46 protein-coding genes, 1 tRNA gene and 1 pseudogene (1 of these 48 running past the window's edge) are annotated in these 57,671 nt (G+C 42.9%); 7 read left to right on the top strand and 41 right to left on the bottom strand.

Features of this window, described 5'->3' with window-relative positions; all coding sequences use genetic code 11:
* Nucleotides 1-112, bottom strand: partial view of a histidinol-phosphate transaminase gene (gene hisC / locus FYJ75_RS06430; RefSeq protein WP_328596878.1) — the 5' end (the start) only. Its footprint begins 968 nt before the window's first position; 112 of the gene's 1,080 nt are visible here — the first part of the coding sequence; the start codon lies at nt 110-112; the stop codon falls past the left edge of the window.
* A gap of 153 nt (nt 113-265) precedes the next feature.
* Here hisC and FYJ75_RS06425 point away from each other — a divergent pair, with 153 nt between their 5' ends.
* Complete coding sequence (locus tag FYJ75_RS06425; protein WP_154429643.1) at nt 266-1,618, top strand: MATE family efflux transporter; 1,353 nt, start codon at nt 266-268, stop codon at nt 1,616-1,618.
* Between the two features lie 58 nt (nt 1,619-1,676).
* Here the strand turns inward: FYJ75_RS06425 and galT are convergent, their stop codons facing one another.
* The 11 genes from galT to FYJ75_RS06370 form a co-directional block, all read right to left on the bottom strand.
* Nucleotides 1,677-3,206, bottom strand: coding sequence for a UDP-glucose--hexose-1-phosphate uridylyltransferase (gene galT / locus FYJ75_RS06420; protein ID WP_154429642.1), 1,530 nt, complete (start codon nt 3,204-3,206; stop codon nt 1,677-1,679).
* 40 nt (nt 3,207-3,246) lie between these two features.
* Nucleotides 3,247-4,416, bottom strand: coding sequence for a galactokinase (locus FYJ75_RS06415; protein ID WP_154429641.1), 1,170 nt, complete (start codon nt 4,414-4,416; stop codon nt 3,247-3,249).
* A gap of 168 nt (nt 4,417-4,584) precedes the next feature.
* Entirely contained in the window at nt 4,585-5,697 is a 1,113-nt protein-coding gene (locus tag FYJ75_RS06410) for a glycoside hydrolase family 53 protein (protein WP_154429640.1), read from the bottom strand.
* A 20-nt stretch (nt 5,698-5,717) separates the two neighbouring features.
* Nucleotides 5,718-8,786 carry a glycoside hydrolase family 2 TIM barrel-domain containing protein gene (locus tag FYJ75_RS06405; protein WP_154429639.1) on the bottom strand — a complete coding sequence of 1,023 codons (3,069 nt, stop codon included), beginning with the start codon at nt 8,784-8,786 and terminating at the stop codon, nt 5,718-5,720.
* A gap of 89 nt (nt 8,787-8,875) precedes the next feature.
* Nucleotides 8,876-9,709 carry a carbohydrate ABC transporter permease gene (locus FYJ75_RS06400; protein WP_328596877.1) on the bottom strand — a complete coding sequence of 278 codons (834 nt, stop codon included), beginning with the start codon at nt 9,707-9,709 and terminating at the stop codon, nt 8,876-8,878.
* Complete coding sequence (locus FYJ75_RS06395; protein WP_154429638.1) at nt 9,702-10,598, bottom strand: carbohydrate ABC transporter permease; 897 nt, start codon at nt 10,596-10,598, stop codon at nt 9,702-9,704. The genes FYJ75_RS06400 and FYJ75_RS06395 overlap by 8 nt, the downstream gene beginning before the upstream one ends.
* Before the next feature lie 113 nt (nt 10,599-10,711).
* Nucleotides 10,712-12,049: an ABC transporter substrate-binding protein gene (locus FYJ75_RS06390; RefSeq protein WP_154429637.1), complete on the bottom strand. Its 1,338-nt coding sequence runs from the start codon at nt 12,047-12,049 to the stop codon at nt 10,712-10,714.
* A 206-nt stretch (nt 12,050-12,255) separates the two neighbouring features.
* On the bottom strand, nt 12,256-13,194 hold the full coding sequence (locus tag FYJ75_RS06385; RefSeq protein ID WP_154429636.1) for an AraC family transcriptional regulator: 939 nt from the start codon (nt 13,192-13,194) through the stop codon (nt 12,256-12,258).
* Between the two features lie 208 nt (nt 13,195-13,402).
* Nucleotides 13,403-13,621 (bottom strand): hypothetical protein, encoded by a 219-nt coding sequence (locus FYJ75_RS06380; protein ID WP_154429635.1) that lies wholly within the window; start codon nt 13,619-13,621, stop codon nt 13,403-13,405.
* The gene (locus tag FYJ75_RS06375; protein WP_154429634.1) at nt 13,594-15,444 is read right to left on the bottom strand and encodes a hypothetical protein; all 1,851 of its coding nucleotides are present in this window, start codon (nt 15,442-15,444) and stop codon (nt 13,594-13,596) included. The genes FYJ75_RS06380 and FYJ75_RS06375 overlap by 28 nt, the downstream gene beginning before the upstream one ends.
* A 254-nt stretch (nt 15,445-15,698) precedes the next feature.
* Complete coding sequence (locus FYJ75_RS06370; protein WP_154429633.1) at nt 15,699-16,703, bottom strand: LacI family DNA-binding transcriptional regulator; 1,005 nt, start codon at nt 16,701-16,703, stop codon at nt 15,699-15,701.
* A gap of 178 nt (nt 16,704-16,881) precedes the next feature.
* Between FYJ75_RS06370 and FYJ75_RS06365 the strand changes: the two genes are divergently transcribed.
* On the top strand, nt 16,882-18,885 hold the full coding sequence (locus FYJ75_RS06365; RefSeq protein WP_154429632.1) for a beta-galactosidase: 2,004 nt from the start codon (nt 16,882-16,884) through the stop codon (nt 18,883-18,885).
* 107 nt (nt 18,886-18,992) lie between these two features.
* Here FYJ75_RS06365 and FYJ75_RS06360 read toward each other — a convergent pair whose 3' ends face one another.
* Complete coding sequence (locus FYJ75_RS06360; RefSeq protein WP_154429631.1) at nt 18,993-20,663, bottom strand: L,D-transpeptidase family protein; 1,671 nt, start codon at nt 20,661-20,663, stop codon at nt 18,993-18,995.
* 296 nt (nt 20,664-20,959) lie between these two features.
* Between FYJ75_RS06360 and FYJ75_RS06355 the strand changes: the two genes are divergently transcribed.
* A complete protein-coding gene (locus tag FYJ75_RS06355) occupies nt 20,960-21,649 on the top strand; it encodes a phosphatase PAP2 family protein (RefSeq protein WP_154429630.1) in 690 nt (229 codons plus the stop codon).
* A 70-nt stretch (nt 21,650-21,719) separates the two neighbouring features.
* Here the strand turns inward: FYJ75_RS06355 and FYJ75_RS06350 are convergent, their stop codons facing one another.
* The 6 genes from FYJ75_RS06350 to FYJ75_RS06325 all read right to left on the bottom strand — a co-directional run bounded on the left by FYJ75_RS06350 (nt 21,720) and on the right by FYJ75_RS06325 (nt 27,942).
* Nucleotides 21,720-22,667, bottom strand: a complete 948-nt coding sequence (locus FYJ75_RS06350; RefSeq protein WP_154429629.1) for an alpha/beta fold hydrolase — start codon at nt 22,665-22,667, stop codon at nt 21,720-21,722.
* A 4-nt stretch (nt 22,668-22,671) separates the two neighbouring features.
* On the bottom strand, nt 22,672-23,637 hold the full coding sequence (locus FYJ75_RS06345; RefSeq protein WP_154429628.1) for a coiled-coil domain-containing protein: 966 nt from the start codon (nt 23,635-23,637) through the stop codon (nt 22,672-22,674).
* Nucleotides 23,638-23,673: 36 nt separating this feature from the next.
* Complete coding sequence (gene recJ / locus FYJ75_RS06340) at nt 23,674-25,434, bottom strand: single-stranded-DNA-specific exonuclease RecJ (RefSeq protein ID WP_154429627.1); 1,761 nt, start codon at nt 25,432-25,434, stop codon at nt 23,674-23,676.
* Between the two features lie 6 nt (nt 25,435-25,440).
* A complete protein-coding gene (truA, locus tag FYJ75_RS06335) occupies nt 25,441-26,190 on the bottom strand; it encodes a tRNA pseudouridine(38-40) synthase TruA (protein WP_154429626.1) in 750 nt (249 codons plus the stop codon).
* 189 nt (nt 26,191-26,379) lie between these two features.
* Nucleotides 26,380-26,682: a hypothetical protein gene (locus FYJ75_RS06330; RefSeq protein WP_154429625.1), complete on the bottom strand. Its 303-nt coding sequence runs from the start codon at nt 26,680-26,682 to the stop codon at nt 26,380-26,382.
* Nucleotides 26,683-27,942 carry a peptidoglycan-binding protein gene (locus FYJ75_RS06325; protein ID WP_154429624.1) on the bottom strand — a complete coding sequence of 420 codons (1,260 nt, stop codon included), beginning with the start codon at nt 27,940-27,942 and terminating at the stop codon, nt 26,683-26,685.
* Nucleotides 27,943-28,094: 152 nt separating this feature from the next.
* Here FYJ75_RS06325 and FYJ75_RS06320 point away from each other — a divergent pair, with 152 nt between their 5' ends.
* Nucleotides 28,095-28,604, top strand: coding sequence for a flavin reductase family protein (locus FYJ75_RS06320; RefSeq protein WP_154429623.1), 510 nt, complete (start codon nt 28,095-28,097; stop codon nt 28,602-28,604).
* Nucleotides 28,605-28,992: 388 nt separating this feature from the next.
* Here the strand turns inward: FYJ75_RS06320 and FYJ75_RS06315 are convergent, their stop codons facing one another.
* The 7 genes from FYJ75_RS06315 to thyA all read right to left on the bottom strand — a co-directional run bounded on the left by FYJ75_RS06315 (nt 28,993) and on the right by thyA (nt 37,025).
* Nucleotides 28,993-29,745, bottom strand: a complete 753-nt coding sequence (locus tag FYJ75_RS06315; RefSeq protein ID WP_154429622.1) for a tRNA threonylcarbamoyladenosine dehydratase — start codon at nt 29,743-29,745, stop codon at nt 28,993-28,995.
* A 96-nt stretch (nt 29,746-29,841) separates the two neighbouring features.
* A complete protein-coding gene (locus tag FYJ75_RS06310) occupies nt 29,842-32,412 on the bottom strand; it encodes a glycoside hydrolase family 3 protein (protein ID WP_154429621.1) in 2,571 nt (856 codons plus the stop codon).
* A gap of 24 nt (nt 32,413-32,436) precedes the next feature.
* Nucleotides 32,437-32,934 (bottom strand): acetolactate synthase small subunit, encoded by a 498-nt coding sequence (gene ilvN / locus FYJ75_RS06305; protein WP_154429693.1) that lies wholly within the window; start codon nt 32,932-32,934, stop codon nt 32,437-32,439.
* 21 nt (nt 32,935-32,955) lie between these two features.
* Nucleotides 32,956-34,677: a biosynthetic-type acetolactate synthase large subunit gene (ilvB, locus tag FYJ75_RS06300; RefSeq protein WP_154429620.1), complete on the bottom strand. Its 1,722-nt coding sequence runs from the start codon at nt 34,675-34,677 to the stop codon at nt 32,956-32,958.
* 14 nt (nt 34,678-34,691) lie between these two features.
* Nucleotides 34,692-35,642: an AEC family transporter gene (locus FYJ75_RS06295; protein ID WP_154429619.1), complete on the bottom strand. Its 951-nt coding sequence runs from the start codon at nt 35,640-35,642 to the stop codon at nt 34,692-34,694.
* A 7-nt stretch (nt 35,643-35,649) separates the two neighbouring features.
* Nucleotides 35,650-36,141 carry a dihydrofolate reductase gene (locus FYJ75_RS06290; protein ID WP_154429618.1) on the bottom strand — a complete coding sequence of 164 codons (492 nt, stop codon included), beginning with the start codon at nt 36,139-36,141 and terminating at the stop codon, nt 35,650-35,652.
* A gap of 35 nt (nt 36,142-36,176) precedes the next feature.
* Nucleotides 36,177-37,025 (bottom strand): thymidylate synthase, encoded by an 849-nt coding sequence (thyA, locus tag FYJ75_RS06285; protein WP_154429617.1) that lies wholly within the window; start codon nt 37,023-37,025, stop codon nt 36,177-36,179.
* Between the two features lie 207 nt (nt 37,026-37,232).
* Between thyA and FYJ75_RS06280 the strand changes: the two genes are divergently transcribed.
* Complete coding sequence (locus FYJ75_RS06280; protein WP_154429616.1) at nt 37,233-37,478, top strand: hypothetical protein; 246 nt, start codon at nt 37,233-37,235, stop codon at nt 37,476-37,478.
* Nucleotides 37,479-37,527: 49 nt separating this feature from the next.
* Here the strand turns inward: FYJ75_RS06280 and FYJ75_RS06275 are convergent, their stop codons facing one another.
* The 10 genes from FYJ75_RS06275 to FYJ75_RS06230 all read right to left on the bottom strand — a co-directional run bounded on the left by FYJ75_RS06275 (nt 37,528) and on the right by FYJ75_RS06230 (nt 46,659).
* The gene (locus FYJ75_RS06275; RefSeq protein WP_328596876.1) at nt 37,528-37,968 is read right to left on the bottom strand and encodes an FMN-binding protein; all 441 of its coding nucleotides are present in this window, start codon (nt 37,966-37,968) and stop codon (nt 37,528-37,530) included.
* A gap of 98 nt (nt 37,969-38,066) precedes the next feature.
* A complete protein-coding gene (locus FYJ75_RS06270) occupies nt 38,067-38,225 on the bottom strand; it encodes a hypothetical protein (RefSeq protein WP_154429615.1) in 159 nt (52 codons plus the stop codon).
* Between the two features lie 198 nt (nt 38,226-38,423).
* Complete coding sequence (locus FYJ75_RS06265) at nt 38,424-41,120, bottom strand: carboxypeptidase-like regulatory domain-containing protein (RefSeq protein WP_154429614.1); 2,697 nt, start codon at nt 41,118-41,120, stop codon at nt 38,424-38,426.
* 48 nt (nt 41,121-41,168) lie between these two features.
* A complete protein-coding gene (locus FYJ75_RS06260) occupies nt 41,169-41,534 on the bottom strand; it encodes a hypothetical protein (protein ID WP_154429613.1) in 366 nt (121 codons plus the stop codon).
* 163 nt (nt 41,535-41,697) lie between these two features.
* Nucleotides 41,698-42,483, bottom strand: a complete 786-nt coding sequence (locus FYJ75_RS06255) for a response regulator (protein ID WP_154429612.1) — start codon at nt 42,481-42,483, stop codon at nt 41,698-41,700.
* Nucleotides 42,484-42,510: 27 nt separating this feature from the next.
* Nucleotides 42,511-43,794: a sensor histidine kinase gene (locus FYJ75_RS06250; RefSeq protein ID WP_154429611.1), complete on the bottom strand. Its 1,284-nt coding sequence runs from the start codon at nt 43,792-43,794 to the stop codon at nt 42,511-42,513.
* A gap of 103 nt (nt 43,795-43,897) precedes the next feature.
* Nucleotides 43,898-43,970: transfer RNA gene (locus tag FYJ75_RS06245), tRNA-Gly, on the bottom strand.
* 87 nt (nt 43,971-44,057) lie between these two features.
* Nucleotides 44,058-44,717, bottom strand: coding sequence for a lysoplasmalogenase (locus FYJ75_RS06240; RefSeq protein WP_154429610.1), 660 nt, complete (start codon nt 44,715-44,717; stop codon nt 44,058-44,060).
* Nucleotides 44,718-44,733: 16 nt separating this feature from the next.
* Nucleotides 44,734-45,657: a diacylglycerol/lipid kinase family protein gene (locus FYJ75_RS06235; RefSeq protein ID WP_235907025.1), complete on the bottom strand. Its 924-nt coding sequence runs from the start codon at nt 45,655-45,657 to the stop codon at nt 44,734-44,736.
* A gap of 45 nt (nt 45,658-45,702) precedes the next feature.
* Nucleotides 45,703-46,659 carry a M14 family metallopeptidase gene (locus FYJ75_RS06230; RefSeq protein ID WP_235907024.1) on the bottom strand — a complete coding sequence of 319 codons (957 nt, stop codon included), beginning with the start codon at nt 46,657-46,659 and terminating at the stop codon, nt 45,703-45,705.
* Between the two features lie 171 nt (nt 46,660-46,830).
* Here FYJ75_RS06230 and FYJ75_RS06225 point away from each other — a divergent pair, with 171 nt between their 5' ends.
* On the top strand, nt 46,831-48,279 hold the full coding sequence (locus FYJ75_RS06225) for a polysaccharide deacetylase family protein (RefSeq protein ID WP_154429607.1): 1,449 nt from the start codon (nt 46,831-46,833) through the stop codon (nt 48,277-48,279).
* On the opposite strand, the gene FYJ75_RS06220 is transcribed toward FYJ75_RS06225, so the two are convergent.
* On the bottom strand, nt 48,276-49,796 hold the full coding sequence (locus FYJ75_RS06220) for a hybrid sensor histidine kinase/response regulator (protein WP_154429606.1): 1,521 nt from the start codon (nt 49,794-49,796) through the stop codon (nt 48,276-48,278). The two genes, FYJ75_RS06225 and FYJ75_RS06220, sit on opposite strands and share 4 nt — an antisense overlap.
* Nucleotides 49,797-49,878: 82 nt before the next feature.
* On the bottom strand, nt 49,879-52,242 hold the full coding sequence (gene feoB / locus FYJ75_RS06215; RefSeq protein WP_154429605.1) for a ferrous iron transport protein B: 2,364 nt from the start codon (nt 52,240-52,242) through the stop codon (nt 49,879-49,881).
* Between the two features lie 180 nt (nt 52,243-52,422).
* On the opposite strand from feoB, the gene FYJ75_RS06210 reads away from it, so the two are divergent.
* On the top strand, nt 52,423-53,979 hold the full coding sequence (locus FYJ75_RS06210; RefSeq protein WP_154429604.1) for an ABC-F family ATP-binding cassette domain-containing protein: 1,557 nt from the start codon (nt 52,423-52,425) through the stop codon (nt 53,977-53,979).
* Nucleotides 53,980-53,991: 12 nt separating this feature from the next.
* Here the strand turns inward: FYJ75_RS06210 and FYJ75_RS06205 are convergent, their stop codons facing one another.
* The 3 genes and pseudogenes from FYJ75_RS06205 to FYJ75_RS14830 form a co-directional block, all read right to left on the bottom strand.
* On the bottom strand, nt 53,992-55,203 hold the full coding sequence (locus FYJ75_RS06205) for a CapA family protein (protein ID WP_195838954.1): 1,212 nt from the start codon (nt 55,201-55,203) through the stop codon (nt 53,992-53,994).
* 83 nt (nt 55,204-55,286) lie between these two features.
* Nucleotides 55,287-57,362, bottom strand: a complete 2,076-nt coding sequence (locus FYJ75_RS06200; RefSeq protein WP_154429602.1) for a heavy metal translocating P-type ATPase — start codon at nt 57,360-57,362, stop codon at nt 55,287-55,289.
* 31 nt (nt 57,363-57,393) lie between these two features.
* Nucleotides 57,394-57,540: pseudogene (locus tag FYJ75_RS14830) on the bottom strand (DUF6110 family protein); the annotation flags it as partial.
* Nucleotides 57,541-57,671: the final 131 nt, after the last annotated feature.

Raw genomic sequence — 57,671 nt, 5'->3', positions numbered from 1 at the left:
CAGGTGGATACGGATTCTCATTCGTATTTAATTTGATCATGCTGCTTTTGTCCGGCTGTTCTCCCGGTGTATATGGAATCACTTTTCGGATATTTTCTTCCCATTTTGCCACGTTCATTTCCTCCAGAAAGTTCTCTCTTTTTTGTTATTAATTTTAATTATATTACTTAAAACTTTACATCATTTCTATATAATTGTAAAGATTGATTAATTGTGATAAAATATCGTGAAACTAAAATTTATAGTGCTAAAGAGGGGGATTTTTATGTCTAAAAGTACTACAAAAGACATGACAGTCGGATCACCAATGAAATTAATTCTTGGTTTTGCGGTTCCGCTGCTTTTTGGAATGCTTTTTCAGCAGATCTACAGCCTTGTAGATACAATTATTGTGGGGCAGTTTCTTGGGGTAAAAGCACTTGCCGCCGTTGGTGCGACCGGAAGTATCAACTTTCTGATCATTGGATTCTGCAATGGAATGTGCAGTGGATTTGCACTCCCTGTTGCCCAGAGATTCGGAGCCAAAGACGAAGATGGTCTGCGTAAATACATTGGCAATTCCGCCGTGCTCTCCATCATTCTTGGGCTTGCGATCACGATCGTGACGACACTTTTCTGCCGTCCGATCCTTGAACTTATGAGCACACCACCCGATATCATTGATCTTGCGTATAATTATATTGTTGTCATATTTATTGGAATTCCAGCGATCATTCTATATAACCTGCTTTCCGGTTATATCCGGTCATTGGGTGATGCGGTCACTCCGGTCATTTTCCTGGTTCTCGCAGCCTGCCTTAACATCGGTCTGGATCTGCTTTTTATCGTGGTATTCCACTGGGGTGTATTCGGTGCCTCTTTTGCAACTGTGATCTCACAGGGTATTTCCGGACTTTTATGTCTGTTTCTGATCATGAAGAAATTTACGATCATGCATCTGAAACGCTCGGACTGGAAACTTGACAGTGCCTATGTCCGTGTACTGCTCACCATGGGGCTTCCTATGGGGCTGCAGTATTCTATTACCGCAATTGGAAGCGTTATTTTACAGGCAGCCGTAAATCCACTTGGCTCCGGAGCTGTCGCCGCAATGACTGCTGCGACCAAAATATCCTGCTTTATCGTCTGCCCATTTGATGCCCTGGGTTCTACTATGGCAACCTATGGCGGTCAGAATGTCGGTGCCGGTCGTCTCGAGCGGCTCGGAAAAGGCTTAAAAGCCAGCACGCTTCTTGGCCTGATTTATTCCCTGATTGCACTGGCCATTCTGTATTTCTTTGGAGAACAGCTGAATCTGTTATTTGTAAGTGCATCTGAAGTAGAAGTTATTGCCAATTCCCAGGAATTTCTGATTGCCAATGCCCTGTTCTATTTTCCGCTGGCACTTGTCAATATCGTACGTTTTCTTATTCAGGGAATGGGCTTCTCCGGTTTTGCAATGCTTGCAGGACTCTGCGAAATGGTCGCACGAACCTTAGTCGGACTTGTATTTGTACCGATCTTTGGATTTTCCGCAGCCTGCTTTGCCAGTCCGACTGCATGGATTTTTGCTGACGCATTCCTGATCCCTGCATTCTTCTACACAAGGAATAAATTAAAGAAAAAGTGGCAGGATTAAGCTTTCCTGCCACCGTAAATGTTAGTACTTACAGGCATCCTATGAGAATGCCTGTTTTTTATACCGTATCTATAAATCTCATAAATGCTTTTCTGCCTTCTTCTGTGCACTTATATACACCCGCATCTTTTAAAACTTCATTAAATACAAGTCCGATCTCTTCATGAAGGATATCCATGATATTTGTTTCATCGATATGATCGTATTTTGGAAGGAACTCTTCTACCCAGTCTGCATGTTTTGCAAGCACTTCATCCGCACGGATATCTTTCTTCTCAAGAATTGCTTTCGAAAGTGCTGCCATTTCATCCTTTAATCTTGCCGGAAGTACTGCAAGCCCCATAACCTCGATCAGTCCGATATTCTCTTTCTTGATATGATGCAGTTTTGCATGTGGATGGTATACCCCAAGTGGATGTTCCTCTGTTGTGATATTATTGCGGAGCACAAGGTCTAACTCATAATCCTCTCCGCGTTTTCTTGCGATCGGAGTGATTGTATTATGCGGTTCTCCATTCGTCTCAGCGAAAATAAATGCATCTTCGTCTGTATAACCTCTCCAGGCTTTTAAAATCCTGTCTGCAAGCTCGATCAGTCTGTCCTTATCTGCACTGCTGATACGGATTACGGACATTGGCCATTTTACAATACCTGCTTTGACATCTTCAAAACCTTTGAATGTAAGTGTTTTCTCGATCGGTGCTTTTGCCATCGCAAATGTATAATGTCCACCCTGGAAATGGTCGTGACTTAAAATAGAGCCTCCGACAATCGGAAGATCCGCATTCGATCCTACAAAATAATGAGGGAACTGTGTTACAAAATCTAAGAGTTTTCCAAATGTAGCCCGCTCAATCTTCATTGGTGTATGAAGCGAGTTAAATACGATGCAATGCTCATTATAATATACATATGGCGAATACTGGAAATACCAGTCACTGTGATTGATTGTCACCGGAATGATACGATGATTCTGCCTTGCCGGATGGTTTACTCTTCCTGCATAGCCTTCATTTTCTTTGCAGAGCTGGCATTTTGGATAAGCACTCTGTTTTGCATTCTTCGCAGCAGCGATCGCTTTGGGATCTTTTTCCGGTTTGGACAGATTGATGGTGATGTCGAGTGTTCCAAACTCGGTTTCTGTTGTCCATTTCCGATCTTTTTTGATTCTCTGTCTGCGGATATAATTGCTGTCACAGCTCAATTTATAGAAATAGTCAGTTGCAGCCTGTGCAGAAGTATGCTCATACAGATCTTTAAATCTGGCACGTACCTCAGCCGGTCTCGGAAGCAGGATTCCCATGATTTTTGTATCAAAAAGATCCTTGTATACAATACTGTTTTCTTTCATGATACCTTTTTCATAAGCATAATCCATCATCTCTGCAAGGATATCTTCCAGAGACTCCTCTGCGGTCTGCTGTGTCATCGGCTGACGTGATGCATATGCCTCAAACACACTGTCTTCCATTTCATCGAGTTCAAACAACTCCATCAGACGATTGATCGTATAGATCTTATCATCCTCTGTGATCAGTCCTGTTACAAGACCATACTCGGTCAGTTCTAAAATTCTTTCCTGAATCATTTTATATCTCTCCTTCACTGTCCACGATCATCCTGGCAAATTAAGCAAGCTTTCTTGGACCGTCTCCAATCTCTACGACATAAAAATCTGCTGCATAACCAATCTTCTTTTCATAGGCAGATCCGACTTCTTTGATGAAAGTATCCACTGCATCATCTTTTACAATACTTACAGTACATCCACCAAATCCGGCACCTGTCATACGTGATCCGATGACACCCTGGATCTTCCATGCCTCTTCTACCAGTGTATCAAGCTCAATTCCGGTAACTTCATAATCATCTCTTAAAGATACGTGGGATGCATTCATAAGCTCTCCGAATAATTTCACATCGTTATTTTTCAGAGCCTCCACAGCTTTGATGGTTCTCTGATTCTCATATACTGCATGTTTTGCTCTCTTTACACGAATCTCATCTTTAATTGCGGATTTGTACTGTTCAAACTGTTCTTCCGTAAGTTCTCCGAGAGATTTGATATCCACTACTTTCTGAAGCTCAGCAAGTGCAGTCTCACACTCCTGTCTTCTCTCGTTGTATTTGGAATCTCCAAGTCCACGTTTCTTATTGCTGCAGGAAATTACGATCTTAGCGTTCTCCAGCTTAATCGGAGCATAGGTATATTCCAGTGTTGCAGTATCCAGGAAAATTGCATGTCCCGCTTTACCCATGGCGATCGCAAACTGATCCATGATTCCGCAGTTTACACCATTAAATTTGTTCTCTGAAAACTGACCGATCAGAGCCAGATCCTGATTGGTCACTTCAAAACCAAACAGATCCTTTAAGATATAGCCGGTCAGTACTTCTACAGATGCAGAAGAAGAAAGTCCGGAACCATTTGGAATATTTCCAAACAATAAAAGATCCATTCCCTGTTCTACTTTCATTCCTTTTTCACCAAAAGCCCACATAACTCCCTTTGGATAATTGGTCCAGTCTGCTTCCTTTTCCGGTTTTAATCCCTCAACAGAAGACTCGATCACGCCAAGCTCTTCAAAGTTCATGGAATAAAAACGTAACTTTTTATCCTCTCTTTTTCTTGCAACACCATATGTACCGATGGTAAGTGCACAAGGAAATACATGGCCTCCATTATAGTCGGTATGCTCTCCGATCATATTGACACGACCCGGTGCAAAATAAACACCGATTTCGCCACCCTCACCAAAAATCTCTTTGAATTTTGCTAATACATCATTCTGAATCATTGATATTCTCCTCTTTTTTATGATAACAGCAGCTGTGTATCTTCTCACACAGCCGCCTCATTTCTCTGTTATTCTCATTATAACGGATGCATGTTTCTTTTCAATATATCCGCAGGATGTTGCAACATTCCTAGAGAAACATGCAACATAATTACATATAAGAATTGATTACTTTTTCCTGAAATCACGGATCACCTCAAGTGTTGGAAGTGCATTACCATCGTAATCAAACAATGCCTGATTGGCCCACTCATTTCCACATGGTCCCGGATCATTCATATATTTTAAAGACGCCTCCGTTGCCCAGCCAGACCCCGGAACCGGAATCCATGCAGGTTCCCACCAGAAAAAGCCGCATCCATGATCATCCGGCACTTTTGCCACGCGATTTAAGAAATCCTCTGTAAATGCCTTCTGCCCTTCTATCGTCATCGGATACTCGATTTTGGCAACAAGTTCCGGTTTCGTCGCATAACCTTTTCTCTCACTGTCAGAAAGCTTTTCATAATCTTTGTAGTCATCCATGGTAAAGCCCATTGACACTTCTGCAATGATCAGGTCTTTTCCATAGCGCACCGCAATGTCGTTCATATTATCCTCCAGCTGTTTTAAACTTCCATGCCAGAACGGATAATAAGATAATCCGATATACTCAAAATCCTCTCCACGTTTCATATAGTTATCAAACCATCTGCGGTAAAGTTCATTATTTCCACCATTATCGAGATGAATCATGAGCGGGATCTTTGCATCCACTTTGCGGCATGCACGTATTCCGGCACTTACAAAACGTGCAATATTGTCATAATTCGGAACCTGTCCTTCCGGCCAGAGCAGACCATTGGAAAGCTCGTTTCCAACCTGGATCATTGTTACACGAACACCCGCTCCAATCACTTTCTGCAGGGACTCCAGTGTAAAATCATATACCGCCTTCTCCAGTTCTTCTACTCCATAATCCTTCCATGCCTTTGGCTTGATCTGTTTTCCAGGATCTGCCCAGAAATCACTGTAATGGAAGTTCAAAAGCACACCAAGTCCGGCTTCTGTTACACGTTTTCCAATTGCGATCGTTTCCTCAAGATCATTATTTCCGGCTCCATACGGTTCTCCGGTCTCAGATTTCGGGTCATTCCATAATCTCAGACGAATTGTATCCACATCATATTTTTTCATAATCTCAAGAATGTCCATCTCCTGACCATGATCATAATATTTTGCGTTGCATCGTTCCATTTCCAATAATGTAGACAAATCCATGCCCTTAATAAATTTCTTCATCTTCTATCTCCTGTTCACTTTTATATGCCACGGAAGCAGAATGTAAATTCTACTTTGCATGATACATCAATCAGATATTCCGGATGTATTTTCGCTCCCCAGCTGTCATCTCCGGCCACACCCATCTGCTGCTTTGCTACACGGACAACCGTATAATGGATCTGCGGAAGCTCATAACCATGCGTTGCATTCTCGATTTCATGCGGTGTATATGGAAGTGCACTGAATGAAAGTTCATCTCCAAAGAATTCCATTCCACGACCTTTTTTATCCATCACTTTTGCATATCGCACGCCACATTTGTTCCCGCATTCCTGTGGAACAAGATATTCAGCCATATTATCTGCGACACGATTCTCATAAAGTCCGAGTCTTCCACCATGTTTACGGTCTGCATATGTTTCTGCCGGTCCGAGTCCATACCATCTGACACGTTCATAATCTGCATCAAATTTAAAGATCATGCCAAATTCCGGCATATCCGAAAGTCCCTCTACCGGATCATAGCTTAAAGTTGTCTGGATCGTACCATCACCAAACACTTCATAGGTAACCAGACAACTGCTCTGTGGTGTCGTCGGCATATAATACTTATATGTAACTTTTACACTGTTTTCCAGTTCTTCTACCTTTGGTGCTGTATCTTCAAAACGATCACAACTCTTGGCCGTCACATACATACTTGCAATCTTCCACTGTGCATAACGTGACTGCATCAGATTTCCAGTATCATTATCCACCGGTGCTCTCCAGAAATTCGGCATTGGCACAGCTTTGATCATTTCCACGCCACCATATACATAAGAGGTAAGCCCTGCTGTAAGCGTTGAAAACATTGCATAGAAGTTCTCTCCCTTAACGCCGAGATTATAATGTCCGTGAATCACCTGAAATGCTTTGCTGCAGCTGTATGGTCTGGCTTCTTTCTTATATACATACTGTCCAAAAGCCACTTCATGTCCGGCTTTTGCCCAGAGTTCATCGTGTTTTAACACAAAAGACACTGTCACTGCATATTCCGGAATTTCTGAATGCATCGCCTCTGCTGCAACCATCGCCCCATCAATAACAGACTGGATTTCTTCCGGTATCTCATATGTCTGTACAGAAAGTGGCGCAGTATCTGTATCAACCGGAACTTTCAGAATCTCTTCTCCATCCTTTTGCAGAATCACAAATGCCTGGAAACGATCGGTATTCACAAACAGATTCTTATTGATGACCTGAAATCTTCCCGGCTCAAATTCGACAGTAATATTCTGATAATTATATTTGACTTCCTGCATTTTCGGAGATGGTTTTCTTTCTCCCCCATATACAATACCGTTTCCACTAAAATTGTAATCCGATGGCCGTTCATCAAAATCCCCGCCGTATGCCAGGAACCATTTTCCATAGCGATCCTTCTTATAGATCGACTGATCCACATAATCCCAGATAAATCCACCCTGATATCTTGGTTCCGTGTCCGTCAGATCCGTATATTTGTGCATTGCACCACAGGAATTTCCCATCGCATGCGTATATTCACAACAGATAAATGGTTTCTCCGGGTTCTTTGCAAGAAACTCCTTAATGCTGTCCACAGAAGGATACATCTGGCTTTCCATATCACTCGTTGCGTTGTAACGTCGATCATGAAATACTCCTTCATAATGTACCAGTCTGTGCGGGTCCAGTTTGCGGAAAAGCTGCGACATTTCATAGATTACTTTTCCACCGTAGGATTCATTTCCACAGGACCAGATCAGGATTGCAGGATGATTTTTATCTCTCTGATAGCAGGAATTTACACGGTCAAGCATCATATCCATCCATTCATCATGATCATTCGGTACAATATAACTTTCATCCGCCCTGCCTCTTAAATATGCATCCCATGATCCATGTGACTCCAGATTGTTCTCTGCGATCATATATAATCCATAACGGTCACAAAGTTCATAGAGTAATGAATCGTCCGGATAATGGCTGGTACGGATCGCATTGATATTATTCTTCTTCATGGTCACAATATCACGGATCACTTCTTCTTTGTTCGGAACACGGCCGGTAAGCGAACTGAATTCATGCCGGTTCACACCTTTAAATACGATCCGTTTCCCGTTTAATTTCATAATTCCATTTTCCATCTCAAACCGCCGGAATCCGACATTCTGCGAGATCACTTCACAGATCTCTCCTGCTTCATTCAGGACGGTAATCTGCAGTTCATAAAGAACAGGTTCTTCTGCACTCCAAAGTTTTGGATGATCTACATGAAACTGTATCTTTGTCTCATCTTCACAGTCTGCCTCTCCGGAGAACAGTTTTGTTTTTCCATCCATAAGAACAGCCTTGATCTGACCTTTTCCAGATGTTCGAAGTTTCAGTTCCACCTCTGCCTCTTCCAGATTCTTTGAAACGACCGGAACTACAGACATATCCCAGATATGAGCTTCCGGGATCATATAGAGAACAACACTCCGGAAAATTCCGGAAAACCGGTAGAAATCCTGGTCTTCACACCAGCTGCCTGAGGTCCATTTAAATACACGTACCGCAAGCTTATTCTCTCCATCCTTCAGATATGGAGTAAGATCAAAATCAGCCGGATCAAATGTATCTTCACTATAACCAACATAATATCCGTTCAGCCATACTGCAAATCCGCTTTCCACACCATGAAATGAGATGCAGACCGGATGCCCTTTCATCTGCTGTGGCAATGTAAAATATTTCACGTAGCTTGCCACCGGATTGAATTCCTCCGGAATCTGTCCCGGTCTCAAAACTTCCTTTCCATCCCACGGATACTGTACATTGGCATATTGTGGAGCATCGTAGCCTTCCATCTGGATATGTGCCGGAACACGTATATCATCCCAGGATCTGCAATCATATTCTTCGCTTTCAAAGCCCTGCACAGCCAAAGACATATTTTTTGCATAACTGAATTTCCATATTCCGTCCAGTTTAACGGAAAGACTGCTCTTTTTTGCTTCTTTTTCATATTCTGATGCATAGCAGATGTGATCCGAATGTGCCGGCATACGATTCTGCTCAAAAATTTCAGGATTTTTTACAATATTGTAATCAAAATTTTCCATGCTTTTACCTCAATTCTTTTAAAAAAAGGGCAAATAACAAGTGTTATCTGCCCTTTTCATTTCATTGTACATTTGTACGAAATCTGCTCTTATTTTACAGAGCCTGTAATACCTTCTGCAAACTGTTTCTGTAATACGAAGAATACAACCATGGTAGGGATGGAGCAGAATAATACGCCCATCATCAGTACTCCGTAATCAACCGAATAGCCGGCTGCCAGATTGGCAATCAACATTGGCATTGTCTGTGCACGGTTATCACTCATTACAACCTTTGGCCATAAGTATGCATTCCATGCATTCATAAAGGTAATAACTGCTGCTGCCGCATAAGTGGATTTCTGGATTGGCATATACATACGGAAGAAGATCTGAATCTCATTCAGTCCGTCGATACGCGCTGCTTCCATAACATCGATTGGGAAGTTTCTGGAGTTCTGTCTGAACATCATGATCAGAAACGGTGTTGAAATCGATGGAAGAATAAATGCCCATACTGTATTTAAAAGTCCCATTGATGACATCATCTTAAATAACGGGATCATGGTAGCTACCTGAGGCACCATCATTGCAAGCAGTAAAAACGAAAATACTCTGTCTTTATGACGATCATGATATAATTCAAATCCATAACCAGCGAGTGAACAAATTAGTAAAGCAACTACCGTCTGTACAATCGCATAAAGGAAAGAGTTACCAAGCGCACCAAACAGATCCTGCTGTTCCAAAAGCTTGCGGAAGTTTTCAACCGCCTGCGTACCAAATGTGATCTTTCCTCTTGCGACATCAACGGTTGAGTTTGTCGCAGCGCTAAACATCCAGTAAAGCGGGAACACCGAAATAAATGATACGATAATCAAAAATATGTAAGAAGGGATCAGTCTCTTCTGTATGGATGATGTATGAATTTTCTTCTTAGTCACGCTTGTCACCTACTTTCATATTGATAAATGCAAGAATTGCAACCAGGATAAATACAAAGAACGACATTGCTGAAGCATATCCGAAGTTTGCAACACCCTGTCCGAAGGAATTGTTGTAAATATAATGTGACATTGTTATTGTGGCATTTGCCGGACCACCGTTTGTTAAGTTTACAGACTCATCGAACAACTGTAATGTACCATTGATTGACATGATCATTGTCATAACAATTGTCGGACGAAGCAGTGGAACTGTGATATTCCAGAAGGTCTTCCATGAGCTTGCTCCATCGATCTTAGCTGCTTCATATACGGAATATTCAATATTCTGTAATCCAGCGAGGAAAAATACCATGTTGTATCCGGTCCATCTCCAGATCAGTGCAATAATGATAATAACCTTTGCTGATTTTGCATTTCCAAGGAAATTATAGTTTGTTTCCAGTATTCCAAGATTTACAAGAATGGAATTGATCAGTCCATTGGTTGCAAATAAGGATTTAAAAATCAATGAGTATGATACCAGTGATGTTGCACATGGCAGGAATACACAGGTTCTGAAAAAGCCTTTCAGTTTCAGATCTTTATTGTTCAGGATCTGCGCAAGTAAAATTGCCAGGATTAACATAATTGGTACTTCTATCAGTAAATATAAGAACGTGTTGCCCACAGATCTCATGAACAATTTGTCCTTGAACATTCGTGTGTAATTATAGAGTAATGGCTCTGCCCATTTCATGTTGGCACTTGAGCCGGTTTTTAATGATGTAAAAACTGCCTGAATGATCGGATAAAAACTCATGATCACGATCAGCAGTGTTGCCGGTGCCAGAAACGCCCATCCGGCTGCGTGTTGCTTTGAGGTAACGCTCATCTTGTTTTTCTTCATCTTTGACTCAGTCCTTCCTGTAGTATCAAAAGAAGCTCTCTGTTTTGGATAAAACGGGGAGTCAGATCACCGATTCCCCGTTTTCCTGTTCTGCTCTTACTTATGTTGTAATATTAATTGCCCATTTCAAAGTTCAACTGGTCTTCTGCATCCTGTAATGCATCCTTAACATCCGCTCCATTCTGCGTGATATTAATGATTGCTGCTGCAACTTTTTCACGGCAGGTATAATGATATTCACTCTGTTCTACAGGTTTAACGTGTGAACCCATTTCTACGATCTCGGCGTAGATTGGTGTATTGTTGAAGTACTCAACACCCTCATTGTATACATCGGATTTACCAGCAGAGATACATGTTGTGATAACGCCACCGTTTTTCAGTGCTGCATCATATGTAGTCTGGCTTCCACCGAATGTGTATGCTAAGAATTTCTCTGCAAGCTCTTTATTCTGGCAGTTTGCTGTCACGTAAAGGGAAGCTCCACCGTTTGAAGCATATCCATCGCCGCCTTCGATAGTAGGCATTGTTGTAATCTCCCATTTACCACTGTTTGCTTCTACTTTCTCAATAGTAGGAATGATCCAGTTACCATTGATAACGCCGGCAACCATATCTCCTAAGATTGTCTGGTCTGTGTAATCATTCCAGTCATTTGCAAGATATAATACATTCTTCTGAACCATTTCATCAATAATCTCAACAATCTTAACTAACTTGTCATTCTCAACGATGTTTGGTTTGCCATCTTTAAACTGTGACTCGCCTTCTGCCTGAAGCATCATATAAACAAGGTCGTTTCCATCGCCATCCATGGATAATAAATATTTACCAGTCTTGTTATAAACATCCTCGCCGATCTCGATGAATTTATCCCAGGTGCAGCCTTTCAATTCATCGATGGAATGTCCGGCTTCCTCAAGTAAGTCGATCCGGTATGCAGCTACTACAGTTCCGTTATCTACCGGAACACCGTAATGTTTGTCATCAATGGTAGAGAAAGAAAGCTTCTCTTCTGCGAAATCGTCCCAGTTAATATCTGCATCGTTGACATCCTGGAAAGCATCCGGATAATCTGCTACGTATTTCTGAATCCAGTGATCCTGGAACAGAACAATGTCTGTCAATGTGCTGTAATCTCCTGCCGAACCAGCAAGTGTGATTGAATTCTCAATATCGGATGACTGAGATACTTCGTTGATGTTGAGTTTAAAATCAGGGTCTACATTCTCCTGATAATCTTTTGCAGCTGCCTCGAGTGCCGGAATATTGAAACTCTTATCCCATGCAGAAACGCTTAATGTATGTTCATCCTCGCCAGCTGTCGGATTCTCTGCGCTCTGTGTATCCCCACCTGCAGAGCTTCCGGAACCTTTTCCGGTGCCACATCCTGCCACCATGGAAGCTGTCATTGCAGCTACCAGTAAAACTGATAAAACCTTTCTCTTCATATTTCCTTCCTCCCAATGTTACTTTATAGTCATAATCCCCGCAATTTGTTTCGCACTTGCAATTCTGTTTTGTGCAATTTGTCAAGTTTATGTTTCCCTCGCTTCGATTATATGTGTATTATAACGAATAAATTGTAATTTGTGTGAACCAATTCCGCTATAAAACACGCAAATTCAACCATATATCTTTGTGAAAAAAGTGTCAATTACCACCCTTTTAACGCAGAAATATTAAAATTCAATAATTTTCGCTCATAATTAGCCGGATTAATCTTCCACTGATATGGTGAAGTTGACAAAAACTTCTTAAAATTACGGTTAAATGTGGATGTTGTAGCAAATCCGCACTTCACCGCAACGATATCCATGGAATCATTTGTCTTTTTCATGAGGTCACATGCTTTCTGGACCCGTACCATATTTACATAGTCCATCGGTGACATGTTGATATTCTCTTCAAAAACTCTGCGGAAATGAGTTTCACTCATATTGCAGACCGCAGCCAGTTCCTGTGCCCGGAGTGGACTTGCATAATGTTCATTTACATATTCCATTGCCGCAGTAATCTGCGTATTTTTCATTGTTTTTACCGGTTCTGCTGCCTGTGCCTCGTACTGTTCATTCACCCGGATAATTTCAAGAACCAGTGCTTTTGCGAGACTCCGTACCACTTCCATATAATGCGGGCGTTTAAAACGCATCTCCTCCATGATCATTTTGACCATATCCACAAGTGACATGCACTCACTTTCAAATCTGAGAATTGCATTCTTGTTCAAAACATCAAGCATTTCACGCTGATATATTGGATTGTCCGGATAAATCTCCCTTATGATCTGTTCCGGATCAAAGAATATATACTCCCAGAAATTCGTATCCTCTCCATCACTGATCGTGATGTGTGGATAATTCGCCGGAATCACCGAAATCATTCCTGTACTGTATCTGCATTTTTCCTCATCCAGACACACCACTCCAGCTCCCTGTCTGCAATATCCAACCTCCATCAGATTATGAAAATGAAGATGGAATTCATCATGTCCGTATACCCTTCTCCAGCTGTCCCCTAAAAGAGCAAGCACGGTTTCTTTCTGTGGAATATCGTAATAGCGAAATTCCATTGTTTCCTTTTTCTTTTTTCCCATCGCGCTCCTCCTGCTTTCTTCCATAATAGATAGCTATATCATAACATAAAAACCTGTACGATTTGCTAATTCGAAAATTAAAAAGTCACATTTTGACACTCTGATCTTTATAGCAAGAAAGGAACCGAAGCCGCTTTCGCCTCCGGTTCCTTTCTTTTTGCGTTCTTTTTATGCTTTGCTATGTTACACCCCACAGATCTGATCTGGTTTAATCAAAGTCAAACTTATCAAATCTTTTGTTCATTGCTCCATAACGGAAACGAACCATTTCATTTTTCGCCAGAACATCCTCTTCTGTACCTCTGTACTGGCAGCGGATGCAGCTGTAGATCTTTGTATCTTTGTTGTAGAACATATCGATGTCAAGGTCTCTCATAAAGCAGGACGGACATCTGTAATTTAATTTGCCTTTTCCAAGTTGAGCCATGTTGCAAATACCTCCTTATCTGCGATCTTCTTCTTATATCCAAGTTTAAACATTGGTGAGAATGCATAGCCTTCTTCAATGTAACCTTCTGCTTCTACTGATGCAGTCAGGGAAACTTTTGTGTCGATTGGAGGCACTACAGCGCTGACTGCGTCTGCGCCCTGAAGAGATTCGGTGCGGCATTTATATGCATAGTCGATTCTCTTCTCATCTTTTCCTTCACATCTTAAAACAACGGAAGTCATATCTTCCGGATATTCTGTTGTACCGTAGCAAGCTACCATATACTCATCCAGTGTAACTTCTGCAGTTGGATCACTCATCTCTAAAATGTGACGTTCGATCTTAATATTGGAAGAGCCTTCTTCAAAATACTCTTTTGTCTGTAATTTTACGGTCAGACCATGGAACTCGATTTCTACAGGGTCCAGTGTCAGGATTCTTGTTCTTCCCTCCTGTGAGAAATGTGCATGTGTCGGGCAGAGACACAGATCAACTTCCTCTCCGTTATAGGAAAGTTTTGCACTTCTTACGGTTCCTTCTCCTGCATAATGTGTAAAGTATCCGGCACGATATTTCTCCTGAATCAGGAATGGATAAGACGCATCCTGTACGTGTTTTGTTCCGATTCCAACCGGCCACTCCAGTTTTGCAGCATATGGACGAAGGTCAACAATCGCGCCACCCTGATCCATGTTCACGCATGCTCTCATATATGGATCACAATACCAGAATAACTGTTTGTCAGATCCGTATAAAATATCTCTCCAAAGTGCACATTCCGGTTCCGTGTAACGTTTTTCGTCTGTAACACCCTTTTTCTTTCTGTAATAATCAGCGAACTCAGACATGGTCATGTCGATCAGTTTGCCTTCTTTTTTGAGTTTTCCGTAGTATGCGCATCCGTCTGTATAAGATTTCAAAAGCAGTTCATATGGCTGCTCCCAGCGGCCCATTTTGTTCATCCAGCCAGGTCCGACAAACATCATGTTGTATGCGTATCCATTATTGTATTTGTACAGATCGCGATACTGATCGATCAGATTATACAAGTATGGATACTCCCATGTCTTGGTATCATAGATCATTCCACGGAGAACATTCTGTGGATGTGTTCCGAAGTTGGAACCATTTCCGTCATAGCATGCGATCAGATCTCTGGAAAGATGTGGGATTGCAACGATTCCACTATCCTCGGCTTCGTTTGCAGCCGGTGCATGTGTATTCTGTTTGGATGGAATCCATGGTGCCCATGGGCCGCCATCAAACAATGTATACCAGGAGTTATTGCAGGTATGATATGCTTTTGGTCCTTCTTCCCAGCAGGTTGCAACTGCACATTTCACGGTTGGATATGTAGCCTTGATGTAATTGATCAGATCTGCGTCCATATAATAGGAGCTTGTGGATTCCGGATAAAATCCAAAGCGGTCATGGAACTTTTCAAATACGTCGTTCACAATGGCTTTCTTGTCCTCCATAGAGAACATCCAGATGCAGAAATCTTTTGTCTTATATTTTTCACGGAATTCTTCACATGGAAGACCAAGCAATGATAATCCGATCTCATCTCCAAACTCTTCATGATCATGCTTTGCGATCTCAACAGCCTCATCGTTAAATAATGATGCATAGGTCATCTGGATCGTAACTTTCAGTCCATTCTCATGTGCCAGTCTCTGCTGTGTTCTGAAAATGTCAAGTGATTCTGTTAAAAGTGCTTTATCTCCAATATCCTCTTCTTTTCCCTGTCCGGTAACTGTTGCAGAATATTCTGGAACCATCTCCGGGCGGTGAATGATGTTCACAATAAATTTGTCCATCACTGTCTCCCTCCGTAACCATTTTTATAATTTCTGATGCACAACAAGTTGCGCAATCGGTTGTTCTTTATCTGTAGTATATCAGCCTGTACTTCTTGTGTCAATGTACACTTTTGATATATTTTGCGTCTTTTTTTGCACACATTTCACAAATCGTCTCAAATCCGACCATCGCGCTGCGCAATCGGTTGATCAAAAAGTGAACAAAAAAAAGATACAGATCATATAATCTGTACCTTTTCCAATATTTGAAATTATTTTGTAGATTCTTTTAATACAACCTCATAAGTCAGAAGTGTCTTTTCCGGAACACTCTCATTCTCGATCATCTGGAGAAGTTCTTTGCAGGATGCCATTCCAAGTTCCCTGACATCAAAACTTAATGATGTGATAGACGGCGTACTGTTTTCGAGGACAGAACTGTTATAAAATGATGCAATCCGCACATCCTGAGGCACATGGATCTCTTCCTGTCTCAGCTTTACAAGAACCCTGCTGCAGATTGCATCATCCATACATATGATACAGTCTGCCTTTTTATCAATCAGCTCTTCCACTGCTTTCTCGATCTGCACCCGGCTCTCCAGATTCATATAGATTAATTCATTCTCCGGCTCCCGTCCAAATGAGGTAAATGCTTCCGTGAAACCCTTATACCTGCTCTTCGTGACCACAAACGCATCATTTCCCCCAAGCAGGGCAATGCGCTTCATCTTCCGCATCAGCATAATCGATGTCAATTCCCTGCAGGCACTCTCATGATCATGATCGATCTGCACGACATGTTCATAGTCCGTACTTCCGACCGTAACAAACGGAAGCTTTTTACTTTGCAGAAGTTCGATCTGTGCATCCTTCACATAGGTGCGGAGCAGGATTACACCATCTACCTTACGATTGGATACGATGCGTTCAAGTGCGGCAACATCATTCTCCTGACAGGTACAAAGAAGAATATCATACTCTGACATTCCTGCCACTTCCTGGATTCCCATAATGATCTCCTGAAAAAACGGAAGATCCACCAGGCTGTAATTTCCAGGCATTACCACACAGATATTATAGGTTCTGGACTGCGCAAGTCCTTTCGCAATAACATTCGGTTTATAATCATGCTCTTCTATATACTCCAGTATCCGCTGTCTGGTTGCTTCCCCGATTCTTCCCTTTCCGGATATGGCTCTTGATACGGTTGTCTTCGAAACCCCCAATGCTTCGGCAACATCTGAAATCGTAATATTTTTGTACTGTTCACTCATTTTTCTCCCTCTTCCGTGTGCGCAGCTGCACATTTCTATTTTCTTTTTTTTACACAGAAAAGTCAATATTATTCTGTTTTTTCTTTGCATTCTTTCCAAAAATGTTATACTATTTCTGTAAAACACTTGAATTTGCTTATGAACAATCGGTTGTTCATAATATTAAGAGGGGGTACTTATGAAAACTGACAAACTTTATTATGGAGCTGCATATTACGATGAATATATGCCATATGACCGCATTGAAACAGACATGACAATGATGGAAAAAGCCGGAATGAATGTGATCCGGATCGCCGAATCTACCTGGAGTACCTGGGAGCCACAGGAAGGGCAATATAATTTTTCCCATCTCCACCGCATGCTGGATACCGCAAGAAAGCATCATATTTCCGTCATCATCGGAACACCAACCTATGCAATCCCATCCTGGCTTGCCAAAAAAGCAGATGACATCCTGGCTCTGAACCATGGAGGCCAGGAGCTCTACGGTCACCGCCAGAACATGGATATTACGCATCCTGTCTATCTGTCCTATGCGGAAAAAATCATCCGCAGACTGATGGAAGAAGTCAAAGATGAACCGCATGTCATCGGCTTCCAGCTGGATAATGAGACCAAACATTACGATACCTGCTCGCCAAGAGCGCAGAAAATGTTTGTTGATGCTCTCAAAAAACAATACCCGGACATTCGTGTATTCAACCACGAATTCGGTCTCGACTACTGGAGTAACCGTATTGACAACTGGGATGATTTTCCCGATATCCGGGGCACGATCAACCAGAGTCTTGCCGGCGAATATGCGGCTTTCCAGCGAAAGCTTGTCACAGACTTTCTTGCATGGCAGGCTGCAATCGTGGAAGAATATAAGCGCCCGGATCAATTCATCACGCAAAACTTTGACTATGAATGGCATGATTATTCTTATGGTCTGCAGCCGGAAGTCGACCAGTTTGAAGCGGTCCGTTCCATGACTGTCGCAGGCTGTGACATCTATCATCCAGGCGAAGACGATCTGACCGGTGCCGAGATTACAGTCTGCGGAAATATTGCACGCGGTCTGCTGCGCGACAACTATCTTGTTCTTGAGACAGAAGCACAGGGAAATCCCGGATGGCTGCCTTATCCGGGACAGCTTCGCCTCCAGGCATACAGCCATATTGCAAACGGCTCCAATTCCGTCATGTACTGGCACTGGCATTCAATCCACAATGCCATCGAAAGCTACTGGAAAGGCGTACTTTCCCATGATCTGAAAGAAAATGAGACATACCGCGACTGCTGTGTGATCGGGAATGAATGGAAGCGGATTGGAAGCCATCTGAAAAACCTGCAAAAAACAAACCGGATCGCAGTCATCGCCGACAACCGTTCTCTGACCGGGCTTCGGCTTTTCCCGACTGAAACAAACGGCGAATACAGCTATAATACAATTCTGCGCTGGCTTTGTGATACGCTGTTTCATATGAATATCGAATATGATATGATCCCGGCGGATGAAACATTGTTTTCCAAATATGACTGCATACTGGTACCTGCGCTGTACAGTGCATCTGAATCCACACTGACCGCACTGAATCGCTATGTAGAAGACGGAGGCAGCCTGATCGTGACATTTAAGAGTGGTTTTTCCGATGAGCACTTAAAAATCTACGCAGATACACAGCCTCATATTCTCCATAAAGCGCTTGGCATCCACTATGACCAGTTCACTCTGCCGCATCATGTCTCCGTGTCCTACCATGGCATCGCCGGAACTGCACGCGAATGGATGGAACTTGTCTCCTGTGATACTGCCCGCTCTCTGGTTCACTATGGACACCGTGTCTGGGATCGTTACAGTGCCGTCTCTGTCAACCAGTACGGAAAAGGACATGCCATGTATCTTGCAACACTTTTTGATGAAGCCGTCCTGATCCGTCTTTTTTCCGAATTCTTTGATGAGATCGGTCTGAAGGAGCCACAGAAAATCCCGGTAACTGCATCTTACCCGGTAGTTGCAAAGCAGGGAATCAATGAGCAGGGACACTCGATCCTGTATCTGCTCAATTATTCCCATGACTTCCAGCATGTTTACAATTCTGCGGATGATGCAACTGAACTGCTTTCCGGTAAAACCATCTGCCAGAACGAAGAGATCCAGCTGGATCCATGGGGTGTTGCAATCCTTGAATATTAAATTTTTCCGCATTCCATGCACTGGCAAAATTGTTTTCAAACAAATAGCCCGCTGTCATTCTCATGACAACGGGCTGTTTTATTTCGTTTCGCAGCTATTACTGCCTATTACTGCTGTGGCGCTGCCGGATCTGCTGTGGAATCCGCAGGCTGCTGTTGCTGTGCAGCCTGGGCATCTCTCATCTGAATAAATGTATCCTCAGCAGCCGTAAGTGTATCATAATTCTTTACAAGTTTCTTTCCCAATGCCGATAATGCATCGTATTGTGTACGCGCTGCATTGATTGCCGGCTCTGAATCCAGTGTCACATTACCGATTGCATCAATTGCGGCACTTGCATCTGCTGCAGCCTGTTCATCCGGACTCAGATGTTCTGTTCCCGGAAGATCATAGCAAAGAACTGGAAATCCGGCTTCTACATTATCAAAAATCTGCTGTGCAACGCCAAGCGGCAGATTGACACATCCGTGAGAACCTCTTGTCTTGTACAAAGTTCCTCCGAATGCCGGCTGCCAGGTAGCATCATGCAGTCCGATATCTCCGTTAAACGGCATCCAGTAGCTGACTGGAGTCGCATAGTTTGCTCCACGTAAAGTAGCATTTTTCTCGCAATATGTAATTCCAAATACTCCAGGTGGTGTCTCGTGGGAACCATCCGGTTTTCCGGTTACGACATCTGTTTCCAGCACAAGACTTCCGTTTTTATATAAAAACAGATGCTGCGCTGTCAGGTTGATCTCAACATAGGAATCCCCATAGTCATTTGCCCCATGGCTCGCTGCTGTCATGGAATAATTCAGATCTCTGGTCACAGGCGCTCCACCCTCCAGATCTGAAATAATCGCAGACGCCTCTGCTGCATTATCCACTTTCCATCCATAATGAACGTTTCCAATGCTTACCGTCGTTCCATACGAAGTATTGAGTGTTTTATTTCCATAGCAGGTATTATATTTATCCGCAAGACCGGAAACATAATCCTCAACCGCAGCCTGATCTACGACCGGCTGAAGGTCGTCATCCAGTGAAAGCCAGGAAGCAAACGTGGAAGCATCCAGTGTCTGGCTCTGATCGCCAACCTGATAGGTAATGCTGGATTTTAAATATTTGTTCAATGCATCACAAGCTGTTTTAAGCTTTTCATCATCAGCTGTAACCGATGGCTCCTTATAACATCCTGCCTGTTCCAAATCAACGTTTTCGCTAAGACCGTCTACAGCATCCTTAATGGCTGCAAGCGTTTTATCAGAATCAACTGCAGTGCCTTCCTGTTCCTCTTCGATCGTGAATCCGTTTTTCGCATCATAATCTGAAATTCTGGCGTCTACCGGCTCTTTCTGATTCTTTTCATCCATACAGTCCAGATCTTCTGCAACGCTTTTCAGTTTGTCCTCGTCATAGGAAACAAGTGTCTCACTTGTCAGATGATCCGGTTTGAAAAGCTTTGCAATCCATGCAAATCCATTCTGTTTCTTTAAAAGCTTTTCCATCGTTCCATCTGACTCTGCCTTTAATCCAAAATCATCTCCGGAAATGGTCTCGCTTTTGCCATCGCGCTCGGCAATATTCAGTGCGTATCCCTTTACCGATTCCTCAGCATTCTTCTCCACCTTATCCGCAGTACAGCCTGCTACCGGCATTCCATTAATGGTCGTGCGGAAAAAGAAATGGTTCATAAAGAATACAGAAAAACCAATATAGACAGCTGCAAGCACTCCGCAGATAATACCCGCAGTTATCAGTACTGTTTTCTTATTCAAATGAATATTCTTAAACATATAACTCCTCTTTTCTAAAATTTATCACTCGTAGAATGGTACTTTTGGCATAACCTCCATTATGCCATGTATCATTATACCGTTTGTTTTAATATTGTCAAAAAAAAACTATTTTTGTAATATTTTCGTAATTTTTCTGTTGTATTTTCTGCACAAGAGCACTCATGTTTTCATGGAAGAATCTTAATTTTTTCATAAATTTTATTAAGAAAGCCGAATGTCAATTGTATGTTAAAAAATGCTGTGTTATAATTCAACTCGTAAAAATACCAATATATTTTCGAAAGGTGAAGGATATGAAATCTCTTAAGAAACGTTTCTTGACTTTTTTTGAAAAATACAAGCATCTTCTGATACTTAATTATTTTTTTATCTATCTCGCATGGTTTTCCTATGTAGAGAAAAATGTGACTACACACTTTCATGTGATACATACCGCGCTGGATGATTATATTCCATTCTGCGAATATTTCGTTATTCCGTATCTGATGTGGTTTGGATATGTTGCATGGGGTATCGCATATTTTGCAATACATAACAAGGATATTTATTACAGACTCTGTGCTTTCCTGTTTACCGGAATGACCATCTTTCTGATCATTTCGACGGTATTCCCGAATGGACAGTTCCTGCGTCCTTATTATTTTACACATCACAATGTATTTACCATGCTCTGTGAATGGCTGTATTCAACGGATACTCCGACAAACCTTTTCCCAAGTATCCATGTTTATAATTCTCTTGCCATTCATCTGGCTGTTGTAAAAAGTAAGGAATTCAAAAACCGGAAAACCGTACGTCTGCTTTCCGGAATACTGATGGTCAGCATTATTCTATCAACCATGTTCATCAAACAGCATTCTACATTTGATGTATTTACTGCATTTCTTCTTGCAGGTGTTATGTATTATATTGTTTATGTACGTGGCTGGTCCAAAGTCCCGGCAGCAGCGGACAACTACGAGAAATCACTTCCTCAGCTTTAATTCGGATGTAGCAATAGAATCTTACTCAAATGGCGGTACATATCGTTTTGATATGTACCGCCATTTTCAGTTACTGATGTGATTCTTTTCTTTCTTCCATCCAATCCAGAATATCTTTATATACCGTTTCTTTATCGGTCTCATTTAAGATCTCATGACGATCATTCGCATACAGTTTGCAGGAAACATCGCGGATTCCCGCCTTCTTAAACATCTCACATACAATCTTAACGCCCTCTCCCATATTGCCAACCGGGTCATCTGCTCCGGAAACCAGAAATACCGGAAGTGCTTTGTTATATGTATCGATATTTTTCTGATTACAGCTAAACAGAACAGCTTCTGCAAGCCCCTGATAACCATTGGCCGTAAAACGGAATGTGCAGCGTGGATCATTGTAATATTTTTTTACACTTTTTGCATCTTTGGTAAGCCAGCTGTTTGCTGTATCTTTTCCGGTAAGATCATATCTCTTATATGGAGCCCCAAACGTAAGATTTTCCAGCATCTTACTTCTGTAATGTCCTCCACGCAATGCACCGGTAAGTTTTGCAGTAATCAGACCTGCCTTTGTCACTGCCTCCGGCATATAGCCTGTTCCCATGATAATAGCTCCTGCAAGATGGTCATTGTGGAATGCAAGATATTTCCGAAGCATATAAGAACCCATGCTGTGCCCCAGCATAAAATACGGAACATCCGGATTGTCTTTCTGGATCATGGTACGAAGGGTATGCATGTCCTCAATCAGAATGTCACTTGGATTCTTCGGTGCAAAATACCCCCAGTCTTCTCTGGATGCAACGGATGCTCCATGTCCCAGATGATCATGTCCCACAACAAGAAATCCGTGTTCTGTGAGATAGGATGCAAAAGCCTGGTACCGTTCCACAAATTCAATCATTCCATGCGTAATCTGCAAAACAGCCTTGTATTCTCCAGATGACGGTATCCATTTTACTGCATAGATCTTTGTCTTTCCGTCCTTTGATAAAAAACCAAATGTTTCTTTCTTCATGTTGTTACTCTCCCTTTACCCTTATGTATTCTGATGCCGACTTCATAACCGGCTGTATCATCTGCACCGCATCATCTGTGATTTTCTGCCATGCCTGATATTCTTCCTTCATATCACCAAGCTGTATCTGATTGCGTTTCTGAACTTTTAAGATTTCCTGTTCTGCATTCCAAAGTCCGGTAACCTGTTCTTTCATCTCTGCAAGTTCTGCCGAAACCCCATCATCAAATGCCTCTGCTGCTGTTTCTTTTGTCTCTTCAAAGTGTTTCAGCATCTCTGTTTCAAGGATGTTATTCTCTTTCAGTATTCCAGTAAGAATACCAACCTGTTCCTCCAGCTTCTGTATTCTGCTTTCATCTGCTTCCAGTTTATTTTTTACAGAGACTGCGATGCGCTCATATTCAGAAGACTGATCACGTATTTTCTGCGCGGTCTCTACAAAATTTCTTCCTGTCTCTCCCATTCGTCCAGCTTCTATTGCAGCGGTAAGTGCCAGAACCCCCATGTCCTTTCCAAGTGCCGTCATCTGCTCCATTTTGTCCAGATATTCTTTATTCTGTTCCCGCATGGAAGACGAAAATCCATTCAGATACCCGACCGGTGCCTCATATTGTTTCTGTGCATCCAGAAGCTGTCTCCACTGTTCCTTCTGATCATTCAGCTGTTCTGATGTTTTTTTGCTTTTTTCTGTCATGTCTGTTACAGACTGCTGTAATTCCATGATTTTCTGCTCCAAAATCTTTTCCATGTCTGCATTCTGTGATACATATTCAAGCGTAGTATCCGTGTTACTGCTGATCTGTTCAAATTCTGCCTCAAGCTGACCAGCTGATTCCGCCATCTCGGAATAGCAGCCTTCCACACGCTGCTTCTGCTCCGCAAGATCTGCCACTATCTCATCACTTTTCTGCAAATGTTCTTTTACCTTCTGAAGTTCCTCTTTTAAAGCCTTTTTTCTGCCGCCAAACATATTTCTACCTCCTGTATCATCTATTTTCACTCAATCTTATTGGTAATATTGTATTTCAAACTGCAGACTTTCCTCTCCACGATAGGAATTGATCTTGGGAAAATACACAATCGACAACGTAATTGCATTGCTTCTCCCATGCATAGACGCGTCCAGTTCATCTGCTCCAAACCGGTTACTGATATCATCCATAAACTGATCCGGATCTCCAAAATAAATTCCGGGAACCGGCCTTCCGCTCTGGGTAATCAGTGTCATTTTCCAGATCTTACGTGTTTTTCCAACCGTCCACATCCGTGAAATTCTGACATTCCGGTCAGCAAATACGGGCTTCGGATTCCCTTTTCCAAACGGCTGTAATAATGAAAATTCACGTACCAGATCCTTTGTAACATAATCCATTGGCATTGGCACATCAATTTTCACTTTCGGAATCAGGTCTTCCTCAGGAAGTTCTGCCAGTTCATTGATTCGTTTCCGGAAAACATCAACATCAGACTCATTCATTGATAGCCCGGCTGCCATCGGATGACCTCCAAACCTGGTAAAAAGTTCACTGCATTTACACATTTCTTCGTACATCGAATACCCTTCGATCGATCGTCCAGAACCTTTTACCCCCTCCTCACTCTTTGTGAGAACAAATACCGGGCGATAATAGGCTTCCCGGATACGTCCGGCAATAATTCCTGCAATACTCTCATGAACCTCCGGAAGATACAGAACAATCACTTTATCTTTGCTGTATCCTTCTTCTTCGCAAATCTTCCGTGCGTTTTCTACCCCTTCTGCTGTCATGTCCTTGCGCTCTGCATTTAAAACGACAAGCTCATTTGCTGTCTGGACTGCCTTTTTTTCATCCGTCTCCAGTAAAAGGCTTAATGCTCTTTTTGCCGTATCCAGTCTTCCGCTTGCATTGATGCATGGACCAATCACAAAGCCAAAATGATATACCTCGATTTCCTCCGGCTCAAGCCCACACTGTGCGATCAATGCCCGCATTCCGACGTTTTTCGTATGATGGATCCGTTTTAGTCCTTCGCGAACCAGAATCCGGTTCTCATCCGTAAGCTCCATAACATCGCCCACTGTTGCAAAAGCAACATTCTCCAGGAAATCGAGACTTTCCTTTTCCGGAATACCGAGTTTCTGATACAGTACGCATACCATTTTCCATGCAACTGCTGCTCCACATAACTCTTTATACGGGTACGGACACTCTTTCTGATGCGGGTTGACAATCGCATCGGCTTCACTTGTTAAATACTCCCGGACACCATTTATCTCCGTATAAGGGATCTCATGATGATCTGTCACAAGCACCGTCATGCCGAACTGTTTTGCATATGCAATCTCCTCAATCGCTGCAATTCCATTGTCGCAGGTAAGTATCGTATCAACACCAGCCTGCTCTGCTTCATCGATCAGATTCCGGTTTAATCCATATCCGTCTTTCATGCGATCCGGTATCTGCACACTGACATTGGCCCCACACCTGCGCAAAGCTGTAACAAGTATGTAAGATGACATCACGCCATCGATATCATAATCACCGATCACGCGGATTGCGGCATTCTCAGCAATCTTCACACATAAAATGTCGGTCAGAAGATCCATGTCTTTCATAGAAAGCGGATCATAACAATCTTCCACCGTTCCACTTAAAAACTTCCGGATATCCGCATCTTCAATAATGTCACGGTTTCGAATAATCCGGGCGGTCACCTGATCAATATGAAAGCGTTCCCCAATCCCTTTAAAATCCGCTTTTTTATTTGTTAAAAACCACTGTTCCATTGCCTGCTACCAGTCTTTCTCATAAGTCACATGTAATAACGTAAGCCCCTGTGGAGGAGCTGTATATCCGGCTCTTGCCCGGTCTTTTGCTTCTAATATTTCTGTCATTTCTTCCAGCTCGCGGCTTCCATTTCCAACCTCGATCAGTGTTCCCGTCAGAATCCGTATCATGTTCTGCAAAAATCCATCCCCGGAATAAGTAAGACGTATTTCGTCCCCTTTCTTCTCCACATCAATGCGATACACGGTACGCACGGCCGACTTTTTAAATTTGCGGTTACCACAAAATGACGTATAATCATGCGTTCCGCATAAAAGCTCTGCTGCCTTTTTCATTTTTTCTATGTCTAATGGCTGCTTATAGTCATATAATTCGCGCCGTTCAAATACATTGGGCACGATTCCTGTATGAATCCGGTACTGATAGGTTTTCTCCACGGCATGATATCTTGCATGGAAGCGCTCGTCCACCTCTTCAATAGCAATTACTGCAATATCTTCCGGAAGATACCGGTTCAGCCACTGAAAAATCTCATCCATGGAAAAATGTTCATCCAGATGAAAATTTGCCACCTGTCCTCTTGCATGCACACCTGCATCCGTTCTTCCAGATCCGATCACTTCCACCGGATGTCCTGCAAGTGTCTGCAACACATTCTGAAGTTTTCCCTGAATTGTCTGGTCTGTTGATTTTTGTACCTGCCAGCCTTTGTACCTGGTTCCATCATATTGAACCGTGATTGTATAATTTTTCATGGTGTTATCCTTATGTTTCGTATACTTTTTTATATATTTTTTGCCGTACTAGTTCGCATTTGCGAAATGCATGGCATATGCCATGGATTTTCTCCGTAATCGCGGTATTTCTTTCATTTACGCCTAATTACATTCCTATGCTGCGTAGTATGCATAGCGTTTTCTCCGTAAATGAGCATTTCTTTTTGATTACACCATCATTTCTTCGTAGATTGGCGGTGTAATCGATAATTTTCTTTTCTCTACGGAGAATCCGGCATTTCCTGTGATGAAAAATGTAAATTTTTCGGTGTAATGACTCATTTTTCTCCGTTTACGGAGAAAACAATGGCCAACGAACTCCGCTCCGGCAAAAGCACGAACCCCCTTCTGGTTTTCGTGCTCGCGGGCGCGTTCACATGCATCTAAACAAACTCCCCAGTGCATGCTCGCAAACGCAAGCGTTTGCTCGTTGCTTACGTCATTATACCATGTTTCGTGCAGGGTTGTCACCTACACAAGCTCTGCTATCCTTGTAACGGCTACATAGATTGCTGAAATCTGATACCAGGTTCTATAATCAACAATTCCGGTAACCGGGAGACCAAATACCGACTGAAATGCTTCTACGGCTCTTCTCGTCTGCTCTCCATAGATTCCATCCGGCGTGATTTCCGGAATTGCCGGATAACTCAGTGCAATCCGCTGTAACTGCTCCTGCATCTGTCTTACTTTGGCTCCGGTTGCACCAATTCCAAGATTATATCCCGGCCAGGATGCAGGAATTCCTGAAATTGCTTCTGCCGTATTGATATACATATCATTTCCATAAAACTCTCTTAAAATCTCGATTGCTGAGTAATTTTGATCGCCCAGATACTTGCTGCCCCACTGTGTCATCCACTCCGGACACGTCACCTTCTGACCGTCACAATACTGCGTAAGAATTGGCTGTGTAACATTTGGACGCGAAAGATAATTTTCAAAAAGCTCATCTACGACACGGGAAATATTTTCAAAAACATTTCTTCCATACACAAATTTATGATCGAATGCAGTCGACGATGTAATCGTAAAGTCATATCCTTTGCCCCGATACCACTCCGTATACACGCGGTTCATGGTAAAAGACATAATTGCCAGAATATTGGCACGAAGTGTTGCATCCGGCCATGTTGCATAAATTTCACTGGATGCAACATTTTTAATGTAATCACGGTAACGCACATAATAGTTGTTGGCAGTCGGATCTGTTGGCACACCATCATGGACTACTACATATTCCGGAATAACAACACGGCTCAATACGATCTCTCCGGTCTCTGTTACCGGTTTCACTTCTGATTCCGGGATTTTCGGTGGATAATCTCCATACAACGTATGTGCCGGAATTACAATATTATCTATCGGATTCCCCGGTGCGTCTTCCTCTTCGAGCTGCACGCTCTGCAGCGCCGTTTCTTCCGGCAGCACATCGATAGCAGATATGTTAATCGGTCGATATCCGCTAGCGCTGACATTAATGGTGTATTCTGCGTATGGCTGCTGCCTGGCCGGTTCCATAGAATACTCAAGGGGCGGAGTATCCAGTGTAAAGACCTGTGAGTTTCCCGATGCATCTGTATTCACCTCCTCTAGGATCTGTGAAGGATTCCCTGTGTATGTCAAAGTAATCTTTGCATCTGCAATCGGAATACTCTGACTTGTTGTTACATTCACCCGCAGTTTTCCTTTATCTACGGCCTCCTGTTGTAAATAATGCAGATTTTTCATATACTTACCTTTTTTGTCATTCTTTTTATGATATGCTTCTGTCATACAGGGGGTTACATTATGCCGGCAATTTGCTATAATACATATATAAGGATAAGTAGCTGTTCAACATCTTCACAGTTACGAAAATAAATTGAAAAAGAGGTAATTCTATGCATGCATTTCAAACTTTTCCAATTGAACAATTCGATATGAATCCATTTACCAAGATCGGTAAAGAATGGGCACTTGTCACAGCCGGTGACAAAAACAAATGCAACACCATGACGGTAAGCTGGGGTGGTGTCGGCGTTCTCTGGGGCAAAAATGTGGTATACATTTTCATCCGTGATTCCAGATACACCAAGGAATTCATCGATAACGGAGAATTCTTCTCTCTGTCTTTCCTTTCCGAGGAACATCGTGCTTCTCTTCAGTATTGCGGAGCACATTCTGGAAGAACCGACAATGACAAATGGGCGAATGCAGGACTCACACCGGAATTCCGTCACAGTATTCCGTACCCGGATGAGGCAAACCTTGTTATGCTCTGCCGTAAAATGGCCCGTATCCCGATCACAGAGGATACATTCCTTGATCCACAGATCATGGAACGCTGGTACGCAGATCATGACATGCATGAGATGTACGTAGGTGAAATCATCGAAGTCATGGCCCGTTAATCATATTTATACAGGATTAGGGTGTCAAAATGTCGCTTTTGGCTTAGTGGCTGGCAAATTGCACAAAACAGCGCCTGATTTTGTGACTTGGAAGAAAATTAGAAAATCTTAGTTTGCCTGTGTGTGTCTAGTGTTTGGCTGCCATGGACGGCAGCCAAAGTCTTAACGCACCATGGATGGTGCGTTTAAGACGTACACGTCACTTTTGTAAAATACAAATCAGGTAAACTTAGATTTTCTTATTTTCGAACAATGGAACATAATAGGCACTGCTTTGTGCAATTTGCTAATTTCAAAATTAAAAGCGACCTTTTGACACCCTAATTTCTATAAGAAAAGACCTGGATATTTGGATTAATTCATCCAAAATATCTAGGTCTTTTTCATACTATTTAATCAGATCTTTTACAACTTCTCCTGCAATGATCAGTCCTGCAACCGAAGGAACAAATGCCACACTTCCCGGAATGTCACGTCGTTCCGTACATTTATGTGCTGCTCCCGGCGGGCAGATACAGTTTGTTCTGCAGCTGATTGCCATATCCTCGATCGGTCTTATCGGTTTCTCTTCGGAATAGACAACCTTTAACTTCTTCACACCACGTTTTTTCAGTTCTCTCCGCATCACCTTGGCTAACGGACAGACCTTTGTTTTGTAAATGTCTGCCACCCGGAACTGGCTGGCATCTAATTTATTGCCGGCTCCCATACTGCTGATGATTGGAATGTCAAGTTCTTTTGCCTTCATGACAAGCGCAATCTTCGCTGTCACAGTATCAACGGCATCCACGATATAATCGTACTCTTCAAAAGGAAAATCGTCCTGATTCTCCGGAAGAAAAAAGCATTTGTGAATACGCACATCTGCATTCGGATTGATCTCCAGAATACGGTCACGCATCACGTCTGCCTTATACTGTCCAACGGTTTTTCTTGTAGCGATAATCTGTCTGTTTAAATTTGTCAGACAGACCTTGTCATCGTCAATCAGATCAAGGGCACCAACTCCACTGCGGACAAGTGCCTCACAGACATAACCGCCGACTCCACCCACTCCGAATACTGCAACTCTGGATTTCTCCAGCTTCGTCATTGCCTCTTTTCCAAGTAATAATTCTGTTCTTGAAAATTGTGTAAGCATCTCTTTATCTCCTACTATTCTTGTGGGTTTTATATTATATCATTTTTGACAGCTTGTCAATTCCGGACACATGCAAAAGCAGGCTTCTGCTTTCATTTATGCAGTGCATCGCAGAATTGACTGTAAAATATGAACCACGCAATACTGAAGGTCTGCAATCGTGATCTCATCACCTTCCTGAACTGCCTGAACAATGTCATCTACATCCTTCTGGCATCCAGGCATGATCAGATCATTACCCGCAGCGATACAACCTGCACTCGATGCCTGTGGATATTGGATCTTATCCACAAGCCACGCCGAAGGCTCCATCGTTGTACACCAGTCTGTCATGACAACACCATAAAATCCCCACTCATTGCGTGCGCACATCTCAAGCAGCTCATAATTGTTCGCTGAATGTGTTCCATTCAGTAAATTGTAAGATGTCATAAGCGCATATGGCTGTGATTCACGGATTGCAATCTCGAATCCTTTCAGATAAATCTCGCGCAGCGCACGCTCACTGATATGGGAATTGCAAAACATCCGATTGTCTTCCTGATTATTTCCAGCAAAATGCTTCAGTGTCGTTCCATGATTTCCGGTACTTTGTACTCCATTCGTACCCGCAGCAGCGCAACGTCCGCTTAACAGCGGATCTTCCGAATAATATTCAAAATTGCGTCCGCACAGTGGATTCCTGTGAATGTTCATTCCCGGTGCAAGCCAGAGGTCGATATGATATTCCGACATCTCCCTGCCGACGATCTCACCCATTTTCTCAATAAGCGGCATATTCCAGGATTGTGCCAGATTTGTTGCGATCGGTATCGCTGTGCAATACTGATAATAATGTTTTGCGCCTTTCGGAAGCTTCTCCGGAAATGGTACCATCTCTTTTCCAAAGCCCTGTCCACCGTCTAAAAGCTGCCCTCTGCCGTTTGTGATAAAATGTGGCTGTAAACGCAGTCCGGCCGGTCCATCTGCCAGAATAAGATTCGGAATCTTTCTTGTTTTGAAAAGAAAATCATTCGTATCCGCGGCCGCTCCAGGTGCTGACACCGATGCCGTTCCTATGATCGTTGCCTTCCCTTCCTTTTCTTTTGCGAACCTGCCCACACAAAGCGTTGCAAGCTCTTCCACGGTCAGCTGAGCCGTAAGCTGCTGCACAGTAGCTTTGCCCTTTCTGACGTCTTCAAGCGTAAGTTTCTTCTGTGGCTGCTGGTTGGTAAGCTCCACCCGTTCCGTCTGATAAAGAACCGATCTTGTCTCAAATGCACGCGGAGAAAGCATGATCTTTACCGCATCCCACTTCTGATCTCTTTCATTGACCGAATGGATGCTGACTGCATCTTTTTTGCTCAATTCTTCAAACTGCTCTTCATCTGAAAATGCATTCCGAAGCTTCTGTACAACCGTTGTCTGCGGAAGAAAAAGAACCGCTGCGACACTGGTATTGCGTGAACTGTTTCCAACGCGGAGCAGATATTCTCCCTCTTCAAGTTTGTAGGATGCCTCTTCTGTATCATAGGATGCCATATCTGTCGTTGCAAAACGGATCTCCATCCGCTGCTTTTCTCCCGGTGACAACAGCCTTGTCTTTGCAAAGGCAGCAAGCTCCTGATATGGCTTTTCCAAAATTCCCTCCGGTGCCGAATAATATACCTGGACAACTTCTTTTCCGGAATAAACAGAACCGGTATTGGTAACTTCAACGTCTAAAATAACCTGTTTTTCATCCGCTTTCACAGAAACCGTCTGAATGGAAAAATTCGTATAAGACCTTCCAAAGCCGAAGCAATACTGCGGCTTAATTCCGAACGTATCGAAATACCGGTATCCAACAAAGATGCCTTCCCTGTAATATTCATCATCCACATTGCCGTTATTATGACTGAACTCTGCCGAAGATGGATAATCCTTATAGGAAACTGCCCATGTATCCGTGAGTTTTCCGGATGGAACTTTTCTTCCATACAAAACATCGGCAACTACGGAGCCACCGACATCTCCGCTTTGTCCGACCAGAAGCAGCGCACTGATTCCCGGTGTACATTTGATGGCTGTAGCATCAATGATTCCACCGGTATTTAACAGTACGATCACGTGGCTGAATTTCTGACCGAGAAGATGGATTGCAGCAGCTTCCTCATCACTAAGCAGATAATCTCCCTTTTCGTAATGCCGGTCTGTGCCTTCGCCTGAATTGCGCGCAAGCACATAAACAGCGGTATCACCATCTGTTTTTTCCAGATCTTCTTCTGTAATCTCCGGAATCTTTGGATTCTCCATCTGGCATTCAAAAGAAGCCTGAAAAACAGGCATATTACGTTCCTTTGCAATACGCTCCAACTGCTCACGATATGCACGCTCAGCCTCTTTTAACACCTCGTCATAACGATCCAGCCAGTCCTTCGTGGTAATCGTAATCCCTGCGTCTTTTAATCCCTGTTCAATCGTAACAGCCCCTCTGGAATTGACCTCCCCGGACCCTGTGCCGCCTTTTACCGTATGCCGTACTCCATTTCCGAAAACAGCAAGTTCCTTTTTCTCTTCGGAAAGTGGAAGTGTCCCATCGTTTTCCAGAAGCACCATACATTCACTCGCATAGGATCTGACCTGTTCCAGATTGGCTTTCTCAAGTTCCGTTATCTCATCTGATGTTTTTGCATAAAATTTACTCATTCAAAAACCTCCGCGTTCCCTCGATCAGCGGCAGCCTGTGCTGATCGACTCAATCGCAACAGCACCTCCGCGAACCACTTCGATCCTGTGGAATTTGGATTTCAAGAGTGCAATAAGATCATCGTTTCTTCTTGCCGTCAGCTTGCATTCCAGAAGTACACTGTCCTTACCGATATCCACAACATCGACTTTGAAAACCTGTGCGATCTGGAATACCTCTTCTTTTTCTGCGGCATTGACGTCGAGCACTTTTGCAAACAGGATCTCTTTCATATGAAGTGGAACATCCGTAAGATCCATAACTTTAATCACTTCAACCATACGGTTCAACTGCTTTTTGATCTGTTCAAATGTAATATCATCACTCGTTACACAGATTGTCATACGGGATATTGTCTCATCCTCTGTAGTTCCTACCGTCAGGCTCTGCAGATTGTAAGATTTTCCTGAGAAAAGTCCTGAAACTTTCGCAAGAACTCCGACCTCATTCTCCACATATAATGCAATCCATCGATTTTTCATATTGGACATATGAGCCCCTCCTTATTTCAAAATCATTTCGCTCATCGGATTACCACTCTTAACCATTGGAAGAACGATTTCATCCGTTGCAATCATAAACTCGATCACCGTTGGAACATCTTTGTGCTTCTTTGCCTCTGCAAAAGCAGCATCAATATCCTCTTCCCGCTCCACACGAATTCCATAAGCTCCGTAGCTTTCTGCCAGTTTTACAAAATCCGGTGTATATGGAGGACAGGACGGATTCGGTCCTTTGCAGTTCGAAGGACAGGAAGCCCTTCTTCTTAAGCAGGTTGCAGAATAACGCTTTCCATAAAAAAGCTGCTGCATCTGCCGTACCATTCCAAGATAATAGTTATTTAAAATACAGACGGTAACACCTGCACCCTGTGTGATTGCAGTTGCCATCTCCTGAATGTTCATCTGCATTCCACCATCTCCGGAAATACAGATTACATCGCGGTCAGGATTACCAATCTTGGCACCGATTGCCGCCGGAAAACCAAATCCCATGGTTCCAAGTCCTCCGGAGGTAATCATCTGGCTGGATGAATCCAGGGTAAGATACTGGGTTGCCCACATCTGATGCTGTCCTACATCCGTAACATAGATGCCGTCTGGATAATTGGAGTTGATATGCTCCATGATCATCTGCGGTGTCATTCCACGGTCTCTGCGCATCTCAAGCGGATTGGCTTCCTCCCATGCATGAATCTCTTCAATCCACGATTTTGTCTTCTTTGGTTCTGCCCATTCCATCAACTTCTCAAGTGCAAGTCTTGCATCCGATACAACCGGAACATCCACAACAACGTTTCTGGAGATGGAAGCCGTATCAATATCGATATGTACAATCTGTGCTTTCGGCGCAAATTCATTCAGATCACCAGTGATCCTGTCATTAAACCGGGTTCCGATGGAAAACAGGACATCACATTCACTGACAGCCTTGTTTGCAGAAAAACGGCCATGCATTCCACAGTTTCCAATATAAAGCGGATGTCCTGCTGGAAGTGCACCCTTTCCCATGATCGTGGTAACAACCGGAACATTCATCTTTTCTGCAAACTGCTGAAGCAACAGGTTGGCTCTGGAGATATTAATACCTCCTCCTGCAAGGATCAACGGTTTTTTCGCTGACTTCAAAAGCTTATATGCCTTTTTCAACTGACCAACATGTACACTGTTGCACGGTTTATATCCACGGATATCCACATGATCCGGGTATTCTGCATCTCCGGACGCAGTCTGGATATCTTTTGGGATGTCGATCAGAACCGGACCGGGTTTACCGGTGCGTGCGATATGAAACGCCATCTTGATTGTTTTTCCAAGGTCCTTTCTGTCACGTACGGTCACGCAGTATTTGGTGATACTTCTTGTCATGCCGACAATATCTACCTCCTGGAATGCGTCATTACCGATCAGACTGAGTGGAACCTGGCCTGTAAAACATACAAGAGGGATATTATCATAATGCGCATCCGCAAGACCTGTGATAATATTCGTTGCTCCCGGTCCGGATGTTACAAGGCACACTCCGACTTTTCCGGTTGAGCGCGCATACCCTTCCGCTTCATGAATCAGCCCCTGCTCATGTCTTGGAAGTACGACCCGTATGCTGTCCTGTTTGTATAACTCATCAAAAAGGTCGGTAACTGTTCCACCCGGATATCCGAATAAAATGTCAACGCCCTCTTCTTCCAATGCTTTTACAAATAATTTTCTTCCTGTAATATCCATGGAAAATCCCCTTTCTATATCAATGCCATCACACGAAGGATATAGATCCATCCGGTCAGTGTGAATGCTGCAAGAAGCGTTGTTGTAACAACAATACTTGCCGTGAGCACACCATCATTTTTCATATTTTTTGCCATAATATAACAGCTCGGAGTTGCCGGTGCTGCAAGCATGATCAAAATTGCGATCATCTTCTCTCCATCAAATCCAAGATATGCCGCAACCGGAAGGAAAATAAGCGGCTGGATCACAAGTTTGATCGCTGATGCCCATAACGTCGGCTTCATCTTTGCAAGCGCTTTTCTTCCCTCAAATCCAGCTCCCAGAGCGATCAGGGCAAGCGGTGTTGCCATCTGGGCAACCGAATTGACTGTCTTATCCACGATCACCGGAAAATGAATTCCAGCAAGTGCCACGACAAGTCCCAGCACGATTGCAATAATGATCGGGTTCTTTGCAATGTTGATGCACGCCTGTTTAATTTTTCCCGTATCACGCGCCTCATCTCCATTATCTGCTTCAAATGTCAGAACAAGAACGGAATAAATATTATAAAGCGGAACTGCACCAATGATCATGAGCGGTCCCATTGCCGATGCTCCGTAAATATTACTGATAAATGCAAGCCCCATGACTGCTGCGCTGCTCCGGAAAGAAGCCTGCACAAATGCGCCACGCATCGTACGGTCTTTTAAAAACAGCTTTGTGACGCCCCAGATCGCCCAGAAACAGATCGAACTTGCAATTGCACAAAAAAGTACGAATTTCAGATCAAACACTGCTTTGATGTCCACGGAAGAAATATCGCGAAACAACATAAAAGGAAGTGTCACCTTGAAATTGAAGCGGTTTGCAACCGTTACAAAATTGTCATTTAACATTCCGATCTGTTTTAACACCCATCCGATAACCATAACAAGGAAAATCGGAAAGGTTACATTAATACTGAATATAAAATCATTCATAATCTTTCTATTTCACCTTCTCATATTTATAGAAATAGAAGATCAGATCAAAGTACGTCTGTTCCTCGCTGTCCGCAGTCACTTTCCACTCTTCTTTCTCATCCAGATTCGGAAAATATGCATCTGCGTCATAAGCGAAATCAATCTTGGTGATATGGGCAACATCACATTCATCGACAAGCTGCTCATAGATCTTCTCACCGCCGATCACATAGATATCCTCGCTTGGATACTTTTTCAGTTCCTCATGAAGTTCATCCATGGAATGTACAACGATCGCATCCTTCACCTGATAATTTGGATTGTGTGTCATCACAATATTCGTACGGTTTTTCAGTGGTACGCCCCCCGGAAAACTCTCAAGCGTCTTTCTTCCCATAACGACGACTTTCCCGGTTGTTGTCTCTCTGAAAAATTTCTGATCCATCGGAATTCTTACCAGAAGCTGGTTATTTTTTCCAATAGCCCAATTCTTATCCACTGCTGCAATTAAATTCATTTCGTCGTCCTCCTGTTCTCTCTTTGTATCATTCGTTATACCGCAACCGGAATATTTTTTATCTGTGGTCCTGTCTGATAGTCGGTGATCTTGATATCATCTGTTGTAAACTGATAAAAATCCTTAATCTCCGGATTCAGCCAGAATTTTGGCGCTGGAAACTGTTCTCTTGTAATGAGTTCCTTTACAAGTGGTATATGTCTGTCATAAATATGTGCATCTGCAATGACATGCACAAGCTCTCCGACCTTCATATCACAGACCTGTGCAAGCATATGCATAAGCACTGCATACTGACACACGTTCCAGTTATTTGCTGTGAGTATATCCTGGGAACGCTGGTTTAAGATCGCATTCAAGGTCAGCTTATCATCACCCGGATGCTGCGTTACATTAAACGTCATGCTGTATGCACACGGATAAAGATTCATCTCATGCAGATCCGCATGTACATAGATGTTGGTAAGAATCCGCCGGCTGAACGGATTGTTCTTCAGATCATAGATCACACGGTCCACCTGATCCATCATGCCTTCCTTATACTGATGCTTTACTCCAAGCTGATATCCATATGCCTTTCCGATCGAGCCGTTCTCATCTGCCCATTCATCCCAGACAGTGCTTTTCAAATCATGGATATTGTTCGATTTCCGCTGCCATATCCAGAGCATCTCCTCCGTACATGTCTTGATCGCAGTTTTCCGGAGTGTAATTGCCGGAAATTCCTTTGACAGATCATAGCGGTTCACAACACCGAATTTCTTAATCGTATATGCGCTTGTTCCATCCTCCCAATGCGGGCGGACTTTCTCGCCCTCCGTACTGACTCCGTTATTTAAAATATCGTTACACATATCAACGAATATCTTATCTGCTAAACTCATGAAATCCAATCCTCCTGTATCGATTATCGTGGTCTGTACGGTCTCACTTTCCGCAACATTCCAACAGTGTATTCTAACATAGTATTTTAAACAATTTAGAAGGGAAACGCAAGGAATAGTCGGCTTTTCCAAAAACAATTCTTGCATTTCCTGTTAAAAACATGTAATATATATTCATTAAAGCGAAAAGCTTTGAAGGAGAATGAGATGAGTCAGGCAAAAGTTGAACAATATAAAAAAGAGAAAGCAAATCGTAAAAAGACTTTAGCAAAAGAAAAGAGAAAACACGCCATTGCAGTCGTCTGCACATGGGTCGTATGTCTTGCAATTGTCGGATGGGCCGGATTCAGCGGATATAACTATTATGAATCCAAGAAACCAGCTAAGACCTATCACGTATCTACCACAGATCTTGATAGCTACTTAAGCACTTTAACAAGCGATAGCGAATAGTGCTTGGATATCTGTATAAAGGAATCGGGGAACCAAAAAGCATCACTGGCTAATCCAGTGATGCTTTTTCTATTGCTTCCTCGATGGCATTCATAAGAACGATCGACGTATACTGATTACTCTGCGAATATGTAATATTATCCAGAGACTGGGTATCTACAATCTGTTGTGCCAGTTCCTCCATCGCAGGCTTAACAAGAGGGTACATTGTCTCAACGGTCTCATCCAGGTTCACAAGTGAAACAGAATTGATGTTATTCTCATCCACGACCACCTGAACATCCAATGCTGAATCATTCAGCATTACCGACGCAGTATAGACCCCCGGCTGATACTTTCCGGTACTTTCTGCATTTTCTTTCGTGCTTCCGTCTTTCGGAAGAAACATCACCAAAAGCATGATGATCAAAAAAATCCCAAGAACTGCAAGTATTCCTGTAAAAATGAGCTCCTTCATATGAAGCACCACGATTTTTGTTTTTGCACTCACCCTAACGCCTCCATTCCTTGCTTACTATAATCATATGTAAAAAAAGATATTACATTCCTGATTTTTGAAGCAATGGAGGCATAGAGTTAAATTATATTTTAACTTTCTTCTTCATCGCTGACTGTCTGATCACAGGAAGTTGTGATTGCCGCCGGCTGTGTTGCTGTAACTGCATGTGCCGTGTTTCCAGTCAAAACTGTTCCTAAAAGCATATATCCCAGAAGAAGTTCTGCAATTCTTACGTTATCACTTTTCATATAAAACCAATCCTTTCTGAATCGGGGCATCTGCTTGTTTCTGAGTACAGAATACCATTTCAAAACCAAAAAGCAATAGGTTTGGGCAAAGTATCAGATAACCTTAATAAACTTTCAGATAGTCTTCACATTGTTTAGAAAAATATAAGAAAAATTCCGGCAATCATTGCACTGTCGGAATTTCCCTTTAAAATAATTTTATCTGTTTACTTTTTTCTTTCTGCTAAATACTGCGATTCCAGTTCCTGCGAACAGCATCATTATAAATAACCATGCTGTGCTGTTGTCACCAGTGTCTGGTGCAGCTTTTGCTACTGGAGCTGCTGTTGGTGTTGCTGTTGGTGTTGCTGTTGGTGCTGGTGTTGCTGTCGATGTTGTTTCTGCGATTGGTGCATTTACTTTTTCAATCAGTGAATCAACCGCAACTGACTTATTATCTACTGTTTTTTCCTCATCACTGTATCCAACCGCATAAGTAGAGAATTTTTTTGCATGTAAGATCAATTTTGTTCCATCTTCGCTTACTTCAATGTACTCTCCATCTTCATTTGGTGTTGTGGTCAGTGTATCAATATAAGCCTGATGGTAACGATATACTACATAGCTTTGTTTTCCCTGCATGGTGGAATCAATATCAAAGTAAAATGTCAATAACTTAGGAAGCTCGATCAGACCTGTTTTGGTTTGTTTACCATCCATATCCGTAATAATCTTTGTAATGACAATATCAATAAAGTTACCAATTTTCATTCCATCTTTTGAAGCAACCTGTGTCATATATTTTGTGTTCTCAACATCAGATTTTACAGCTTCTACATTTACATTAATCTCTGCGGAACCGCCTGACTTTACAATCGCATCATCTTCCTTTGTATAGCCTTTACGTGTATCTTCAACAATTGTATCAAACTGCGACTGAATATTTCCCACAATCGTGCTTGGTGTACCCTCTGCAATATTTACTGTAGAATTTCGTTTTCCGTCATCAACTGTAATTTTTTCTAAATTAACCTTTCCATCCGCAATTTTTACTACATAAGTTTCTGTTTTTCCATTCTGTTTTACAACGAAATTATAAGTTCCTTCCGGCACACCAACAAAGGCAAAACTTCCATCTTCTGCTGTCGTGGTTGCAGCAATGACTGTAGTACCATTTCTTAATTCTATTTCTGCTCCTGCACATGGTTTTCCCTTGCTGTCTTGTATTGTTCCAGCAGCCAGGTTTGTTTTTTCGCCGATTGTTGTTACTCTTACAATTTCAGACGCCGGTTCATCTTTGGTTGCCTTTACTCTTACCAAGACTTCTTTTCCTGTTTTTACACGAATTGCTGCACCAGTTCCAGGAGTCCATGTTTTTCCTCCATCCAGACTATATTCCTGATCTTTAGTGATTCCGGAAATATTCGTATATGCGCCATTTACAATTACTTTATAGTCATCTTTCTTTGGAGCTGCTGCACCTGGTTTTACGCCAATTACCTGTGCATCTGAGTCTAACAGGTTATCTCCATTTCCTGGTTTGATTACTTCAATTGTTTTTCCAGCATATGGGGTTAAATCTATCTTTCCTTCTGTATCTGCTGTTACTTCTGTCTCTTTTCCGTCTGCTTTCAGAATATACTTCTCATTCGGTTTTAAGCCGGTCAGTTTTCCTTCTGTATAATCCGGTGTTCCGTCTGGTGTTTCATTTTTGTACTCTAGTCTGATAATTTCAGAAGCAGGTGTATCTGTTGTTGCCTTTGTTCTTATCTGAATATCTGTTCCGGTTGGAATAACAATGTCTGCTCCGTTTCCTGTTGTCCAGGTCTTTCCTCCGTCCAGACTGTATTCTTTGTCAGCGCCAACCCCGGAAATAACTGTGTTATCACCTTCTACCTTTGTACCAAATTGTTTTTCTTCTGGTGCTGATTCGCTTTTCTTTACTTCGATCGTCTGTGGTTCAGAGTCTACTACATTACTTCCATTTCCCTTTTTGGCAATTGTAATTGTTTTACCAGCATATGGGGTTAAATCCAAATTACCATTTTCATCTGCAGTAACTGTTATTTTTTCTCCATCTACAGTAATCACGTAATCACTCTTTGGTGTTAAATTTTTCAGTTCTCCTGTTGTGTAATCTGTCTGTCCCGCCGGAGTTACCTGTCTGCATTTTAATTCTGCCTCTTTTTCTACTCCACCGATATTTAAAATAACACTGGTATCACCGGTTTCCGGATCTACGCTGTTATCTTCTGCTGACACTGTAAAATATGGAACATTAAACTCTCTTTCGTTTACCGTAATCTTAACTTTCAGACCTGTAAGATCATTACTATCTGTATAGGAACGTTGACTTGTCGGTACATCAAATGCGTCTGTTACTTCTATTGTAATATCACTTGTACTAAAATTTTTAGTAGTATAAGTGTACGCATAAAATGGTCCTTTATTTGTAGCTCCCCCGGCATCACATCCATAGTACCATCCCGTTTTTCCCTGACGTGTCAGATATCCAATATGACCATTTTGGCATCCATCAAATCCGGCTCCACTTTGTTCTACATGAACATTTCCCTGCGTTGCTTTTTGTCCTCCATCTGTTGTAACCGCCTTATCTGAGTTACCATCTGAGGCCGGAACAGCTGTTAATGTTAATCTTGCACTACCACTTGGGATTGCAACAACGGCATCCTCATTCGAATAATGTTCCGTCAGAAACATATAAGCAGTACTTGTCTTCATATTATTAATATCAGTAATTTCATTAAAGCCATAATATATGGTTCCTGTATTACTTGCTGCCTGAACTTCACTTGATCCCATATTTTTCCCTGGGATTCCTGTAATTGCAAAAATTCCTGCAAACAATGCCGCAGTAACTACTTTTGTCAATAATGCTATTTTTTTATTTTTCATAGCAATTTCTCCTTTTCTCTTTTTTATCCTTTTGTATGTTTTGCTTTCCTAATAACGAAGGTTTTCCAACTCCTCCAGGATCTTTCCTTTCGTACAAAGTCCTGCAAGATAACCGCTGATATGCATATTCATCAGTTCCTTTTCGAAACGAGGCTCCATAGACATTGGAATCAGATTTAGATGTGGATTCTTCTTTTTTAATTTTTTGGCCAGAAAAAACCCATGTCCGTATCTGTCTTCCATACTGATAAATGCAGCTTCAATGTGATTTTGCTGTGCATGCAGAAACGCCTCCTGTGCATCATCAAAGCTTTTAACCTTGATTGCAAATTCCTTCTTGCGTTCATACTGCATAATTGTCCGCTCTAACATTGTGCGTCTTTTCCTATCTTCTTCATAGATTAAAATGCACATCGCCTCACCTCTTTTCGATATCAACAAGCATTATTTAGTACTTTATATTCATTATAATAGTCCAATGTTGCCAAAACGTTGCTTTTTGAGACATTATTTTAAAAAATATAAAAATTTTGAAATCAAAAACGAGAGACTGTTTATCAATTACAGTCTCCCGCCATCATAGAAAAGCCTTCTGATTTAACTCTCCCCAGCTATATTGTGACATATACTCTCCGTTGTAAGCCCTTATTCCCTCCGGCTTGTCATCGAGATAATCATAATAATCACAACTGATTTTTTCAGGTGCTATTGCATATTTTCCTCTGGTTTCAACAAAGGCATCCTGCACCCCCGCTTTCTTTAGTGTTTTTATTAAATCTTTCTTTAATTTTGATAGATAAGACCGTGTATTGCTGTCTGACACAGAATCATCTTCCCACAGGATACTTCTCAGTTCTCCCGATGTCACGCTGCTTCCCCTGCGGTCTATCAAATAAGCCAGCATTTCCTTTGTCTTGTTCTTCTCGAATTCCAGGATCTTTCCGTTCACAAACACTTCAAAATTCCCGAAACATTTGACCGTCAATGTATTTGCCTTAATTGTCTGAACAGGGTGTTTCAAATCCTCCAGTTCGACTAGAATCTTTTCTTTTGTCGCAGGCTTTGTGACATAACCACTCATACGAAGTTCGATTGCCTGTGCCATATATTTATCATATCCGGTCACAAAGATGATATTGATTTTGGGATACCAGACTTTTAACTGCTTTGCAACCTCTATGCCAGACATTGTTCCCATCTCAACATCCAGAAATGCGACATCGATTGGATGTTCTTTTGCGTATTCCAGTACATCTTCCGGCTCCTGAAACGATACAACCTCTTCCTCCGGCTTCGCTGCTCTGATTGCTTTTTCCAGACTCTGCAGTGCAAGAGCTTCATCATCCGCTGCTATTATTCTCATTATTATCCTCTCTTCCCCTCGTTTATTTTATTTTTGTGGTAATGTGATCACAACCTGTGTTCCTTTTCCCGGCGTACTGCTCACCTCAAGCGTTCCGTCACACATATCCTTTAATCTGGTCCGTACATTCTGGATTCCCACATGTACCCTGCCATCATCCATCTTCCGATTTACATCAAAACCTGCTCCGTCGTCCTGAATCACGATCTGTACATAATCCCCATCACGTTTCGTACTAATGCAGACAGTTCCTCCACCCTTTTTCTTACACAGTCCATGTTTTACTGCATTTTCCACCATTGGTTGTAAAGTTAAAGATGGAATTAAGAATTCCTCTTCCTGTATATTATAAGCGGTCTTTACGCGATCCCCAAATCGTTTCTTCTCGATTGCAAGATAGCTTTTCACATGGTTCAGCTCCCTCTCAAATGGCACCGGACGATCAAGTCCAAGAGACTCGAGATTCCCCCGCAGATACTCTGCGAATTCTCCTACCGTTTCCTCCGCCTGTTTCGGATCTGTGTCGCACAACTGCTGGATACTGGTAAGCGTATTATAAATAAAATGTGGTGCAATCTGTGAGATCATAATCGATATACGCAGATCTGCTGCTTCTTTTTCCTTTTGGGCCAGATTCTGATTCTGTTCAATCATTGCTACTACAAACAATAATATCATAGATATGCTGATTGCGATATTCACTAATGAAATTCCATAATAAAATGTCTGTAATATCATTGCAAGAAGTGGTAACACCATATAGGAAACCAGTGATATGAACAATTGTCTGCTGATTTCCCTCCGCCACTGAAACACGAATGAGAAATCAATGATCATACCCAAAATTGGCAGAAACATGGATAACGGATGAAGAAAATTCCTGTGATAGAAATTATGTGCATCAATATAATAATAAAAATTCAGAAACTGCGATGCAATGACAAGTGCCATTCCTATGATTGCAATTCCGTATACCATGATAATACGTTGTCTCGGAATCTGCTTCTTTCCGCGAAACAGGCACACGCATAAATATGTATGATAGAAAAACAGCAAACTGTCACTCAGGAAGAAAACGGCAAAGTTGCTGATTTTTACTACGTAATAAGCGACGGTTCCAGGTGTTCCCCGAAATTCCCATGCAAGCGCATCGCCGAACAATAAGAGCGAACAGTTCAGCAGTAATGCCAGCAGCAATTTTCTCTTTGTTTTATCAAAATTCTTACTCATAAACATACACAACGCTGCAATCAAAGAAAATATGAATCCCCATAACAGCAATGCTACGTGTAATGATGTACGATCAAACATTTTTCTCCTCCGTTGATAATTGGTGCTCCATGGGTAAGTGGCTCCGCTTTGCTACTTACACCAAAAAAAGGACTATCGCTATTGCGATAGTCCTTTATGCAAGAGCGATAGACGGGGCTCGAACCCGCGGTCTCGACCTTGGCAAGGTCGCGCGTTACCAACTACGCCACTATCGCATATATCTCTGTCACTTCTGTGACATCTGCTATCATACCAAAAGTCGATTCCGTTGTCAATGATTTTTTTGATTCATATGAACAATTCTAATATAACAAACCAGCCGCGATAAAAAACATGCCATAATAATAGGTTACAAGATTCCACCCATGCGTCGACCACGGCCGATTCTTATAAAAATAAAGAAACAGAATCAGGAAATCTGAGATCAGGATCAGACCGGTTCCAATTGCCCTGCACAGATTTCCGGTGTCTGGCATCTGCATCTGAATATGCACAGCCTTTACAAACAGCATCGTGATAAAGAAAGAATACAGATATACATATGGTCTTAGTTTTCCAAGACACATTTTTTCCAGATTTGTCAGAAATACTGTAAATGCCGTCCCCAGAAATGGAAACAGAAAATCTACCCATGACATAGACTGTATACTGCAGAAGCTGATCAGGAAGAACACATGCCCTATAAGAAAAGCGAACACTCCTCCTATAAAATATTTCTTTTTCCTGCTTCCATTGTAAAATCCCAGAAACACATCTCCACACAGACACAGCACAAATGCCGGAAGTTCTAATCGCATAAGCGTCTGATTCGTTCCCTGCATTCCACACCACAATGCAAGCAGCAGAAATGCAATGCTCGCAACGGTCTTCACCGATACATAATTTTTGCGCCACGGCTGATAGATCAGAACACTCAAAAGCATCATCACCGGTATCGTATAGATCAAAAACAGTATTCCCATAACCCCTTCTCCTCCTTTACCATATCAGCTGAAGCAGTTGTGGCAGACAGCTATAATGCAGCTTTCTGTGTTCTCCACAGTATTCTCCATCAGCATGAACGATCATTGCTCTCTCCAGTTCAATATCCATCTCCCTGCTGTCTGCCATGGTAAAACCTGCAATTCCGGTGTGCTTTCCGGAAACCAGTGCAGGAAGGCACAGAAAAGTTCTCCATTTCGGGATTCCGGATATGCAGCACATCGAAAGTTTTCCATCTTCGCAGTCCGCATGGGGTGCCATTGGAACGCCGCCACCTTCATAACGCAGATTCATTGCAACCGAACAGATCATTTTCTTCATTTCCACAATCTGCCCCTCATCCAGAATTGCCTTTGCGCTCGTTGTTTCCATGGTAAAAAGTGTCTCGATCGTCAAAAGAACATAGGTCAGACTTCCAAGATGAATCGCATTTAACAGCTTCTTCACCGGCGCGGTAAGTGCCTTCCAGCATACCTCCGCATCGAGTCCGATGCCCGAACTGATTGCAAAAATCCGTTTTTCTCTGCCGTGATCCCAGGATACACAGCCAAGATCAACCTTGCGGATCGTATCAGAATCCAGAATCCGAAGCAGCTGCTCTTTGGGTGTTCCTTTTATCCCAAGTCCTCTTCCGAGATCATTGCCGGATCCTGTCGGGATCAGACCGACTTTTGTTCTGGTAAAATCAAAGATTCCATTGAACACCTCATTCGCGGTTCCGTCTCCACCGACAATGATAAGACGGACCGTTTCCGATGTTCTCGACGTAATCTCCTCCGCCAATTCAGTTGCATGCCCTTTGTGCTGGGTAATATAAGCCTCATAAGCGACTCCGCGCTTCTTAAGTTCCTCTTTCACTTCATTCCAGATCAGTTTTGCTTTTCCGGTCCTGGATCTGGTATTCACAATGAAATAGTACATACCCCATTCCCCCATTCCCCCATATTTCTCTTTTGTATATGATTATTATACCAGAAGCTGAACCATTCCGCCAATCAGTATCCCGATATTCGCATCGTATATCTCTTCAAACTGCGTGACCGGAAGCGGATTTTCCCCTCTTCCAACCTCTATCGTGTATCCTGGTCTGTTATAATCCTGGATAAACCAGTCTTTATACCCTGCATACCCGGATTCTCTTGGTGTTTCTGCAACTTCATATCCGCTTACTTCACCAAAATATCTTGCGATTCTTCTTGAACCGGGCGGTTCATAATCCAGATACCTCCAGTAGATCACTTCTCCCTGCGTATGATAAGCAAGAATCAGATGAAAATCATGCTGTCTGGTAAAACGATATACTGCAAGGCTTTCCGGTTCTGTGAGTGGTCCTTCTCCCGGAAAATCTCTCGGTGCAAAAGACGTAAATCCGAGTTCTGACTTGATCTTTTTTGCTTCTTCCCATCCAGCCGGGAACTGGAGGTTTAAATCTACACCGTTTATATTCGCTTTCCAGCCGGATGGAAACGGAATATTTGGATATCCGGCTGCAATTGTTCTTGCCTGATCATAGTATGGGATTCCATCCGGATTCAATTTGGTTTGATCAATCTTCTCATTTACAAGATCCACGCCATCCGGGTTGACCATCGGAACCAGATAAAGCCGGAATGTCCGGTACAGCCAGTCTGCATCTACACCATAGATGCTTTTTCCCTGATCGACTGCTTCTAAGAATTCTTCTGCGAACCGCAGTAGAACCGGTGTCGTGATCCATTCGTTTGCATGAAAAGACGCATTATAAAATACTTCGACACTGCCTTCTCCGATCGTGATTGCCCAGATTGGATTGCCCATTACACTGTTCCCGATCGATGTCAGTTCCATCCACGGATATCGTTTCTGTAACTGCTTTATAATATCCTGCAAAAGTCCGGATGAATATGCTGCATCCGTTGGAACAATTTTTTCACGAACTGCCATTATTTTAAGCATTCCTTCGGTATATTTTCTATATCATATGCCGGATTTTCTGTCCGGTTCCAGCCTTTTTTACATTCATGAAAACTTAAGAATTCTTTACGCACTTCTTCCATTGAAGCCCGGATTCGTCCGTGCTATGCTATATATATGCCAAAGATAAAGGGGATAAATATGAAAACACTAAGTACTTCTAAGAAAAAGCTTCTGATTGCTGTCATTGCTGCGATTGCATCTGTGATGATTCTGGCTTTGCTCTTCTTTTTTGTGATCAACCGCTGGAGCATCACCCTGGTAATGAACGGAGATGACACTCAGACCATCGAATATGAAGACTCCTATTCGGAAGCTGGTGCAACCGCACGTCTTCATGGTTCACTTATTTTTAAAAAGGGCTGGGATGTTCCAGTCACCACAGATGGAACGGTAGACAGCAGTAAGGTTGGCACCTATGAAACCACCTACACTGCTGAAAAATACCACTTACATGCCAAAGCGACACGTACCATCGTGGTAGAAGACCGCGTTGCTCCGGAGATTACTCTGATCAGCAATCCGGACAATTATACACTTCCCGGCCAGCCATATATTGAAGAAGGTTATACTGCAAAGGATAATTATGACGGTGACCTGACCAATCAGGTGACCTCAGAAGAAAAAGACGGAGTCGTTACCTATACGGTTTGTGACTCTTCCGGAAATGAGACAAGTGTAACCAGACAGATTCGTTACAACGACCCAATCCCACCGGAAATCACACTTTCCGGAGATATGAATATTACGATCCAGGCCGGACAGACTTACACCGAACCCGGTTATACCGCAACCGACAACTGTGACGGTGATCTGACCAGTCAGGTAACCGTCGATGGGAATGTGGATACCTACCGCGCCGGTACTTATACATTAAATTACACAGTTTCCGACAGCTACGGCAATACTGCAGCTGCCTCCCGCCAGGTAACCGTCAATGCGATCCGTCAGCCGGATGTTGTCGTTCCATCCGGAAAGATCATCTATCTTACTTTCGATGACGGACCTGGACCTTACACCAGCCAGCTGTTAGATACACTCGCAAAATATAATGTAAAAGCAACTTTTTTCACGGTCAACACCAAATATACCTCTCTGATCGCACAGGAAGCGGCCGCGGGACACAGCGTCGGCATTCACAGTGCAACACACGATTATGCTACAATCTATGCAAGTGAAGATGCTTACTTTGCAGATCTTCACCAGATGGAATCCATCATTACTTCACAGACCGGTGTCCGTCCGACACTGATCCGTTTTCCAGGTGGAAGTTCCAATAAAGTCAGTGCCAAATACTGCCAGGGCATCATGTCCGCACTGACTCAGGCTGTGACCGATCAGGGATATCAGTATTTTGACTGGAATGTATCCAGCGGCGATGCCGGTGGCACTACCGATACCGAGACGATATTTGAAAATGTCATAAACGGCGTGCAGCAACATGATGTCTCTGTTGTTCTCCAGCATGACATCAAAGGCTTCAGTGTGGATGCCGTCGAGAAAATCATTGTATGGGGACTTGCCAACGGATATACCTTCCTTCCGCTTGACGCATCCAGTCCAGGCGCCCACCAGCCTGTCAATAATTAACGAAACACTTTTGATAAAAGCATATACATCTGCTCCGGTTCGATCGGTTTTGCAAGATACTCATTCATTCCTGCCTTATGACAGGATTCCAGATCTTCCGAAAATGCACTTGCTGTCATTGCTATGATCGGTATCTTTCTGCTGTCTTCGCGCTTCAGATTCCGAATATAGCATGCTGCATCTGCACCGTTTTGAACCGGCATACGCAGATCCATAATAATTGCATCATAATAGCCAGGTTCATGCGCTTCAAACATCTCGCATCCGATCTTACCATTTTTCGCCCATTCAGACAGAACTTCTTTCTTTTCAAGCATTTTTCCTACTAACATCGCATTGATTTTATGGTCTTCACAGATCAGCACTCTTTTTCCACGAAGGACCTCATCATCTTCATCAATCTGCAGCATCTCAGGGATATCCGATGCGATCGGGCAGAGCATGGAAATCTGAAATTCCGTGCCAGCTCCCTTTTCACTCTTGCAGGTAATCGTTCCGTCCATCATCCGGATCAGATGCTGTGCAATAAACAGTCCAAGACCGGTTCCCTGATTCTCTCCATCCTCCGGATTCTCCTGCTCAAATTCATGAAAAAGGTGTTTGTCCACAAATTCCTGTGACATTCCAATTCCATTATCACGCACAATAAAATTAACCGGCAGATAACCATCTACCGGAATCAAAGCTTCCGTAATACATTCAATTATTCCACCCTCCGGTGTAAATTTGATTGCATTATCCACAAGTGTCATGAGTACCTGCTGCATATGCAGCACATCGAGCATGATCCTTCTCTGATTGACCGCACTCTGTGAAAAGATCAAAGATACCTTTTTCTTCTCCGCGCGCATAAGAAGCAGCGTCCGGATTCCATACATCAATTCTTCATAGCTGACCGGCTCTAAAAACAGCTTCATTTTACCGCTTCCAATACGGTTCATATCCAGACAGTCATTCAGGATATTCTGCATATATTCCGCTGATGTCTGTATCTTCGTCAGATGTTCTCTTGTCTCATCATAACTGTCACTGCGCAGAGCCAGCTCTGTAAAACCGATAATCGCATTTAACGGTGTTCTCAGATCATGCCCCATACTGTTTAACAGATCCGCTTTTAACTTCTTTTCTTCCGATTCATTGCGCTCTGCTTCAACAATTTTCGTAACGTCCTGTATATAAAGCGCAATATGATCCTGCGAAACACGGTAAAATACCGAACTGATATGCTTGCGTACATTCTTATCATACACAGTCAGCCGGAACGGTTTCTGCTTATCCAGTTCGGCAATACACTCATCGATCCAGTCGATATTCGGATTTAGAAAAAGTCCCGCAAGACTTGCCCCCTCTAACGATCCTTTCGGTCTCTGTAACATGTCCTCCAAAGCCGGATTCGCATATGCAAAACGAGCTTCAGCCGGACGCCCGAGTTCATTTAAGAGGAGTTTTACAATCGCAAATGCCATCGGATTGTCCTCATAGACAACCCGATATGGTGTTACGTCAAATGTCTCCACTGCTTCTCCTCCTTCGCCTTTTTGCTCATTATATCATTGCTTACCGACAATGAATAGCGGAAAAAGTCGATAATTTGCAGAATCACACTAATCCTGTCACAATTCCGAATATCTGGACTGCAAACGCTGCGATCCAGGCGATCACACACTGCATGATGACCACGAGGACTGCCCATTTTCCACCAAGTTCACGTTTTACGGATGCAATTGCAGCAACGCATGGTGTATACAGAAGTGTGAAAACCAGAAATACGACTGCATGGAACGGTGTAAAGATCTGGCTCATCGCAGTTCCACTGATCAGGATCGTAAGTGTGCTCACAACACTCTCTTTTGCCATAAATCCTGTCAGCAGCGCTGTTGAGATTCTCCAGTCACCGAATCCCAGTGGAGCAAATACCGGTGCTACAAGACTTCCGATCAATGCCAGCATACTGTCTTTCGAATCTGTTACAATATTCAGATGTGTATCAAAGGTCTGCAGGAACCAGATAATAATGGTTGCAAGGAAAATAATCGTAAATGCCCTGCTGATAAAATCCTTTGCCTTATCCCAGATCAGTCTTCCAACGCTCTTTGCTCCCGGCATACGATAATTTGGCAGCTCCATAACGAATGGAACAGGTTCTCCACGAAATACTGTATGATCCATGATCACTGCATAGATGATTCCAACCAGAATTCCGGTAAAATACATAAGTGACATCACAAGAGCACCCTTTTTCGGGAAAAATGCCGCCGTAAAAAAGGCATAGATCGGAAGTTTTGCCGAACAGCTCATAAACGGGGTCAGAAGGATTGTCATCTTACGGTCACGCTCCGATGGAAGCGTTCTTGTTGCCATAATTGCAGGAACCGAACAGCCAAAACCGATAATCATCGGGACAAAGCTTCTTCCGGATAAACCGATCTTACGCAGCAGCTTATCCATGACAAAAGCAACTCTTGCCATATATCCACTGTCTTCCAGAAGTGACAGGAAAAAGAACAGTGTCACGATTGTTGGAAGGAAGCTGAGTACGCTTCCTACTCCGGTAAAGATACCATCGATTACAAGAGAATGTACGACTTCATTGACATGTGCCGCCTGCAGTGCTTTATCACACAATTCGGTTACTGCTCCGATTCCAAGATCCATAAGATCCGAAAGCCATGCACCGATCACTCCGAATGTAAGCCAGAAAATAAGCAGCATGATTCCCACAAACATTGGTATTGCCGTGTATTTTCCGGTAAGAATGCGGTCAATCTTCTGCGAACGGATGTGCTCTTTACTCTCATGAGGCTTTACAACGGTTGCCTGACATACTTTATCGATAAATGTAAAACGCATATTGGCAAGTGCCGCCTGTCTGTCCATACCGCTTTCTTTTTCCAGCTGACAGATGATATGCTCGATCATTTCCTTCTCATTCTGATCCAGATGAAGCTTCTCTTCGATCATCTGATCACCTTCTACCAGCTTGGTTGCTGCAAAACGGGTAGGGATCTTATAGTGATGCGTATGATCCTCGATCAGATGCATGATCGAATGAATACATCTGTGCATTGCTCCTCCATCCGGTCCTTCTGCGTCACAAAAATCCATACGTCCCGGGCGTTCCCTGTATTTTGCAACATGCACAACATGATCGATCAGCTCGTCGATTCCTTCGTTTTTGGCTGCCGAGATCGGAACAACCGGAATTCCAAGCGTCTGTTCGAGCTTATTGACGTCGATCGTTCCACCGTTTTCCCGCACTTCATCCATCATATTCAGTGCCAGAACCATCGGAATATCCAGTTCGATCAGCTGCATGGTCAGATAAAGATTCCTCTCAATATTCGTTGCATCTACAATATTAATGATTCCTCTTGGCCGGTCATTCAAAAAGAACTCTCTTGTAACGATCTCCTCACTGGTATACGGAGACATGGAATAAATGCCCGGAAGGTCTGTAACCAGTGTATTCTCCTGTTTCCGGATCTGTCCGTCCTTACGGTCAACCGTAACACCCGGGAAATTGCCCACATGCTGATTAGAACCGGTCAGCTGATTAAACAGTGTCGTCTTTCCGCAGTTCTGGTTGCCTGCGAGTCCAAACGTAAGCAGTTCTCCTTTTGGAATCACCTCACCACGCTGCTTCACATGATAGATTCCCATCTCACCAAGTCCCGGGTGCAGGGATGGTGTATCATTCTTTCTGCTGTCCGTTGTATTGTCCTGTTCCCTTTTTGCATCAGCAACCTGTACGATCTGGATCTTCTCTGCTTCTGATACACGAAGTGTCAGTTCGTAGCCCCAGACACGAAATTCGATCGGATCGCCCATAGGCGCTGCTTTCATATATGTGATCTCGGTTCCCGGAATAATTCCCATATCCAGAAAATGCTGACGCAGTGCGCCCTCTCCGCCTACTGCACAGATTTTGGCACTCTGTCCCTTTTTCAACTCTGCTAATGTCATAACGTGTTTACTCTTTTCTTTCTCACTTGTATTCTATTGATAATTTTTATCACTAGCTATCATTATACACGGAAAAATCATATGGAACAAATTTTATTTATATTTTTCCAAACTTCCTTTTCATCCTTTATCCGGCATGATAAAATATTCTTCGAAAACACAAGAAAATCTGAGGTAATTATGAGTATATTAAACGTTGAACATTTAAATCACGGTTTTGGTGACCGTGCCATCTTAAAAGATGTCACTTTCCGTCTTCTCAAAGGCGAACACGTTGGCTTTATCGGAGCCAACGGCGAAGGCAAATCAACTTTTATGAACATCATCACAGGCCATCTCCAGCCGGATGAGGGTAAGATCGAGTGGGCTAAGAATATCCGCGTTGGCTATCTTGACCAGCATGCAGTCCTTGAAAAAGGCCAGACGATCTATGATGTATTAAAGAGTGCATTTCAATATCTGTTTGAATTAGAGACCCGCATGAATGCGATCTGTGACAATATGGGGGAAGCCACTCCGGAAGATCTTGATCTTATGATGGCAGAACTCGGTGAGATCCAGGACACACTGGATTCTCATGATTTTTACATCATTGACACTAAAATTGAAGAAGTTGCGCGCGCATTCGGTCTTTCCGACATCGGACTTGAGCGGGATGTCACGGAACTCAGTGGTGGACAGCGAACCAAAGTTCTTCTTGGCAAACTGCTGCTTGAGAAGCCTGATATCCTGCTGTTAGATGAGCCGACCAATTATCTGGATGAATCCCATATCGAATGGCTGAAACGCTATCTGAACGAATATGAGAACGCCTTTATTCTCATCTCGCATGATATTCCATTTTTAAACAGTGTCATTAACCTGATCTACCACATCGACCAGGGTGTCCTGACACGTTATGTCGGCAATTATGACGATTATATGCGTGTGTATGAAATGAAAAAAGCACAGCTCGAAGCTGCCTATAAGAAACAACAGCAGGAGATCAGCGATCTGAAAGATTTCGTTGCAAGAAACAAGGCACGTGTTGCCACCCGGAATATGGCCATGTCACGCCAGAAAAAACTGGATAAAATGGATGTGATCGAACTGGCTCAGGAGAAACCAAAGCCGGAATTCCAGTTCCGTGAAGCACGTACCTCCGGAAAGATTATTTTTGAAACAAAAGACCTTGTCATCGGCTACGATGAGCCACTTTCCAAACCGTTAAACCTAACAATGGAACGCGGTCAGAAAATTGCGATGGTTGGTGCAAACGGTATTGGAAAAACAACGCTTCTGAAAAGTATTATGGGATATATCAAACCATATTCCGGCGAGTCCATTCTCGGCGACTACCTCTATCCGGGATATTTTGAACAGGAGAAAAAATACGAGACGAATATTACCTGTATCGATGAGCTCTGGGAGGAATTTCCATCCATGAGCCAGTATGAAGTGCGTTCTGCCCTTGCCAAATGCGGACTTATGACCAAACATATCGAAAGTCTGATGAAAGTGTTAAGTGGTGGCGAACAGGCAAAAGTCCGTCTGTGCAAGCTGATCAACCATGATACGAATCTTCTCCTTTTAGACGAGCCGACCAACCATCTGGATGTCGATGCCAAAGACGAGTTAAAACGTGCTCTCATGGCATACAAGGGAAGTATTCTCCTGATCTGCCATGAGCCTGAATTCTATGAAGACATTGTAAATGATATCTGGAACTGCGAAGAATGGACAACCCGGGCCATTTAATCCGGCTGATTGCTATTGTTTCTTCCAGACCTGATCGCAAAGATCTTTACAATACTGAAGCGAGAAATCCGGATCCTGTTTCCGGATTTCGTTCTGCTCAGCCATCTCCTCGGTATAGTCACTGAGCGGATAGACTGTCACGCCACCAAATCCTTCCTTTAGATCCGAAACAAGTGGCTCTACACCGTAATCCTGTATCCTTACCTGTCCATCCTCTTCTCTTGCCAGTGTTACTTCTGCCATTCCACCAACCATGCGGTTTGCAATCCCGCTTCCGGAATCCGATGTCCAGTTCACAAAATTTCCCAGAGAATAATATACAAGCATCTTCTGATCTTCTCCATACCATTCTACCGGTTCGATCACATGAGGATGTGTACCGATCACAAGGTCTGCTCCATTTTCCGCAAAAATTTCTGCCCAGTACTTCTGTTCCTCTGTCGGTGCAAGCTCATATTCGGTTCCCCAATGTGGACAGACAACCGTAAAATCAGCCTGTTCCTCGGCCTGTTTCAGATCCGAAATTACCTTATCTTCCTCAAGATAATCAATTCCATAAGGCATATCCGCAGGAAGTGCGATTCCATTGGTTCCATACGTATAATTTAAAAATGCGATGCGAATTCCATTTTTCTCATAAATGCAGATATCATTCTGGGATTCCTGGCTGTCATGAATGCCAAGTACCGTCATATCCGGATGCTGTGTTTTCCAGTAATCCAGGCAATTGACAAGTCCGCTTCTGCCTTTATCCAGTGCATGGTTGGTCGCATGCAAAACAATATCAAAGCCTGCATCCGATAATGCATCTCCAAGCTCATATGGCGCATTAAAACATGGATATCCGGTAATTCCAAGCTCTTCGCCGCCAATGATAACCTCCTGATTGGCAATTGCAATATCAGCATGCCTGATTGCATCTACATGTTCGAACAACTGATGAAACTCATAGCTTCCATCTTCTTTTCTGCCACTTTCTGCAACCGATGTATGAAGCAGGACATCGCCAACCATCACAAGCGACACTTCCTGTGCCTCCTGCTCTGTTTCTTCCTGTGTACGCCCATTCACTTCCTGATCTTGCTCTGTCTCTCTGTAATCACCCACATTTGAAGTTTCTGCCTGCGTATCATTTTCTCTGTTCGATTCCACCTGCTTCACATTCTGGCAACCGGCAAGTAAACTTCCTGCCAGCAAAATACATAAAAAAGATTTCTTTTTCATTTTTCCCCTTTTTCTAACAATAAAAATATTCATTTATACGCAAAAACAGACGTATATGACAAATCATATACGTCTGCTCCTTGTTAGTCAAGCAGGTTATTCATGCTCTTTAATGCAATCATCAGTGTCGATGTATTATGTAAAAGTGCCGATGTCGTCGGAGGAATTACTCCTGCAACACCAAGTACGATCAACATTGTATTAAATCCGACGATCACCTGATAGTTTTTATGAATTCGTTTCACCAGATTATCGCTTAACAGTTTCAATGTGACGATCTGATAGAGATCATCCACTCCAACCGTGATATCTGCAATTTCTCTTGCGATTTCTGCACCATCGCTGATCGCAATTCCGACATCTGCTGCGGAAAGTGCCGGCGAATCATTAATGCCATCACCGATCATGATGACTTTTCGTCCCGCCTCTTTCTCTTTTTCTACATAATGAGCTTTGTCCTCCGGAAGAACTTCCGAATAATACTCATCCACTCCAACTTTCTTTGCAATTGCTGCCGCAGTCCGCTCACTGTCTCCGGTCATCATGACAACTTTTGACAGTCCGGCTCTCTTCAGCGAATTCACAACAGCTGAAGCCTCTTCACGAAGTGGGTCTTCTATACAGATAACTGCTGCAAGCTGATTGTCGATTGCGAGATACAGATGCGAATATTCCTTTGGAAGTGCATCAAATACTTCCTGTTTTCCTTCTGGAATCGTGCACTTTTCATCTTCAAAAACAAAGTGATAGCTTCCAATCACAACACGTTTTTCATCAATCTTGGATGCGATTCCATGTGCAACAATGTATTCGACCTTCGAATGCATCTCTTCATGTTCGAGTTGTTTCTTCTTCGCTGCATCCACAACCGCTTTTGCCATGGAATGCGGAAAATGTTCTTCGAGACATGCGGCCAGACGCAGCAATTCGTCTGCATCCTGGTCATTAAACGATACAACTTTTGCAACTGTAGGCTGTGCCTTGGTAAGAGTACCTGTCTTATCAAAGACAATCGTATCCGCTTCTGCAACTGCTTCTAAGAACTTACCACCTTTTACCGTCAGGTTATAAAGGCTTGCTTCCCGGATTGCTGATAATACTGCAATTGGCATTGCAAGTTTCAGCGCACAGCTGAAATCAACCATCAGAATCGATAATGCCTTGGTTGTGTTTCTTGTAAGAAGCCAGGTAAGTGCTGTCGCTCCAAGGCTGTATGGTGCAAGTTTGTCTGCAAGATGCTCTGCTTTACTCTCCATGGATGACTTAAGTTTCTCTGTCTCCTCGATCATCTTCACAATCTTTTCAAACCTGCTGGAGCCGCCGACTTCCTTGACAAGGATCGTCAGCTCGCCCTCTTCCACAACTGAGCCAGCATATGCGGTACTGCCTTCCGTTTTACGTACCGGCACTGACTCACCTGTGAGAGATGCCTGATTAACCATTGCCTCACCGCCACATACGGTTCCATCAAATGGGATCACATTGCCCATATGGACAACAACCTGATCTCCCGCTTTAATATCTGATGACGGAACAAGCACTTCCTGACCACCACTGATCATCCATACTTTTCCGACATTTAATGACATTGTTCTTGCAAGATCATCTACGGATTTCTTATGTGTCCAGTCTTCCAGGATCTCTCCGATTCCAAGCATGAACATAATGGATCCGGCTGTATTAATATCATTCCGAAGCATCGATACGCCGATTGCTGTAGCATCCAGTACCTCTACTTCGATCTTGCCTTTTCTGAGAGAATTAAGTCCTTTTCCAATGTAACGAAGCGCTTTGAATGTGCTGTAGCATAACCGGAGCGGATATGGTAAAAACCATCTTCTGGCATAATGAAAGACGATCTTACCTATGAGTTTTTCCTGATAAAGATTATCCATCTCCCTGCCACTGCTCTCTAACAGTCCGGTTGGTACCTCTACCTTCTCATACCGAAAACCTTTCAGCAACTGAATGATCGTATCACGTGCTCCAACATACTCGATTACGGCATCTGCTGTCCGGTCATAAACCTTGCAGAAAGTAACCTCTTTCTGGCTGTGCAAAAAGTAAAGCAATGTATCTGCCTGTGCATAACTCATTCTTGTCTGCATCACGTGGATACGCATTCTTCCGGCACGTTCATGTTCGATCTTAAATTTCATACTTCAACCACGTTCCTTTCAACAGAGAAAACTATGCTTCAGCTGTCTCAGCTTCTGTTTCTTTTTCCTCTGTCTCTGCACCTTCAAATTCTGCTGCTTCTGCGGCTGCCGCACGCTCTTCATTGATCTGTTTTGCATCAGCAAGAATATCTTCTGCATTCTCCTGAACGGTTGTTACCCCTGTGTGTTAGAATAGTTGTCAGTGAAAGAAAAAAGTTTTTGTGGTAGTATATAACTATCACAGGAAGGAGCTTTCACTATGAACTACAGTCAAGAACTTAAGGAAGCCTTGCTAAGAAGAATGCTTCC

It is taken from the genome of Roseburia porci (assembly GCF_009695765.1).
In the GTDB taxonomy this organism is placed as follows: Bacteria; Bacillota; Clostridia; order Lachnospirales; family Lachnospiraceae; genus Roseburia; species Roseburia porci.
This window is presented reverse-complemented; position numbering and strand designations above follow the sequence as displayed.

What these genes read in the sequence shown, in the direction of transcription:
- FYJ75_RS06360 (WP_154429631.1), bottom strand. Translation starts at nt 20,663, where the DNA reads ATGTTTAAGAATATTCATTTGAATAAGAAAACAGTACTGATAACTGCG.
- FYJ75_RS06260 (WP_154429613.1), bottom strand. Translation starts at nt 41,534, where the DNA reads ATGTGCATTTTAATCTATGAAGAAGATAGGAAAAGACGCACAATGTTA.
- FYJ75_RS06315 (WP_154429622.1), bottom strand. Translation starts at nt 29,745, where the DNA reads ATGCTTACACAATTTTCAAGAACAGAATTATTACTTGGAAAAGAGGCA.
- ilvN (WP_154429693.1), bottom strand. Translation starts at nt 32,934, where the DNA reads ATGAAAAATCGATGGATTGCATTATATGTGGAGAATGAGGTCGGAGTT.
- FYJ75_RS06310 (WP_154429621.1), bottom strand. Translation starts at nt 32,412, where the DNA reads ATGAGTAAATTTTATGCAAAAACATCAGATGAGATAACGGAACTTGAG.
- FYJ75_RS06395 (WP_154429638.1), bottom strand. Translation starts at nt 10,598, where the DNA reads ATGAAGAAAAACAAGATGAGCGTTACCTCAAAGCAACACGCAGCCGGA.
- FYJ75_RS06230 (WP_235907024.1), bottom strand. Translation starts at nt 46,659, where the DNA reads ATGGCAGTTCGTGAAAAAATTGTTCCAACGGATGCAGCATATTCATCC.
- recJ (WP_154429627.1), bottom strand. Translation starts at nt 25,434, where the DNA reads ATGGAACAGTGGTTTTTAACAAATAAAAAAGCGGATTTTAAAGGGATT.
- FYJ75_RS06235 (WP_235907025.1), bottom strand. Translation starts at nt 45,657, where the DNA reads ATGTACTATTTCATTGTGAATACCAGATCCAGGACCGGAAAAGCAAAA.
- FYJ75_RS06410 (WP_154429640.1), bottom strand. Translation starts at nt 5,697, where the DNA reads ATGAAGAAATTTATTAAGGGCATGGATTTGTCTACATTATTGGAAATG.
- feoB (WP_154429605.1), bottom strand. Translation starts at nt 52,242, where the DNA reads ATGACATTAGCAGAGTTGAAAAAGGGACAGAGTGCCAAAATCTGTGCA.
- FYJ75_RS06265 (WP_154429614.1), bottom strand. Translation starts at nt 41,120, where the DNA reads ATGAAAAATAAAAAAATAGCATTATTGACAAAAGTAGTTACTGCGGCA.
- FYJ75_RS06240 (WP_154429610.1), bottom strand. Translation starts at nt 44,717, where the DNA reads ATGGGAATACTGTTTTTGATCTATACGATACCGGTGATGATGCTTTTG.
- FYJ75_RS06350 (WP_154429629.1), bottom strand. Translation starts at nt 22,667, where the DNA reads ATGAAGAAAGAAACATTTGGTTTTTTATCAAAGGACGGAAAGACAAAG.
- FYJ75_RS06415 (WP_154429641.1), bottom strand. Translation starts at nt 4,416, where the DNA reads ATGATTCAGAATGATGTATTAGCAAAATTCAAAGAGATTTTTGGTGAG.
- FYJ75_RS06255 (WP_154429612.1), bottom strand. Translation starts at nt 42,483, where the DNA reads ATGAGAATAATAGCAGCGGATGATGAAGCTCTTGCACTGCAGAGTCTG.
- FYJ75_RS06405 (WP_154429639.1), bottom strand. Translation starts at nt 8,786, where the DNA reads ATGGAAAATTTTGATTACAATATTGTAAAAAATCCTGAAATTTTTGAG.
- ilvB (WP_154429620.1), bottom strand. Translation starts at nt 34,677, where the DNA reads ATGGATATTACAGGAAGAAAATTATTTGTAAAAGCATTGGAAGAAGAG.
- galT (WP_154429642.1), bottom strand. Translation starts at nt 3,206, where the DNA reads ATGATTCAGGAAAGAATTTTAGAACTGACCGAGTATGGTCTTGTAACA.
- FYJ75_RS06295 (WP_154429619.1), bottom strand. Translation starts at nt 35,642, where the DNA reads ATGAATGATTTTATATTCAGTATTAATGTAACCTTTCCGATTTTCCTT.
- FYJ75_RS06355 (WP_154429630.1), top strand. Translation starts at nt 20,960, where the DNA reads ATGAAATCTCTTAAGAAACGTTTCTTGACTTTTTTTGAAAAATACAAG.
- FYJ75_RS06225 (WP_154429607.1), top strand. Translation starts at nt 46,831, where the DNA reads ATGAAAACACTAAGTACTTCTAAGAAAAAGCTTCTGATTGCTGTCATT.
- FYJ75_RS06290 (WP_154429618.1), bottom strand. Translation starts at nt 36,141, where the DNA reads ATGAATTTAATTGCAGCAGTGGATAAGAATTGGGCTATTGGAAAAAAT.
- FYJ75_RS06320 (WP_154429623.1), top strand. Translation starts at nt 28,095, where the DNA reads ATGCATGCATTTCAAACTTTTCCAATTGAACAATTCGATATGAATCCA.
- truA (WP_154429626.1), bottom strand. Translation starts at nt 26,190, where the DNA reads ATGAAAAATTATACAATCACGGTTCAATATGATGGAACCAGGTACAAA.
- FYJ75_RS06325 (WP_154429624.1), bottom strand. Translation starts at nt 27,942, where the DNA reads ATGAAAAATCTGCATTATTTACAACAGGAGGCCGTAGATAAAGGAAAA.
- FYJ75_RS06280 (WP_154429616.1), top strand. Translation starts at nt 37,233, where the DNA reads ATGAGTCAGGCAAAAGTTGAACAATATAAAAAAGAGAAAGCAAATCGT.
- FYJ75_RS06365 (WP_154429632.1), top strand. Translation starts at nt 16,882, where the DNA reads ATGAAAACTGACAAACTTTATTATGGAGCTGCATATTACGATGAATAT.
- FYJ75_RS06385 (WP_154429636.1), bottom strand. Translation starts at nt 13,194, where the DNA reads ATGGGAAAAAAGAAAAAGGAAACAATGGAATTTCGCTATTACGATATT.
- FYJ75_RS06345 (WP_154429628.1), bottom strand. Translation starts at nt 23,637, where the DNA reads ATGTTTGGCGGCAGAAAAAAGGCTTTAAAAGAGGAACTTCAGAAGGTA.
- FYJ75_RS06200 (WP_154429602.1), bottom strand. Translation starts at nt 57,362, where the DNA reads ATGAAATTTAAGATCGAACATGAACGTGCCGGAAGAATGCGTATCCAC.
- FYJ75_RS06390 (WP_154429637.1), bottom strand. Translation starts at nt 12,049, where the DNA reads ATGAAGAGAAAGGTTTTATCAGTTTTACTGGTAGCTGCAATGACAGCT.
- FYJ75_RS06250 (WP_154429611.1), bottom strand. Translation starts at nt 43,794, where the DNA reads ATGTTTGATCGTACATCATTACACGTAGCATTGCTGTTATGGGGATTC.
- FYJ75_RS06425 (WP_154429643.1), top strand. Translation starts at nt 266, where the DNA reads ATGTCTAAAAGTACTACAAAAGACATGACAGTCGGATCACCAATGAAA.
- FYJ75_RS06375 (WP_154429634.1), bottom strand. Translation starts at nt 15,444, where the DNA reads ATGGACAAATTTATTGTGAACATCATTCACCGCCCGGAGATGGTTCCA.
- FYJ75_RS06210 (WP_154429604.1), top strand. Translation starts at nt 52,423, where the DNA reads ATGAGTATATTAAACGTTGAACATTTAAATCACGGTTTTGGTGACCGT.
- FYJ75_RS06270 (WP_154429615.1), bottom strand. Translation starts at nt 38,225, where the DNA reads ATGAAAAGTGATAACGTAAGAATTGCAGAACTTCTTCTGGGATATATG.
- FYJ75_RS06370 (WP_154429633.1), bottom strand. Translation starts at nt 16,703, where the DNA reads ATGAGTGAACAGTACAAAAATATTACGATTTCAGATGTTGCCGAAGCA.
- FYJ75_RS06380 (WP_154429635.1), bottom strand. Translation starts at nt 13,621, where the DNA reads ATGGCTCAACTTGGAAAAGGCAAATTAAATTACAGATGTCCGTCCTGC.
- FYJ75_RS06205 (WP_195838954.1), bottom strand. Translation starts at nt 55,203, where the DNA reads ATGAAAAAGAAATCTTTTTTATGTATTTTGCTGGCAGGAAGTTTACTT.
- thyA (WP_154429617.1), bottom strand. Translation starts at nt 37,025, where the DNA reads ATGAGTTTAGCAGATAAGATATTCGTTGATATGTGTAACGATATTTTA.